Annotated in this window: 34 protein-coding genes and 1 pseudogene; 15 read left to right on the top strand and 20 right to left on the bottom strand. The window is 42.0% G+C overall.

Annotation, left to right across the window (positions count from 1 at the left end):
* Positions 1-333 precede the first annotated feature (333 nt).
* From M2135_RS13420 to M2135_RS13440, 5 genes are read right to left on the bottom strand one after another with little or no spacing between them, the layout of a single operon-like run.
* Positions 334-708 carry a YbaN family protein gene (locus tag M2135_RS13420; RefSeq protein WP_280749032.1) on the bottom strand — a complete coding sequence of 125 codons (375 nt, stop codon included), beginning with the start codon at positions 706-708 and terminating at the stop codon, positions 334-336.
* Positions 709-1,683, bottom strand: a complete 975-nt coding sequence (fmt, locus tag M2135_RS13425; RefSeq protein ID WP_280749033.1) for a methionyl-tRNA formyltransferase — start codon at positions 1,681-1,683, stop codon at positions 709-711.
* A gap of 12 nt (positions 1,684-1,695) precedes the next feature.
* The gene (locus tag M2135_RS13430; RefSeq protein ID WP_280749034.1) at positions 1,696-3,480 is read right to left on the bottom strand and encodes a chloride channel protein; all 1,785 of its coding nucleotides are present in this window, start codon (positions 3,478-3,480) and stop codon (positions 1,696-1,698) included.
* 2 nt (positions 3,481-3,482) lie between these two features.
* Positions 3,483-4,880 carry a sugar transferase gene (locus tag M2135_RS13435; RefSeq protein ID WP_280749035.1) on the bottom strand — a complete coding sequence of 466 codons (1,398 nt, stop codon included), beginning with the start codon at positions 4,878-4,880 and terminating at the stop codon, positions 3,483-3,485.
* A gap of 7 nt (positions 4,881-4,887) precedes the next feature.
* Positions 4,888-5,448, bottom strand: coding sequence for an L-threonylcarbamoyladenylate synthase (locus M2135_RS13440; RefSeq protein ID WP_280749036.1), 561 nt, complete (start codon positions 5,446-5,448; stop codon positions 4,888-4,890).
* Positions 5,449-5,645: 197 nt separating this feature from the next.
* On the opposite strand from M2135_RS13440, the gene recJ reads away from it, so the two are divergent.
* Both recJ and M2135_RS13450 read left to right on the top strand, forming a co-directional pair.
* On the top strand, positions 5,646-7,364 hold the full coding sequence (gene recJ / locus M2135_RS13445; RefSeq protein ID WP_280749037.1) for a single-stranded-DNA-specific exonuclease RecJ: 1,719 nt from the start codon (positions 5,646-5,648) through the stop codon (positions 7,362-7,364).
* 13 nt (positions 7,365-7,377) lie between these two features.
* Entirely contained in the window at positions 7,378-9,285 is a 1,908-nt protein-coding gene (locus M2135_RS13450) for an ATP-dependent DNA helicase RecQ (RefSeq protein ID WP_280749038.1), read from the top strand.
* On the opposite strand, the gene M2135_RS13455 is transcribed toward M2135_RS13450, so the two are convergent.
* Positions 9,282-10,196: a ThuA domain-containing protein gene (locus tag M2135_RS13455; protein ID WP_280749039.1), complete on the bottom strand. Its 915-nt coding sequence runs from the start codon at positions 10,194-10,196 to the stop codon at positions 9,282-9,284. The two genes, M2135_RS13450 and M2135_RS13455, sit on opposite strands and share 4 nt — an antisense overlap.
* A gap of 87 nt (positions 10,197-10,283) precedes the next feature.
* Here M2135_RS13455 and M2135_RS13460 point away from each other — a divergent pair, with 87 nt between their 5' ends.
* Together M2135_RS13460 and M2135_RS13465 are read left to right on the top strand one after the other, a co-directional pair.
* Complete coding sequence (locus tag M2135_RS13460; protein WP_280749040.1) at positions 10,284-11,141, top strand: hypothetical protein; 858 nt, start codon at positions 10,284-10,286, stop codon at positions 11,139-11,141.
* Positions 11,142-11,146: 5 nt separating this feature from the next.
* Positions 11,147-11,956 carry a peptidylprolyl isomerase gene (locus M2135_RS13465; protein WP_280749041.1) on the top strand — a complete coding sequence of 270 codons (810 nt, stop codon included), beginning with the start codon at positions 11,147-11,149 and terminating at the stop codon, positions 11,954-11,956.
* 819 nt (positions 11,957-12,775) lie between these two features.
* Here the strand turns inward: M2135_RS13465 and M2135_RS13470 are convergent.
* The 4 genes from M2135_RS13470 to radA all read right to left on the bottom strand — a co-directional run bounded on the left by M2135_RS13470 (position 12,776) and on the right by radA (position 18,119).
* Complete coding sequence (locus tag M2135_RS13470) at positions 12,776-14,353, bottom strand: FAD-dependent protein (protein WP_280749042.1); 1,578 nt, start codon at positions 14,351-14,353, stop codon at positions 12,776-12,778.
* 6 nt (positions 14,354-14,359) lie between these two features.
* Entirely contained in the window at positions 14,360-15,196 is an 837-nt protein-coding gene (locus M2135_RS13475; RefSeq protein WP_280749043.1) for a glycosyltransferase family 2 protein, read from the bottom strand.
* 9 nt (positions 15,197-15,205) lie between these two features.
* On the bottom strand, positions 15,206-16,651 hold the full coding sequence (locus tag M2135_RS13480) for a radical SAM protein (protein WP_280749044.1): 1,446 nt from the start codon (positions 16,649-16,651) through the stop codon (positions 15,206-15,208).
* A gap of 97 nt (positions 16,652-16,748) precedes the next feature.
* Positions 16,749-18,119, bottom strand: coding sequence for a DNA repair protein RadA (radA, locus tag M2135_RS13485; protein WP_280749045.1), 1,371 nt, complete (start codon positions 18,117-18,119; stop codon positions 16,749-16,751).
* Between the two features lie 76 nt (positions 18,120-18,195).
* On the opposite strand from radA, the gene M2135_RS13490 reads away from it, so the two are divergent.
* The 10 genes and pseudogenes from M2135_RS13490 (at position 18,196) to M2135_RS13535 (ending at position 32,374) form a co-directional block, all read left to right on the top strand.
* Positions 18,196-22,113, top strand: coding sequence for an ATP-binding protein (locus M2135_RS13490; protein WP_280749046.1), 3,918 nt, complete (start codon positions 18,196-18,198; stop codon positions 22,111-22,113).
* A 452-nt stretch (positions 22,114-22,565) separates the two neighbouring features.
* On the top strand, positions 22,566-23,507 hold the full coding sequence (locus M2135_RS13495) for an ROK family protein (protein ID WP_280749047.1): 942 nt from the start codon (positions 22,566-22,568) through the stop codon (positions 23,505-23,507).
* Between the two features lie 23 nt (positions 23,508-23,530).
* Positions 23,531-24,274: a glucosamine-6-phosphate deaminase gene (locus M2135_RS13500; RefSeq protein ID WP_280749048.1), complete on the top strand. Its 744-nt coding sequence runs from the start codon at positions 23,531-23,533 to the stop codon at positions 24,272-24,274.
* A gap of 63 nt (positions 24,275-24,337) precedes the next feature.
* The gene (locus M2135_RS13505; RefSeq protein ID WP_280749049.1) at positions 24,338-25,663 is read left to right on the top strand and encodes an MFS transporter; all 1,326 of its coding nucleotides are present in this window, start codon (positions 24,338-24,340) and stop codon (positions 25,661-25,663) included.
* A gap of 4 nt (positions 25,664-25,667) precedes the next feature.
* A complete protein-coding gene (locus M2135_RS13510; protein ID WP_280749050.1) occupies positions 25,668-26,135 on the top strand; it encodes a hypothetical protein in 468 nt (155 codons plus the stop codon).
* Between the two features lie 11 nt (positions 26,136-26,146).
* Entirely contained in the window at positions 26,147-27,181 is a 1,035-nt protein-coding gene (locus M2135_RS13515; RefSeq protein ID WP_280749051.1) for a glycoside hydrolase family 18 protein, read from the top strand.
* 6 nt (positions 27,182-27,187) lie between these two features.
* Positions 27,188-28,105, top strand: a complete 918-nt coding sequence (locus M2135_RS13520) for a ThuA domain-containing protein (RefSeq protein WP_280749052.1) — start codon at positions 27,188-27,190, stop codon at positions 28,103-28,105.
* Between the two features lie 36 nt (positions 28,106-28,141).
* Positions 28,142-30,610 carry a glycoside hydrolase family 9 protein gene (locus tag M2135_RS13525; RefSeq protein ID WP_280749053.1) on the top strand — a complete coding sequence of 823 codons (2,469 nt, stop codon included), beginning with the start codon at positions 28,142-28,144 and terminating at the stop codon, positions 30,608-30,610.
* A 137-nt stretch (positions 30,611-30,747) separates the two neighbouring features.
* Positions 30,748-31,425 (top strand): annotated as a pseudogene (locus M2135_RS13530) (ThuA domain-containing protein); the annotation flags it as partial.
* Positions 31,426-31,615: 190 nt separating this feature from the next.
* A complete protein-coding gene (locus M2135_RS13535) occupies positions 31,616-32,374 on the top strand; it encodes a ThuA domain-containing protein (RefSeq protein ID WP_280749065.1) in 759 nt (252 codons plus the stop codon).
* A gap of 179 nt (positions 32,375-32,553) precedes the next feature.
* On the opposite strand, the gene M2135_RS13540 is transcribed toward M2135_RS13535, so the two are convergent.
* The 8 genes from M2135_RS13540 to M2135_RS13575 form a co-directional block, all read right to left on the bottom strand.
* Positions 32,554-34,257: a PHB depolymerase family esterase gene (locus M2135_RS13540; RefSeq protein WP_280749054.1), complete on the bottom strand. Its 1,704-nt coding sequence runs from the start codon at positions 34,255-34,257 to the stop codon at positions 32,554-32,556.
* 24 nt (positions 34,258-34,281) lie between these two features.
* The gene (locus tag M2135_RS13545) at positions 34,282-37,086 is read right to left on the bottom strand and encodes an alpha-L-rhamnosidase N-terminal domain-containing protein (protein WP_280749055.1); all 2,805 of its coding nucleotides are present in this window, start codon (positions 37,084-37,086) and stop codon (positions 34,282-34,284) included.
* 232 nt (positions 37,087-37,318) lie between these two features.
* Positions 37,319-38,245 (bottom strand): EamA family transporter, encoded by a 927-nt coding sequence (locus M2135_RS13550; RefSeq protein ID WP_280749056.1) that lies wholly within the window; start codon positions 38,243-38,245, stop codon positions 37,319-37,321.
* A gap of 17 nt (positions 38,246-38,262) precedes the next feature.
* Entirely contained in the window at positions 38,263-39,420 is a 1,158-nt protein-coding gene (locus M2135_RS13555; RefSeq protein ID WP_280749057.1) for a MalY/PatB family protein, read from the bottom strand.
* Positions 39,417-40,283 carry a DUF3737 family protein gene (locus tag M2135_RS13560; RefSeq protein WP_280749058.1) on the bottom strand — a complete coding sequence of 289 codons (867 nt, stop codon included), beginning with the start codon at positions 40,281-40,283 and terminating at the stop codon, positions 39,417-39,419. Before M2135_RS13560 ends, M2135_RS13555 begins: the two co-directional genes overlap by 4 nt.
* A 254-nt stretch (positions 40,284-40,537) precedes the next feature.
* Positions 40,538-41,371, bottom strand: coding sequence for a carboxymuconolactone decarboxylase family protein (locus M2135_RS13565; protein ID WP_280749059.1), 834 nt, complete (start codon positions 41,369-41,371; stop codon positions 40,538-40,540).
* Between the two features lie 32 nt (positions 41,372-41,403).
* Positions 41,404-42,408 (bottom strand): aldo/keto reductase, encoded by a 1,005-nt coding sequence (locus M2135_RS13570; protein WP_280749060.1) that lies wholly within the window; start codon positions 42,406-42,408, stop codon positions 41,404-41,406.
* A 96-nt stretch (positions 42,409-42,504) separates the two neighbouring features.
* Positions 42,505-43,296 (bottom strand): hypothetical protein, encoded by a 792-nt coding sequence (locus tag M2135_RS13575; RefSeq protein WP_280749061.1) that lies wholly within the window; start codon positions 43,294-43,296, stop codon positions 42,505-42,507.
* Between the two features lie 189 nt (positions 43,297-43,485).
* On the opposite strand from M2135_RS13575, the gene M2135_RS13580 reads away from it, so the two are divergent.
* Positions 43,486-44,385 carry an AraC family transcriptional regulator gene (locus M2135_RS13580; RefSeq protein WP_280749062.1) on the top strand — a complete coding sequence of 300 codons (900 nt, stop codon included), beginning with the start codon at positions 43,486-43,488 and terminating at the stop codon, positions 44,383-44,385.
* A 534-nt stretch (positions 44,386-44,919) separates the two neighbouring features.
* Here the strand turns inward: M2135_RS13580 and M2135_RS13585 are convergent.
* Positions 44,920-46,776, bottom strand: a complete 1,857-nt coding sequence (locus M2135_RS13585; protein ID WP_280749063.1) for a RagB/SusD family nutrient uptake outer membrane protein — start codon at positions 46,774-46,776, stop codon at positions 44,920-44,922.
* Positions 46,777-46,811: 35 nt separating this feature from the next.
* A complete protein-coding gene (locus tag M2135_RS13590) occupies positions 46,812-50,207 on the bottom strand; it encodes a TonB-dependent receptor (RefSeq protein ID WP_280749064.1) in 3,396 nt (1,131 codons plus the stop codon).
* Positions 50,208-50,885: the final 678 nt, after the last annotated feature.

A 50,885-nucleotide genomic window follows, 5' to 3' on the forward strand; every position in this document is an offset into this window, starting at 1 on the left:
TATGTTTGTAAACTCTTTTAAGGACCATGAGTGTTTTGGTCTTTTTCGAAACTTAGAAACAGTCAAACTTGACAACCAATTTTAGGACGGGACAGAATAATGTTCTTATTTCTATAGGATAACATCGGAAATAGAAGCTGAATCTTTCAAAAATAAATAATAGAGCTGAAGCGGAAGAACTGTACAATAATAGAAAGATATCATATTGAAAAGCGATTTTACCGGCATCAATCGATATAATAGAGCAATTTTAAAGATATTTTAACAGATTGATTACTCCTTATCGCTTCTAGAGGAGATAAAGAGTGGAATATCAGATTTTTAATCAGAAACCTATTCTTTACGGGTTGGAAAGGATAGAATATGTACGGTTACACCGACAGTTATTAGTATTAACAAAATTTTTATTAACAGGGGTTTTATCAGGCAAAAGACGGCGAACAGGATTGATGCCCACATGACGCTTAACGAAACTATTTTCGCTCGCTTCGGAATCGCTTTATCCACCATATAAGCTTTCATATACGAACCAAAATAACGGTTACTCATCACCCGTTCGTATAAACGTTCGGAGCTGCGTATATAAAACCAGCAAGTAAGCAGCCAGAAAGGAGTGGTTGGCAATAAAGGCAGAAAAATACCGATAGCACCCAAAATCAAAAAAACAGTCCCTAAAACAATGTATATAATTTTTCTGGTCTGATTCATCTATTCCACTGTATATGTTTGGATTTCTTTGAATCCATTGAGAAAATCAGATATCTTCATCCGTTTTTTTCCGGCAATCTGCAAAGACAATAATCGGATAAAACCATCCTTAACGGCGATCTCCAGTGTATTCTTCTGATCGGCTTTTAGAGTGCCGACAGGTAAATGGTGGACGGTTACTATTTTTTCCGTATCGTAAATTTTTAATGTTTGCACGCTCCCATCCGGAGCCTTCAACTGGGTCCATGCTGCCGGATAAGGCGATAAGCCTCTGATGAAATCATAAATCTTCTGGATTGGTTGTGTCCAGTCGATCCGACAGGTTTCTTTAAAAATCTTTGGAGCAGGAAAAAGTTCGGTTTCTTCGGAGTAAAATTCGCTTTGATCAAATGTTTTAACATTATTTTCCAAAACAGCATGTACCGTTTCAACAACTAACTCTGCTCCTAACGCCATCAATTTATCATGAACCAGACCGACATTATCTGTCTCTTCGATAGGTATACGTTTCTGAAGAATGATTTTTCCCGTATCCATACCATGCGTCAGAAAAAAGGTGGTAGCCCCGGTTTCTTTTTCACCATTGATGATGGCCCAATTGATTGGAGCGGCTCCCCGGTATTGCGGTAATAAAGAGGCGTGCAAATTGAAGGTACCAAACTGCGGCATAATCCATACAACTTCCGGAAGCATCCGAAAGGCTACAACAACTTGTAGATCGGCATTTAAAGCACGTAAATCCGATAAAAACGACTCTTCTTTGAGTTTTTCCGGCTGCAGAACCGGTAAACCGACTGATTCCGCATATTCTTTCACCGGACTGGGTTGCAATACACTTCCATGTCTGCCGATCGGCTTATCCGGAACAGTGACCACCCCAACCACATTATACCCTTCTTCAACTAAAACGCGCAGACTTTCCACTGCAAATTCGGGAGTCCCCATGTAAACAATACGTAAATCCTCTTTTTTCATCTCTTTTTGCTATTACTCTTCTGAAAAATGATCCACTAAAACTTCACGATACGAATTAAAAATCTTCGATTTCGACATGAAACCGATATAAAGTCCCGCTTCATCTACAACGGGCAGATTCCAGGCTTTTGTATCATCAAAGATTTTCATCACCTGATCCATCGGCATATTCAAACGTATTTTAGCGGGTGGATAAACCATGAATTTGGACACATGAAAACGTTCATATAATTCCGGTCGAAACATAATATTACGGATATTATCCAATAGTACGATCCCTAACAGTTTGCCTTTTTCGTCGACCACCGGGAACATATTACGGGAACTCTTGGCGATAACTTTTACCATATCTCCCAATGACATCTGGGGCAAGACGGTCTGAAAATCCTTTTCAATGACACTATCTTTGCTTAGCAACGTTAATACCGCTCTATCTTTATGATGGGTGAGCAACTCCCCTTTTTGTGCCAGACGCATCGAATAAATGCTATGAGGTTCAAACATCAATATCGTGATATACGAACTAATGGATACGATCATCAGGGGCAAGAAAAGATCATAACCTCCGGTTAATTCGGCAATCAGGAACACTCCGGTAAGAGGGGCATGCATCACAGCAGCCATAATCCCGGCCATACCCAGTAAAGCAAAGTTTTTCTCCGACAAATAGCGGGTGAATTCGAAATAATTAGAGGTATGAGCAAATATAAAACCGGCGATACAGCCCAGAAATAAACTTGGTGCAAATATACCCCCGCAACCTCCTCCTCCATTTGTCGCACTGGAAGCAAATACTTTTGTCAGAAGAATAAGTACAAGAAAAACAAGAATTCCCCAATATGAACTATTCCATTCATAAAACAAACTCTTATCCATGATGTTAGCAAACTGGCCATTTAACAAGGAACCGATGGTATCATATCCTTCACCATATAGCGGAGGAAAAAGAAAGATCAACACACTCAACAGAACGCCTCCTAACAGAAACTTTTTCCAATACACATTTAGTTTTCGAAAGACACCTTCTACTTTATTCATCACACGGGTGAAATATAACGAGACTAATCCGCAAAAGATTCCTAACAACAACACATACGGAATACGTTCTATTTCAAAAATCTCAGTCTGCGAAAACTTAAACATAGCCTCTGTGCCTGTAAAGATATAAGAGACTGTTGCTGCTGTTACGGAAGAGATCAATAGTGGTAAAACAGAAGTCATCGTCAGATCTAAAAGCAACACTTCGATCACAAAAACCAACCCGGCAATCGGTGCTTTAAAGATTCCGGCAATGGCCCCTGCAGCTCCACAACCGACCAGAAGCATCAATGTTTTCTGTTCCATTTTGAACAGTCGTCCCAGATTTGACCCTATGGCCGCCCCCGTCAATACGATAGGCGCTTCCGCCCCTACAGAGCCCCCAAAACCGATCGTAACCGAACTTGCCACTAACGAGGACCAGGTATTATGAGGTTTTATCCTGCTTTTCCGTTGAGAGATGGCATATAATATTTTTGTTACCCCATGACTGATATCATCCCGTACAATATATTTCACAAAAAGCCCGGCAAGCAGAATCCCTACAACCGGATACAATAAATAGAGAAAATTGACCTGGTCGGCATTAAAATTGCCTGTTAATAGATGTTGGATAAAATGGATCAACTGTTTTAAGAAAATAGCTGCCGCCGAGGTACATATCCCCACCAAAAAACTTACAATCAGGATAAAATGCTTTTCCTTTATATGTTTGTCACGCCAGGAAAGAAATTGATAAAAAAGATTTTCTTTTGCCATTGTTATATACCTTTACCGGTAACTACCGTTTTAACCGTATTAATCAGAATTGTAATATCTAAAGTCAGAGACATATTTTCATAGTATAAGATATCATAATGCAACCGTTCGATCATCTCTTCTACATCTCCGGCATACCCATATTTAACCATGCCTAAAGAGGTGATTCCGGGACGAACATTATGCAACAGATAATAATAAGGTGCTTTTTTAACGATTTGATCGATATAAAATTTCCGTTCAGGACGCGGACCGACTAACGACATGTCTCCTTTCAGTACGTTCCAGAATTGAGGCAACTCATCGATACGGTATTTACGCATGATTTGCCCCAAAGGAGTGATACGCGGATCGTTTTCCGCAGAGAGTAACGGACCGTCATTTTCCGAATCCGTATACATCGTTCTAATTTTGTAGATCATAAAAGGTTTACCTCTATACCCAATGCGTTCCTGTTTAAAAAATACGGGACCCGGAGAGTCTTTTTTCACACGCCGGGCAAGATAAATAAAGACAGGAAGTAGTAGAATTAACGCGATTATGGAAACGAATTTATCCAAAAATAATTTGATGTTTTTTTCTGCTTCTGAAAAGTTATTATCCGTCACATCGATTAAGGGTGCTCCATAGATCGTTTTAATATTTACCCGGGATAATATGTTCGAATTATCAACCAACATTTTAATCGGACACTTATAGCGGTATAACGAATAAAGAATATCCAGTTGTTTCTCCGTTTTCATCGATTCTACTGCGATAACCAGTTCATGGATCGAATTTTTCTCCATAATTTCAGGAAGATCATCCAAGCCTCCGAATACCTTCTTGTGATCCACTTTTATATGCGAAGAGTCTTCCGATATAAATCCGGAAATTTCATAACCGGCATCATAGAGTTCCTTTGCAACCTTGGCGGCTTTCTTCCCGGCACCAATGATCAATACACTTAACGCCCAATCTCTTCGTTTGATTTTCCGAATTCCATTCTGAGTGATGATCAGACGGGGGATATAGGTCATAAAAAACTGAATACCTAATAGGGCAAAGAATAGTTCATAATAGATCTCAAACGAACGGGGCAGATCATTGAGCACAACTACGAAAAAAACCAGTACGACTCCAATAAGAACGGTCAATAAAGTAGAAAAAAACTCTTTTAACCGGGATTTTCCGAAAGGTTTATTGTAATAGCCGGAAAAATAATAAAGCACAAGCCAGAAAAAAGGAATAATAATCTGACCTTTTAACACCTGATAATATAACAAAAAGGAATGTAATGAATTGAAACCTTGATCTACAGCTACATCATAATACCGTACCAGATTAAAGATCAACCATGCCAAAGCTGCAGTGATTAAATCTGTCAATATATATTTACTTCGCTGTAAATTCTTGTTCATTACTGAGTTACCTTATAAGTTGAATCAACCCACCCGATCCCAGCTTAAGAATACCTGAAGGCTGAACCTTGCGCTGATCATCCTGTCGATAGTTGACTATATAATCAACGCCATTTTTTATCTTTTCTGATATCTCAGTAAAATTTGCAGGAAAAGGCTCTCCACTGATATTGGCAGAGGTTGATACCAGCGGTTTACGAAAACGCTCACATAATTTCTTTGAAAAAGCTTCATTTGTAATACGGATACCGATACTTCCGTCTTCTGCCAACAGATTATTCGCCAGATTACGACCTTCTGAATAAATAATGGTCAGTGGTTTATCTGAAACCTCTATCAGATCCCAGGCTATCGAAGGAACATCGGTAACATAAGTCTCCAATTTCACCGAATTATCCAGTAAAACAATCATCGCTTTATGATCTGTTCGATTCTTCAATGTATAGATCTTCCGGACAGCTTCTTCGTTCGTTGCGTCGCAACCGATACCCCATATCGTATCGGTCGGATAAAGGATTAAACCTCCAGCCTGTAGAATCTGACAGGCTTTATTAATATCTTCCGTCATAAAATGCACAAATTTGTACAAAAGTACAATCATTCAGGATTATAAAAAAATAATAATAACAAAACTATTTTACTCAAGCTATAGCTATTATCCCATGAATAATTTCTAACTTTACGGATTTAATTATATCCAATAACAAATCAGATTGATTTACAGGAATATAATACATCAAATAAAAAAAAGAAAAATAATATATAATGACAAACAAATGGAACTTTCAAACTCCAACAGAAGAAGAATTACATAAAACAGATGAGTTAGCGAAAAAGTTAGGGATCAGTTCCACGATTGCACTCTTGCTTATTCAGCGTGATATTACCTCTGTAGGAGAAGCAAAAAAATTCTTTAAACCTAACCTAAATGACTTACACGACCCGTTTCTAATGCCAGACATGGAGAAAGCGGTGAAAAGGTTAAATAAAGCGCTGGGGAACAAAGAAAAAATTTTAGTATACGGAGATTACGACGTGGACGGAACAACTGCTGTTTCTTTAGTTTACAGGTATTTACGTCCATTTTCTTCCACATTGGATTATTATATTCCTGATCGCTATGATGAAGGGTATGGCATCTCGTATAAAGGCATTGATTATGCCGTTGAAAACGGAATAACTTTAATCATCTCTTTAGACTGTGGTATCAAAGCCATCGAAAAAATCGAATACGCCAAACAGAAAGGGATCGATTTCATTATCTGCGACCATCACATGCCTGATGATGTTTTGCCTGATGCTGTAGCCGTCCTTGATGCAAAAAGAATAGATTCGACTTACCCCTATGATCATTTATCCGGCTGTGGTGTCGGCTTTAAATTCATGCAGGCTTTTGCTCAAAGCAATAACTTCCCCTTTTCGGATCTCGAAAAATTGTTAGACCTGACCGCTGTCAGTATAGCTTCCGACATCGTTCCGATCACTGGAGAGAACAGGATACTCGCTCACTACGGGTTAAAACAATTAAATAATAATCCCAGCATGGGATTAAAAGGGATCATCGATATTTGCGGACTGAACGGGAAAGAGATTACGATTAGTGATATCGTTTTCAAAATTGGCCCCCGTATCAATGCATCCGGAAGAATGATGAATGGAAAAGAGGCCGTTGACCTATTATTGGCCAAGGACAGCAAATCCGCTCGTGAGAAAAGTGAAAATATCAATCAATACAACGATGAAAGGCGGGAATTAGATAAAAAAATAACTGATGAAGCCAATGCGATTATTGATCAGTTTACCAATATGGAAGATCGCAAGGCCATTGTTGTTTACGATAAAAATTGGCATAAAGGAGTCATTGGTATTGTCGCTTCGCGGTTAACGGAAAAATATTATCGCCCGGCAGTGGTTCTTACCAAATCATCCGAATTGATCACCGGATCTGCTCGTTCTGTAACAGGTTTTGACATTTACAAAGCTATTGAGAGTTGCCGTGATTTATTGGAAAATTTCGGCGGTCATACCTATGCTGCCGGTCTCTCTTTGAAAGAGGATAATCTGGAAGCTTTCACCAATCGATTCCTCGAATTGGCCGCTGCAGAGATTATTCCCGAACAAATGACTCCACAGATTGATATTGATGCCGTTCTTGATTTCAAAGAGATCAATTCCAAATTGATGCATGACCTCAAAAAAATGAGTCCGTTTGGACCGGATAATCAAAAACCCGTTTTCTGTACCAAGAATGTCAGAGATTTTGGGACAAGTAAGCTGGTTGGTAAAGATCTGGAACATATAAAACTCGAACTGATCGATGATACATCCAACACCCCTATTCATGGTATTGCATTTGGGATGCACCAATTTAATGATCATATCAAAAAGATGAGACCTTTTGATATTTGTTACACCATAGAAGAAAACACCTACAACGGGAATACCTCTATTCAACTGATGATTAAAGACATTAAGCCCAACTGACCGATAAAAACAGGTGGATATCTACCATGAAATATTAGAGAAATACTGGGGATATAAAACCTTCCGTCCCCTACAAGAAGAGATCATCCATTCCATTTGTGCCCGAAAAGACACCTTGGGACTTATGCCTACCGGTGGAGGGAAATCAATCACCTTTCAGGTGCCTGCGCTCACTATGGAGGGGGTTTGCATCGTTGTAACCCCTTTAATTGCTTTAATGAAAGATCAGGTAGATAACCTCCGGAAGGTAGGTATTAAAGCTACCGCTGTCTATTCCGGAATGACCCGCCAGGAGATCATCACCCAGTTGGAAAACTGTATTTTTGGCAACTACAAATTCCTTTACGTCTCTCCCGAACGTCTAAATACGGATCTATTCCGCAGCAAACTGGAGGCTATGACAGTCTCATTCCTTGTTATAGACGAAAGCCATTGTATTTCTCAATGGGGGTATGATTTTCGTCCTTCCTACCTGAGAATTACAGAGGTGCGCAAACAATTACCCGACATTCCGGTTCTGGCCCTTACGGCAACAGCTACCCCCGAGGTTGTAAACGACATTCAGGAGAAACTCGGTTTCAAAGAGAAAAATCTATTTCAGACAAGCTTTGCCAGACCTAATCTCTCCTATACCGTCCGGAAAACAGAAGACAAAATCAATTCACTTATCCAGATATTAAAAAGAGTAAAAGGAACCGCTATAGTTTATGTGCGTAATCGTAAACGCACCAAAGAAATAGCGACAATCCTCACAGGTGAACAGGTCTCAGCCGATTTTTACCATGCAGGTCTTAATCGCGAAGAAAAAACGCATAAACAAAACCGTTGGAAAAACAACGAATGTCGTGTGATCGTATCGACCAATGCCTTTGGTATGGGTATCGATAAACCAGATGTTCGTTTGGTAATCCATATGGATATGCCCGGATCACTGGAGGAGTACTTCCAGGAAGCCGGAAGAGCCGGACGGGATGGGCAGAAAGCGTATGCCGTAGCCCTTTGTTCCGGTACCGACAATGCAACCTTAAAAAAACGATTAGCTGATGAATATCCGGACAAAACATTTATCCATCGTGTTTACGAAGCTTTAGGAAACTATTATCAAATAGCTGTAGGCTATGGATTAGAGACTGTTCATGATTTTTCTTTATCCGATTTCTGTGCGGCATATCGGTTTTCTCAATTGCCAACCCATCATGCACTTAAAATATTGGAACTATCAGGATACATCGAATACACCGAAGAATTAGACAAAACCTCCCGCCTAATGTTTGTTGCAACCCGGGACGACCTCTATAAGTATCTGCATCAGGATAAACGAACTGATGAAGTCATACAAACAATTCTTCGTTCATACACCGGTCTTTTTGCCGATTACGTATACATTGATGAATCGGTCATTGCCACCCGGACAGGAATGAGTTACCGGGAGATCTACGAGATCTTAACCGCACTTTCCAAATACAGGATCGTCCATTATATCCCACAGAAAAAAACTCCGTTAATCATCTATACACAAACAAGAGAAGAACAAAAATACCTAACCATACCCCGCTCTGCCTACGAAGAGCGGAAAGAACGATTTGAAAAGCGGATACATAAAGTACTCGATTACATCAACGAGGAACATGCCTGCCGGAGTCGTCTGCTCCTCGCTTATTTCGGAGAAAAAAAGTCTATAGATTGTAGAATCTGCGATACCTGTCTCGCTAAAAACGATTCGGGCTTAAGCAATCACGAATTCAATCAAATCAGAGATACGTTACTAAAAACAATCGATGATCAACCACAAGCCATCCGGGAACTGGTCAACGCCCTCCCCTTTCCTGCAGAAAAAAGTATTATGGTCATCCGGTTTCTGGCTGATCACGACGACCGGTTCATTCTTGAAGACGGTTTCTTACGACTATTTTTAAATTAAGGCATTTTATACAACTTACGCAATGACACTGTCGTTTCCGTCGGAAAATCATGAGGAATAGCCTGGGTTACTTTTCCTGTAGCCGCCCATTCAGCACCTCTTAACAATAACACTTGAAAACCGGTGCATTGCATCGCCAGGCAATCCTCGACTGTCGGCCCCGCATGTCCTAACATCAGATGAAAAATACGTGCTTTCCCATAATCAACAGTAAAGACCAACGGTTCTTCACGTCCGGAACCGCCGGTTTCTTTATCCGAATAGGCTGTATACAAGAGTGAGCCAATATTACCCGGACCACGCATCCGATCATACAATTCATCTGTCGCATGCCGCCACTTCAATGGCAATCCTTGAATCACCGGATGATTGGCTTCACGGCTATTCATTACATACTCATGCTGGCGTCCGTGTGATCCACCGACTCCCGGTGTATGATCTTTCACAAGCCGACCGTCTTGCCAATAAACATAAGGACCAGCCTTCTCATTACGTCCTTCCCAACCGCCCAGTGCACATATTTCATTGAATTCCTTCCAGTTAACAAACGCATTATCCGCCGCATGATAAATAACTAACCCTCCTCCATTATTGATATACTCAAGAAAACGGCGATTTGTCTCTTCCGGCCAGGCATCTCCATTATAGTCTAAAACGACCAAATCATAAGGAGTAAAATCGACTATAAAATTTGACATATCACTCCCCTTCTCCGGAGAGACCGAAAACGTAACGGTGAATAGGTCGGAATTTTCCAAAATCTGCTGGATGACTAAATGGCTAACTTGCCAATTATGGTTGTTTTGTCCTGTAATTAGGAGCGTTTTGATGGGTTTCTGTGAAAACAGGTTTCCAGCCGCAAACAATACGGTCAATAGGAAAAAAAATTTACATACGGTGTGTTTTTTCATGATATACATTCGTTTAATTATACAGACAAATGTAATAATTCCCTGTGAATTATATATTTTTGCACTGAAAAAGAAATATAAACTGATATGATTTTACTGCGCCGTTGTGCATTGCTCCTTTGTTATTCAATTCTTTTTAGCTTTACGTTATCTGCCGATTGGAGAGATAAAACCGAACTGTTAATCTACTCTCCACGCTATTTCGGACCAAATGCCTTTCCTATTCCGGAACTCCGTTCAGGCCTGGTCGGTTCACGCTTTGAAGCGGAAGTCAGGGGGGAATATCACTACTATTCCGGCGATAAGACCAAGGATCTATACGGCCGTCTCTTTTTGCCCATCGTGCGTGGACGTGCCGCAATAGAAGTGAGTTTCGTATACAAAGAGGACTACAAAATGACTCCAGAAACACGCGATGAACGCAATGCTGTCGACGTGACCAGCCCCATCTCATACAATGGAGACATCGTTGTATCCGGACTTTTTCAACTATTAAAGAGCGAAAAATGGGTGGATGCCATGTTCAGTTTTAATCTTAAAACGGCGAGTGGCGGACGTTTATGCGACGCTCGTTTTACCGATGCTGCGGCCTATTGGTTTGATCTGACATTAGGTAAAAACCTATATCAGTCTACCAATCAGCAATTCACGTTGCGAATGCAAGGACTCGTCGGGTTTTATTGCTGGATGACCAATGATATGGTTCACAGACAAAATGATGCGATCTCTTATGGGATCGGATTGACCGGTATATATCGTCATTTCACGCTTACAAGCGATCTTTCGGGTTTCCATGGATATGAGAAAAACGGAGACCGACCGATGACTCTGCGCAATCATTTATCGTATGAAATCAAGAAAAATATCATTTCCTTTCGGTACAATCACGGAATGAAAGACCGATTATATGACACCTATTCATTAGCCTATATCCGATGTTTCTAATCAATATGAGAAAAGAATTTTTACTTTCAATAGCCTGTATAACAGTTTCTTTTTCAGCAAATTTGTTCGCTCAGGAAAAACAAGTCACCATTGAAACAAGCGTTGGAACCATGAACGGGATACTCTACGATGACGTGCCCAATCATGTTCGAGCCTTCACCCAAAGAGCAACCAAAGGCGATTTCAACAACACATTGTTTACCCGTGTCATTCAAGAGTTTATGATACAAGGAGGAGCGCCCGATTCAAAAAATGCACCGGCCGGAGCGCGTATCGGTTTCGGTGACAGAAATGCAGAAATACTGCCGGAGATGCAACCCAACCATTTTCATAAAAAAGGAGTAATCGCTGCTCCACGACAAAACGATGATATAAATCCACAGAAAAAATCAGACACCTCACAGTTTTTCATTGTCCAGGGAAAGGTGTATCGCCCCGGAGAACTCGATACATTGCAACTTATCGCCAATGTTCCGATACGCCGTAAAGCGATGAACGAATTCTATCATCCGTACAAACAAGAGATGGATTCGTTAAAAGAGGCTGATCCTGTGGCATATAACAACTGGGCTAAAGAGGTGAATATGAAGGTGGATTCGGTACTTCGTGCGACTCCTGGCCACCTGATTTTTAGTGAAGAACAAAAAGAGGCCTATACCACAATCGGAGGAAGTCATCACCTGGATGGGGAATATACCATTTTTGGAGAGATTACCGAAGGATTAGAAATCATTGATCTGATTGCTAATCAGCCTAAAGATGCCTACAACCGCCCTAAGAAAGATATTAAAATTATCCGTATCACCGTTAAATAACCAATTGCCTTAACATTCTTTTATAAAACAATCAATCTAATTGATTATCAATAAAAAAGACAAACAACACACTCTCGGCAATGCAAGAAAAGATCCATATCACCGGGTGAAAACCCTTGATACTTAACTTTATTTCACAAAAATGCAACATCTTCCCTTAAATCTAAACAAAGATCATTCAAATCAGCAAAAGAGTAGAGTCGGTAATAAATAATCCACAAATGAGTGATCCATCCTTCATTCCTCTCATTGTTATTTGATCATTATCTACACAGGAATAATAATTCGCATCATCCGGCTCCGATAAAAATAGAAACTCAAAAGAAAAATCACATCGACAGGTTTAGTAGAAAACAACTCTTTTTCTATGCATAACCCCTTCCCGCCGAACAAAAAGAGAACAAACGGGATTTACAATTGTAATTCTATCCCGGCAAAGGAGGTTAATTATAGAAGAATTCATATAAACAGACAGTTTCAGCCCATAAAAGGTCAAATCAAGAAGAGTTCAAAAGGTATTATCCTCAACTCTATATGCTGCATCCAAACAATATTTCAGCACTTTCTATTACAGTTTCCCGAAACATCCGGAACACTTTTTTGTTAGAGGTACGTCTAAAATAATTTAGAGGTAGGTGTAAATCGATTTAGAGGTACGTCTAAATTCGTTTAGACGTACCTCTAACAAAAAACAGACCTACCTCTGCCCAAAATATACCTCAATCAAAAACAGAAAAAGAACGAGGAGATTTACTTTTTTATTGCAAACCCTGTTAAATACTGACAAGTTACAAATGCAAACAAGCTTTTTATAAGGGACTATAATTTTTCGGCAAGATTTTCTGCACACCGCTCCCCATCAATGGAGGCAGAGATAATTCCACCCGCATAACCGGCTCCTTCGCCACATGGAAACAGTCCTTTCAAAGTGACATGCTGAAGTGAATCGTGATTACGTAAAATTCTGACAGGCGAAGAAGTGCGCGTTTCCATACCGATCAATAGGGCATCTTTTGTCAAAAAGCCTTTTGAGATTTTTCCAAAATGACAGAAACTTTCCCGCAATTTCGTTGAAATTTGAGCAGGAAGCCAAAAATGGATCGGAGAGGCTAAGAGACCCGGTGAGTAGGAAGATTTTGGTAAATCAAAAGAATTCCGTCCTTCTACGAAGTCGGTCATCCGCTGAGCAGGTGCTGTTTGCTTCATTCCGCCATTGATCCAGCACAGCTCCTCTAATTTCTCCTGTAACATCATCATTTTCAATGGGTAATCATCATTTGTTTCCAATTGTAACTCTGCCGAAAACAGCCCGAAATCCTCCGGACGTACCTCGACAACCATTCCTGAATTGGCCCATTGAGAACCTCTGTTAGAGGGGGACATTCCATTGACAACAACCTGCTTCGGACCACTTGCCGCCGGAACCACAAAACCGCCCGGACACATACAGAAGGAGTAGACTCCCCGGCCGCCGGATTGGTTTACAAAACTATACTCTGCAGCCGGAAGATAGTCGCCCCGGCCTTCTCTGCGATGATACTGAATCTGGTCGATCAACTGCTGAGGATGCTCCAAACGCACGCCCATAGCGAGTCCTTTGGCTTCTATAGAAATCCGGGAATCATACAAATACCGATAAACATCACGCGCCGAATGACCGGTTGCTAAAATAACTGGACCTTGAAAAAGCTGTCCTGTATTTGTTTGAATACCAACCACCTCATTGTTCCGGATTACCAAGGCGTCCATACGTGTCTGAAAGTGGACCTCTCCCCCACACGCCTTAATCTTTTCCCGCATATTTTCAATAACCCGTGGTAGTTTGTCTGTGCCGATATGCGGATGGGCATCATACAAGATCGACTCATCGGCTCCGAACTGGCAGAAGATATTCAAAATACGTTCTACCGAGCCGCGCTTTTTACTGCGGGTATATAATTTCCCATCCGAGTAAGCCCCCGCTCCCCCCTCGCCAAAGCTATAATTCGATTCAGGATCTACCGTTTGCTCACGGCTAATCCGGGCAATATCTTTCCGGCGTTCCCGCACATCCTTTCCCCGCTCGATAACAACCGGACGTACCCCCAGTTCAATCAAACGAAGCGCAGCAAACAGACCGGCTGGTCCGGCGCCCACCACTACGGCTTGTTTTCCCTGACTTACATCCCGGTAAGCAATTTCCTGATAGGCTTTATCCTCCGGAGTTTCATCGACAAACAAACGCAGTTTCAGATTGACATAAATCGTTCGTTGACGGGCATCTACAGATCGTTTTAGGATACGAACCGCATGAATTTCATCAGGCTTTATCCCCGTTTCATGAAAAATAACTTGTTTGATAGCCTGTTCGTTCGCAGCTTCTTCCGGAAGAATGCGTAATTGTATTTCTTTGATCATAATGTCTTAATTCGGATGTTTGAGTTGCTTTTTACAATGGGCATGTTTCCGGTAAAAATAAAACAGTGCCTTTATATGCCGCCAACTCATTTTCGAGAAGAGATGTTTATTGGTCATGCGTTGATACTCGTGGATAAAAGAGACCTGTGGCAAATAACAGACCTCCCAGCCAGCTTCATTTGCTCGCAGACAAAAATCGGCATCCTCCGGACCATAAAAGATTTGCTCGTCCAATAATCCGATAGCTGTAAAAACTTCTTTGCGAATAAACTGACAGGCTCCAATCAAGTATTCAACCGAAAAAGGCACTTTTCCGTCCATTTGAGCCAAATAAAACTGTTTCCGGCTAAGCTGATTCACTTTTTCCCAAAATGCGCTTAAAACGCCTTTATTTGGCAAAATACGACAAAATACGTTATAGAGTTTATACCGAAACCAAGGATACCTGCGGCAACTATGCTGCACTTCCCCTTCCGAATTCATCAGTTTACAACCGCAAACACCACAATGTGGATGTTCATGCATAAATAAAAATAGCGCAGATAAGGCCGCTTTGTTGATCACCGTATCGACATCCAAAAGCCAGATGTACTCTCCCCTTGCCTGTTTTATTCCTTGATTGCGGGCTTTTGCCACACCTAAATTCACCTGATTTTGAAGCAGAATCAACGAATCCATTTTGTCCTGATACAAATGTATCAATTGAAGTGTAGCGTCTGTCGAGCCATTATCCACAATGATGATTTCATAGTCGGATAGATCTACCGTACTGGCTATAACGGCCTCCAGGCAATTGCGCAGATAACGTTCGGAGTTCCATGTCAGAATAACAATGCTCAACATATGTTCAGACTATCCAAATAATTTTATTTTCATAGCTTTTAAGGCTATTTTAAAATCGTTGTACGAAGAGAATTTCCGGATATTCTTCCAGATAAAAGAGGGCGACAAAAAGAATTTGATATTATTCCAGAATAAGAGTCTCTCCATCTGGGCAGCAGTCAGATTCGGATAATTCAAAATAGAATGCCGCTGCACATCCGTTGGGGTGTACTCCCCTCCTTCAATCCATCCGTTTTGCTTGGCCATGGTATAAAATTCAGTTGCAGGAAAAGGTGATACAATGTTAAACATCACTTGATCGACTTTCAACTTTTTGGCTTTCCGCAACGTATCCTTAATGGTCTCCGTCGTCTCAATCGGGCTGGTTCCGATCAGTATATTCAGTTTTACAGGCACTTTATATTTCTTCAATAAAGCGATAGCAGTATAGATCTGCTCTTCCTTAAACCCTTTCTTGATGTATGCAAGGATCTCATCATTAAACGATTCAACCCCCAGATCAACATACCGGCAATCATACATCTGCAATAAAAGAGCGATCTCCTCATCGATGGCATCAACTCGTGCCTGACATCCCCAGACAATACCATGTTTCTTCAAGGCTTCCCCGATAATCTTCAGTCGTTTTTTGTTTACGATAAAATTATCGTCCATAAAACCGATTGCCTTGTATCCTTTTTGAGCCAACGCTTCGATTTCCTGCACGACATTTTCCGGAGAACGAAAGCCTATCGGTGGTTTTTTATCTGCATTCTCACGTTTATACTCGATTTCACGGGCAAAAGTCAATGAACTCGGCACGCAATAGATACACTTAAACGGACAATTGCGTGATGAAACTACGGCCATATACGGCGAAACCTTTAGTTTCGGATTGGAAAAAGTATATTTTTCAATGAAATGGATAGCCGGAAAAGGCAGTTCATCCAGATTCTTGATCAGTGGACGCGTCGGATTGTGTATCACCCGGCGACCCACTTCATCATAATATGAAATGCCCCGAACCGATCTCCATTCCTCTCCGGAAAAGATATTTGCGATTAGTTCCCGGATCGTATCTTCCGGTTCGCCTCTTACCACCACCGCCTTGGGATGAATCAAAAACTCTTTTGTGAAATATGTGCTTCCCGGTCCAAGGAAAAGACACCAGGCGTCAGGACGGTGATCATGAATAAAGGCCTGTACCTGCATATCGGTCGGAACCGACAGATTCACCGACCAAAAACAATAACAGTCGCTGTCATCTTGCCGCAAAAAATCCAAACAATGTTCCTGAGATAATTGGTCCAATACAAAGTTTTTATACACCACCTCGTATCCTGCATTTTCCAAGACCGCAGCAACGGTCAATTCGTATATATTAGGCATATCGTAAACGACACGCGTACATCCTGCCGTTCGTTCGGCCGGTTTAAGTCCGTCGAATGAAGGGGGAGTGATAAATGTTATTTTCATATTTTCGTCTGCTTACTTATACATAAAACTGAAAGCACTGTTATTTATTGCATAATCCACAGGGGATATAAACAATGTCGCAATACAGTCCTCAATTTCAACTAAATAATAAACGGAAAGCTTCTTCTACTTTTCTTACTTGTACAACCTGGATCTGATAACCTTGCGTATCAACTCCTTTCAGGTTATTATAAGGTATGATTATCCGGGTAAAACCCAATTTTTGGGCTTCCAGGATTCGTTGTTCTATGCGGTTAACCGGACGAATTTCACCCGAAAGGCCGACTTCACCGGCCATACAAGTACCCGGTTCTATACTGATATCCAAGCTGGAAGAAAGAATCGCACTGATCACAGCCAAGTCGATAGCCGGATCGTTCACTTTCAAACCTCCTGCAATATTGAGGAATACATCTTTCTGACCCAGTTTAAATCCGGCACGCTTCTCCAATACAGCCAATAACATATTCATGCGACGAAGATCAAAACCTGTAGCACTCCGCTGCGGGGTACCATAAACAGCCGAACTGACTAAGGATTGTGTTTCGATCAAAAACGGACGAACCCCCTCTATAGTAGCGGCAATAGCAACCCCGCTCAACCCTTCATGATTCTGAGTCAATAGGAGCTCCGACGGATTATTCACTTCACGCAGTCCATTTTGTCGCATTTCATAAATACCCAATTCAGCGGTACTTCCGAATCTATTCTTAACACTTCTTAAGATACGGTACATATAATGTTGATCTCCTTCAAACTGAAGAACCGTATCTACGATATGCTCCAACACTTTCGGGCCGGCTATACTTCCTTCTTTATTGATATGACCGATTAAAAGCACAGGGATACCCGTTTCTTTAGCATATTTTAAGATTGTTGCACTACATTCGCGTACCTGAGAGATACTGCCCGGGGAAGATTCGATCGATTCGGTATAAATCGTTTGAATAGAGTCAACAATCATCAAAGAGGGCTGTACATTTTGTGCATGCGCAAAGATATGCTCCAAGTTTGTCTCACATAAAATATAACAATCCGGATTATCGTGTGTCAAACGATCAGCACGCAGTTTCAACTGTCGACTACTCTCCTCGCCCGACACATACAAAGAACGTAACCCTTTCAACCCAAGTACGGTTTGCAAAACCAAAGTCGATTTCCCAATACCCGGTTCACCTCCGATCAAAACCAGAGATCCTTTGACCAATCCTCCACCCAATACACGATTCAATTCCGCGTCATTCAAATCGATACGCGACTCTTCCGTGGTGGTGATCTCCTTCAACAATTGTGGTCGAACCTTATCCTTATCGGATAAACCGGGGATAGGACGTTTAGCTGATCGCTCTTTAGCGATCAACTCTTCAACATAGGTATTCCATTCCCCACAACCGGGGCATTTACCTACCCATTTCGGAGAATCTGCTCCACAATTGGAGCAAACATATACAGTTTTTGTTTTAGCCATTCGCCTTGTAATTTGCTGTAAAGGTACAAAAACTCATCTTTTTTCATTATGTTTGCCTTATTATAACACTGCTTATATGTATACTTGGAAAAAACTCTGGATTGTATTTAGTTTCGCTCTTTTACCTCTTTCGCTCTCTTGGGCTGATTCATTCCGCCACTTAAATATGGAAAACGGATTAAGCAGCAGACGTGTTTTTCAAATCACAAAAGACTCCACCGGCTTTATGTGGTTTGGCACTAATGTCGGCATCGACCGCTTCGACGGTAGCGAAATCAAACATTACCCTTTACTAAGCAACAATCAACAAAATACCGAAGGACTTAATGCGTATTCCACATTAACCCAAGACCAGACCGGCCTTTTATGGGTATCGCTAAAAAACGGACTGATCTATTGTTATAACGATTTACTGGATATTTTCACCCTAAAAATTGATTTGACCGGACTTTTCTCAGAACCTCCGATACTGAATTCGATCTATTTTGATACCTCTAATCGGTTATGGCTTTGTATGACCTCCGGTTTATACCTCTATGATCTGGAAAAGGAGACCACAACGTTAATCTCCGATTTATCTTTCGAAACAGTCACACGAATTACACAAACCGATGAGTATACGTTTTATGTAGGTACGCACAAACATTTGTATGAAATAAAAGAAAACAGCAACAATCACTCTTTCTTCCTCCCCAAAAAGATCCAGTTACCTGTCGAAACAAGGATCGAATACCTGTATGCCTACAACCAACAATTATATATCGGTACGTTCTCCAATGGCGTATATGCACTCAACCGGGAAACCAAAGAGATCACCGATTTCTCTAACTGTATACCATCAACCCCTGTCAGAAGCATAACAACAACACTGAATCAGCAATTATTGATTGGCTTGGACGGAGCCGGACTCTACTGCACCGATCTATCCGGCAAACAACTCTTCAAACGATATGTCGCCGATGAAGACGATGAATATAGTTTATGCGGCAATACAGTCTCAGACCTCTATGTCGACGAGCGCAATTGTATATGGACCAGCACTTCAACAAATGGGATAAGCATGTTGGATCCCCAATATCCGGATATTCTTTTCATCAAACATGAATACAAAAACGACAACTCGCTGCTCTCCAACCATGTAAATGCAATCTATGAAGACTCGGATGGCGATATGTGGTATGCCACCAATAACGGAGCCAGCCTCTATCAACCGAAAATAAATAAGTGGACCCATTATCTAAACGATGCAAATACGCATAGCGAACATGCCTCCGTTATCCTGTCCATCACTGAAGACGGGGAAAAGAACATCTGGGTAGGAGGTTACGCAACAGGCGCCTATATGATTAACAAAAAAAACGGAACCATTAAAAAATTACCCAGCCGTTCCACGCAACAGAGTGATAAAGGAGTCGGTACCGATCATATCTTTTCAATATACGCGATGGGCGACAGTATCTGGTTTTCGGGAATCGAAGGAGAGTTAACGCTCTATAACAGACAAACCGACACCTATACCTACTATCCCTTAGATTGTGTTGGTGCTCTTATTCCCGGCTATGATCAAACACTCCTGATGGCGGCATGCGGAGGATTGGATATCCTTGATTTAAAAACGGGTGAAATAACAAGACATACCGAACTCAATGGGATTCAAATACCCCTCCCTCTCAATTTCTTTTTCAAACGATCCAATGGTGATCTGTGGATCAGAATCAGTACGAATCAGTTCCTTTGTTACAATCAACAAGCCGAAGAATCTAAGGTGATTACAATCTTCAATATGCCCAAATCGGGTTACATCAATAATTTAGTCGAAGATCAGTTGGGTAAGATCTGGGCCAGTACAGGAAAAGATATCTTTTGTATTGATCCGGAAACAGGGAATATCACAGGAATGAACGAATACGTGAATCTGGAATGGGGATACTACAATTCCTATACCGCCCTATTAAAAAACGACGGATATTTAACCTTTGGTACAGCGAATGGCGTAATTGAGTTCTCGCCCTGGTTTACGATCGAAAACAAAGATTCCATCCAGGCTATTTTTACAGATTTTAAACTATTTAACAAATCGGTTATCCCCGGTGAAAAGAAATCACCTCTACATGTAGCGATCAATAAAAGCAGTTCGATCGATTTAAAATATGAGCAAAACTCTTTCGCTTTTTCTTTTTCAGCGATCAATTTTGTGTATCCCTATCAAATCGAATATCAGACCCAGTTAGAGGGTTTCGACACCGATTGGCAACAGGCCGACGAGACACATACGGTCGGATATACCAACATTTCACCGGGGAAATATCTTTTCAAGATGAAAGCCCTGAACAAGTACACCCATGAGGTAATCGGAGAAAAAGAGATCCAAATCATCATCAACCGACCGTTTTGGGCCTCCAATTTGGCGATCCTCATCTACAGTATATTCTTCCTGCTTCTAGCCTATTTCACCTTTTTATATATCCAAAACAAAATAGAAGAGCGTCAATCGAAGGAAAAAATCGATTTCTTCGTGAATATCGCCCACGATATCCGAACGCCCGTTTCACTCATAAAAGCTCCGCTCAGTGAATTGGAAGCACAGGAGAATTTTTCCGAACATGGCCGGAAAAACATCGCTATCGCCAGTCACAATGCAGAAAAACTACATGCGATGGTCACCCAATTGTTAGATTTTCAGAAAGCCGATTTTTCGACCTCCAAATTAATCATCAGTCAGATCGAGTTAAACCAGTATTTACGCGAAAAAGTAAATAATTTCAGTATTGCAGCCATGCAGAAAAACATCAATCTGCAATTTATCCCCGACCCCGACCTGCAATTAATCTGGCTCGATCAAAGTAAAATGGATAAGATCGTCGATAATCTAATCTCCAATGCGATCAAATATACCATAGAAGGTTCCGTACTTGTCATCGTCAGCCACACCAAACAGGAATGGATCCTGGAAATTAAAGATACCGGCATCGGGATTCCACAGGGCGAACAAAGAAATCTTTTCAGAAAATTCTACCGGGCCGGCAATGCGATCAACTCGAAAGAGAGCGGCTCCGGCATCGGCCTACTATTGACGCAGAAATTAGTTAAATTACATCGCGGAAACATCTCTTTTGAAAGCAATGAAAACAACGGATCCATCTTCAAAATCTCTTTCCCGATCAAAATTGATGCGATGTGGAAAGTCGAAGTCGACAACAAAAAAGAAACGACCCGTAAAAAGATCGTTTCCCCCGGTAAAACCACTATAAAAGCGACCATCTTATTGGCCGAAGACAATAAAGATATGCGCGAATATCTGTCCGAAAGCCTTTCCAAAGAATACCAGGTAATCAGCGTTACGGATGGAAAAGCAGCCATGGAACAGGCGAAAGCATTAAATCCCGATATCATTATATCCGACATTCTCATGCCCAATCTGCGGGGTGATGTGATGTGCAGCCTGTTAAAATCATCTATGGAAACAAGCCATATACCTATTATACTATTATCCGGATTGAATGAAAGAGAAAATATCATCACCGGGTTGGAATCCGGAGCAGATGATTACATCATTAAACCGTTTGATTTTTCTGTACTGAGGGTTCGCATCAAGAACATCCTACAGAACCGCGAGCAACAACGACAGATGATCCTCTCCCCAGAAAACAAATTGGAAGAGGTGAGCTACTCCAACCAGTTGGATAAAGAGTTCCTCGATAAAGCCATCATTATTATCGAGCAGGAAATGTCTAACCCCGATTTCTCTATCAATGAATTTTGCAAAGCATTAGGAATGAGCCGTACTTCGGTCTACAACAAAATAAAAACACTGACCGATCAGGCGCCCAACGATTTTATACGAATCATCCGGCTCAATAAAGCCAAGGAACTGCTGAAAACAAAGAAATATTCGATCAGCGAAATCTCCTTGATGGTCGGATTTGCCGATCCTAAATACTTTAGCACCAGCTTTAAAAAACAATTCGGCCATAGTCCCAGTAAAGAGGAGTAAATCGTCGCCAGAACCTGTTTAAATCATCGTATTATAAATCTCCTTTCATCGCCAATACAAATTCGTTTGACAATTGTCAAACGATCGTTCTATAATTATCAAATGATCATTCCACAATTGTGAAACAATCATTCGACATTTGTCAAACGAATCTCGGTTCAACATCATTCCGTCTCTTCATGCAATAGAAACGACAGATCGATCCGGTTGTTTTTCAACGTATCAGGTCAGTCGGTTTTGAAGATTTATCTACTTTCGTTTGCTATCCTTTTGGGGGTGAAAAAGTATCAAATCGTTTGTCATTAACTGTTGACAAACTTTTTTTGATAGAAATTAAACCCGTTTTATATTAAATCCTCGTAGTATTGTATTCAGAATAAAAAATAACAAACGAATAGATCGCTATAACATATGTGTATCAGAAACGCTCATTTCATCTTGAACAAAAAAATATGGAAACTTATTTAGGTCTCGATTTAGGAGGAACAAAACTACTGATCGGCGAAATGGACAACTCCGGGAATATCCTGAGATATAAAAAATATGATTCGGGGTATTTCAATCAACAATCCGCCCTGCAAATCATCAAAAAATCGTTGGATGATTATATCCAAACCGTAGGATGGACGAATAGTAAACCTTTAGGTATGGGTATCGGATTGATTGGCCGGGTTGATCCGGTCAATGGCATCTGGTTACAGATAGATCCCAAACGCACACAACCGATTCATTTGGCGCAGGAGTTAAGTAATATCTACGAGATACCCTGTTACATCGATAATGATGTCAAAGCCGCCACACGCGCTGAACGTCATTTTGGGTTCGGACGGATCTCTCAAAACTTCATATATATAAATGTAGGAACCGGAATAGCGGCAGGTTTTGTTGTCAACGGTAAACAGATACGCGGCAGTCATTTTAATGCCGGGGAAGTCGGACATACCAAGGTCGGTGTAAACATTGGTATTCAATGCGGATGCGGACGGATGGATTGTGTCGAACTAATCGCTTCGGGTTCCGGCTTTGACCAATGCGCCCGTTTATTATCCAAGAAATACAAAACAAAGCTGCAGATCCCGACGAATGAAGAAGAGCGTATTCAGGTAAAAGATGTTTATGCCTTGAGCCAGAAAGGAGATCCGTTATGTGCCGTCTTGGTGGATAATGCGGCACAGGCATTAGCTAATTTAATTATGAACCTGGTCCGGGTAAGCGACCCCGACACGGTAGTGCTTGGCGGAGGTATCGTCTCTGATGGCTATCTGCATACAAAGATATTGGAGAAGCTGAATGCAACGACTGTTCGTTTTGTCACCAATGGAGTGGTTATCACAAAGCTAAATCCTGATTTTATCGGATTAATGGGAGCCGGTGCGGTTGCCATGCAAGTCTAATTATAAAAAAACAGATAAAAACAATGAAAATTACAATTGTATCCGACGAACAACAATTCGATCGTATAGCTGCCTGGAGAGTGATTGGAGAGATATTAAACAAACCCAATGCTGTGATTGGGTTATCTACCGGGCAGACCACTAAAAACCTACATCATATCATTCGTGAAATCTATCAGCTTCATCCATTCGAGGTCAAGGATGTCACTTTTTTCGGTGTCGATGAAGTAACGAATGTTCCGCGCGAATATGCCGGAGCCTGTTATACCATGCTGAAAACACAATTAATCGATGCGCTGGGTATTGACGACGATCATTTTATCATGCCTCCTACCCTGTCTGATGACTTTGAAAAAGAATGTCACATTTTCCAGGATAAGCTGGAATCAAAAGGCGGCATAGATCTTCAACTGTTAGGCTTAGGTACAAACGGACATTTAGGCTTTAATCAACCGGGTACTCCTTTTGAAAACGAAACATGGCTCTCGGCAATGGATGAAGTGCTCGAAGCGCGTATCAGAAAAGAGACGAATACACCTCCGGAAAAAGCACTTGGAGGATTAACATTAGGCATCAAAAACATCATGCATGCCCGAAAAATTATCCTGGTGGCCAAAGGAGCCTCTAAAGCGGATATTGTAAAAGAGATGTTATCCGGTCCTATTACTACAGCAAATCCATCATCTATCCTGCAACTCCATCCGAATTGCGAATTTCTATTGGATGAAGAAGCGGCTGAAAAATGGCAAATAACCCATAAAAAATAACAAACCGATCCATCAAAAACGATTGACATATCTATACCTATATATAATTAATACTCTATTACCATGACACAACACGAAAAACAAGTGAATTATCTGGGACCCTTTATCACAATGGTCTTTTTATTCTTCATTGTCGGTTTTCTGACCACCGCAAACACCCAGTTTCAAGGGCCATTGAAAGAAGCCTTTCTGGCAGGTGTTGGCGACCTGAAAAATACATTTGCGACACTGATTACCTTCTCCTGGTTTTTGGCCTATCCTTTATGTGGAGGAGTCGGTTCTTCCTGGACGACTAAATATGGCTATAAAGGGACACTTATCCGTTCATTATTTATTATGATCCTTGGATTAGGTTTTTTCTTTCTCTCTTCATGGTTTACCGTACAATTCCCGAATGCGAATTTGAATTTAGGCTCCAATGTGATACCGTTCGGTTTCTTTATATTCCTTTTGGGATCGTTTGTTGTCGGAGCGTCTGCTACAATTCTACAAGTCGTCATCAACCCCTACTTAACCGCTTGTTATGTCAAAGGGACTCAACCGATTCAACGCATGGCTATCGGAGGATCAGCCAATTCGATCGGAACGACGATTGCACCGTTTTTTGTGACCGGTATTGTATTCGGTGGATTGGCTATGGAAGATGTACAGGTCAGCCAATTAATGATTCCGTTTTTATCATTAATGATTATCATAGGGTTAGTTGTCAGTATCCTGATGAAGTTATCTCTTCCCGATATTGAGGGGACAAAAGCAGAAGCCGGTGAGAAACTTGAAAAAAGTGTCTGGTCGTTCAGCCACCTGACATTAGGAGTAATTGCCATTTTCTTTTATGTAGGCGTTGAAGTTGCTATCGGAGCAAATATCAACTTATATGCGATTGAACAAGAAACGGCTAACGGTCCTTTCTCCTTTTTTGGAAACAGCTCGCTGACTTTATTCGGTATCAATTTCGCTATTCCTGCACTAATGGCCACAATCTATTGGGGTGGAATGCTTATAGGACGTTTAGTAGGCAGTTCACTAAGTACTGTTCCTCCCCGCGTACAACTGGTTGTTACCACAGTATGTGCGACCATACTCACTCTTCTGGCTATTGCTTTCAACAATCCATGGTTATTGGCAGCCGTAGGTTTGTTCCATTCCATTATGTGGGGAGCGATATTCACCCTTTCTGTCGCGCAATTGGGCAAATATACCTCCGTGGCTTCCGGCGTTTTTATGATCGGCGTTGTCGGCGGAGCGATACTTCCTTTATTACAAGGTATGCTGGCTGATGCCCTTGATGGCTGGAGATGGTCGTGGTTCATTGTGATCTTCGGAGAATTATTTATGCTTTATTATGCATTAATCGGTTCAAGAATTCGTCAATCAGGAGAAACAGTATAAAAATATGAAACGAACAATTTTATTACTCTTATTTACGACTTGTTGTATGTCTGCCTGGTCGCAATTTCAAGTAAGTACCGCTCGTACCTGGGAGAGGTTTCCACCGGAAGCTCAGGAACGTGGATTTGGCATTCATACCTCCCAAATAGTTCAAATGGATAATGATCAAGCCTTAGAAGAGGTGATCCTTTTCGCTTCCGACAACGGGCACTATCCTTATTTCGATCTGTTTAAATCCTATTATGTGATCATTGATTATTACACGAAAGAACTCAAATATAAATCCGATATAACCATTTCCGACAGACGCGAGTTAGTATTGGAAGATCGTAACAGTGATGGGATCTATGAATTATACCGGGCGTATTTTCAAGATGGAAAATTCAGTGTCGATGAAAACGGCAATAATCTTAAAACGACCTGGGTATATGACTGTATAGAATGGAAAAATAACAAAATCAACACCCGATAATATTGTATATCATGAAACACCTTTATTTATTACTAATCCATTTAGTGTTATTTATGGGAGCATGTGCCGGAAATAAATCGGCCAATGAAACAGCGACCAATAAACAGGAGAAAGTTATCGTAGCATATGTCACTTCCTGGAGTGATGGTATTCCGGAGACGAAACATATCACACATATCAATTATGCTTTCGGGCATGTCAATGAGACTTTCGACGGTGTACGTATTGACAAAGAAGATCGTCTCAGACAAATTGTCGGCCTGAAGTCGAACCATCCTGAGTTAAAAATAATGTTGTCTATCGGTGGCTGGGGCAGCGGAAGATTCAGTGAAATGGCAGCTGATGAGAACTTGCGGAAAAGCTTTGCTGCTGATTGCCAACGCGTAGTTCAAGCGTTTAAACTGGACGGGATAGATATCGACTGGGAATACCCGACAAGTCCTTTAGCCGGCATCTCCTACTCTCCCGACGACCGGGATAATTACACGTTATTGATGAGAGATATTCGCGCGGCAATCGGGAAAGACAAATTATTAACCCACGCTACGGCAGCAAATGCAGAACATATCGACTACCGGGCAACCGATCAATATCTCGATTTCACCAATGTGATGGCGTATGACATGGGCAATCCGCCTTTATTACATTCCGCATTATACCGTTCCGAAAATGCCGGAGGACACACTTCGGATGAAGCGATAAAAAAACATCTGGCAGCAGGAGTGCCCAAACATAAACTGGTTATGGGTATGCCTTTCTACGGACGTGCGGTTCAGGGATTCAGCCGTCCGAAAGACTTGACAAAAGCACACGAAATGGAAGGATATACCTATCATTGGGATGATATTGCCAAAGTACCCTATTTAACTGATTCCACCGGGGTATTGGTATTCGGTTATGAGAATATCGAATCACTGACCATTAAATGTCAGTATATTCTGGATAACGAGTTATTAGGTGCCATGTACTGGGATTATAGCGGTGACAACGAAGCCGGTGATCTGCAGAGAACAGTTTATGAAACATTGTATTCACCCAACAATTAATGCTTTATGAAGAAAGTTCTTCTTACACTATTCATCTTTTCACTGACTTGCATCTGTTCGGATCAGCTTTTTGCCCAGAAAAAAATAAAAACAATGATTGTTACAGGGCAAGAAGGGGCACATTGGTGGGAAGGTGGCAGTGATGGTTTGCGACAAATTCTCGTAAACAGTGGTCTTTTCAGTGTCGATATGGCTATCACTCCGCCCAGAAATGAAGATATCAGTTCATTCAATCCCGACTTCAAGAAATATGACCTTGTTGTCTTTTCGTATGGAGGAAAGACATTCTCCGAAAAAACAAGAAAAAGCTTTGAAGAGTATGTCGCCAATGGTGGTGGCGTCGTATTAGTCCATGCCTCAGTCATCCCATTCTCCGACTGGCCGGCTTTCAATGAAATCGCCGGTATGGGTGGATGGGGAGGTCGAAATGAAAAAGACGGTCCCTATGTGTACTGGAAAGAGGGCCGGATTGTATACGACTATGCTCCGGGCAGTTCCGGTTATCACGGTTTACAACATTCTTTTACGATCACGCATCGTCAGCCTGATCATCCGATTTTAAAAGGACTACCGGTGGAATGGCTGCATTTCAAAGACGAGTTATATGCCAAAATGCGTGGACCGGCTAAAAATATGCAGGTATTAGCCACCACCTACGACGTAAAAGGGGATAACACCCGACACGAACCGATGTTATGGACCGTTAATTACGGCAAAGGAAAGGTATTTGTCACCCTGATGGGACATGCCGGAAATGATCCGGAGCTGAGATATTCCATGGAATGTACCGGGTTCCAAGTCACCTTGTTAAGAGGCGCCGAATGGGCGGCAACCGGACAAGTCACACAAGAAGTTCCTGAAGATTTTCCAAGTAAAGGAGTTACAACATTAAGAAAAGGTTTTAAGGTTCCTGATAATTTATAAAATACATAAAGACCCTGTTAATCGATCTAAAAGACTATGACAACTCGAATTCATCTTTTCATTTTCAGCCTCTGCCTTTGCAAGGTAATCGCTTTTGGTCAATCGCAACTCTCTCAAAGTTACGATCTGACCAAAGCGATTATCGAAACGGGTATTATCCACAGCCCACTGCCATTGGACGACAGCCGCTCTTTTGAAGCCAATGGGTTGAAAAAAAGAATCATCAATCGTGAGTCTGTTTCCGATATGAAAACAATCGACCACTGGAAACATTCCGGTTACGGTAAAATAAGTCATACAACAACTCCTACTGTTTCGGGAAACGGTAGTTTGAAAATGGAATACCCCACCGCTACCGGAAAGCGGGCACAAGGTCCTCCCTCCGACCCCGACTATGCCACTTACGGGAACAGCCGAATCAGTCTGGATCTAAACGGCGCCAACTGGGAAAAATATAACCGGATAGCCTTTTCGATCTACCCCGATTGTGAGGGAGCACGTATTGTTAATCTAAACCTCTCTTTTGAAAATGAAAACGGTCCTAAAAAACCCGGGACCAACCGGACATCGGGCTCACATTTAATCAATCTGGTCAATAACCAATGGAATCATCTGTTTCTGGATCTTGATGAATACCAGCGCGACAAGGTGAAACAAATCAGCTTTGGCGTCTCATTGAAAGGAAAAGACCGTACTACCGGAGATTCATGTATTTACTATATAGATAAAATAGAACTGCAACAGGTAGAAGATCCTGAAATTGTTAGCGGATGGCAACCCGGCACCAATAGAATTAGCTATTCCACAACAGGTTATATGACGGGCGACAAAAAAACAGCCATTATCAATATCGAAAAACACAAACACCATAATCGTTTCGAGTTGATCGACATTCAAACCAATCGCTCCGTATTCAATGGCACAGTCAAACAAGAACAAACAACAATCGGAACATTTCGCACGCTCGACTTCAGCACATTCAACCAGCCAGGTAATTATAAAATAAAAGTGGGAGATATTGAAACCGAAGCATTCCAAATCGGCGATAGAATCTGGGAAAACTCCTACTGGAAAGTACTTAATTTTATCTTTTGTCAACGTTGCGGATATCCTGTCCCGGGCAAACACGGCACATGCCATACCGATCTCTGTGCTGTTCATAACGGAGAAAAGAGATCGTATGCCGGTGGATGGCACGATGCCGGTGACCTTTCTCAGCAAACCCTTCAGACGGGAGATGTTACTTATGCACTACTTGAAGGTTACAATAAACTAAAAGCAACAAACCCACTATTAGCTGCACGCCTTTTGGAAGAGGCCGAATGGGGACTTGAGTTCATTTTGAAAAACCGTTATGGCGATGGCTATCGCGCAAGTAGTGTCGGGTTACTTATCTGGCAAGACGGCGTGTTCGATACATTTGATGATATCAATACAGTACGGGTACAAAACCTTGCTTTCAACAATTTCCTCTATGCCGGATATGAAGCCTATGCAGCAATGAGTATTGATCGTGACCCGATGTTGCAAGAGTATCTCCAGCGGGTGGCTAAGGAAGATTTCAATTTCGCCATGAAAAGGCATGAAGAGGTGGGTTACGGTGAATTCATCCATTTTTATGAACATGGATATAATACGTCCGAAAGTCAATATATGGCAACCATCTCATGGGCTGCAAGTATGTTGTACAAATTAACGAAAGACCCTGAATATGCCCGCTTGGCTACAGAATATATCCAATTCACATTGGATTGCCAACGTACAGAAGCATTAGGAAATAAAGATAAAACTTGTGGATTCTTCTATCGGGATAAGTCGCGTCAATCCATCGTACATTATATCCATCAGTCGCGCGAACAGGTCTATATGCAAGCCATCACGTTATTGTGTGAAACACAACCTCAACATCCCGATTACAACCGTTGGGTCGAATCAATCCGTTTGTATGGCAACTATTTAAAAGGATTAATGAAATATACCGCTCCATACGGTATGTTATCCAGTGGTGTCTATCATATCGATGAGCCGAAAGACTCTGTCAGCTTTTACCGGTTACATCTTTTCCCTCCCCAAAATGCCAAGGAACTATACACCGAACAGGTTCAAAAAGGTGTTCAACTCGATAAAGAACATTATATGAAACGTTTCCCCGTATGGTTCAGTATCTTTAACGGCAACACAGCCATTCACCTTTCTACCGGAAAAGCAGCGGCTCTTTGCGGCAAATTCCTGAAAGATGAAGAACTGTTGCAAATTGGTCGGGAACAACTCTATTGGACAGTCGGCAAAAACCCGTTCGGACAATCACTGATCTATGGTGAAGGGCATAACTATCCTCAGTTGGATAATTTCTCTTCCGGTGAAACCATGGGGGCAATGCCTGTTGGGATACGCTCGTTGGATAATGAAGATATCCCCTATTGGCCTCAAACAAATAATGCCTGTTACAAAGAGGTATGGGTGACTTCAGCCGGAAAATGGATTACATTAGCTGTTGAATATTAATCTCAAAATAGAATACAATGAAAAATACGTACTATTTATTCTTGTTCATAATCATCCTGTTTAACGCATGCCAGATGAACAGATCCCCAAAAGCAGATGAATCACCGAATGAAACGAAAAGTAATACTTCGTTTCATGTACTTGTTCTTACCGAACGTGGCGGACAACATGGCGGTTTCACCGATGCAGGAATCAAATGGCTGGAAGAGCAATCGAAAATCATGAATTTTAAACTCACAGAAATTAACAACACCAAACCGATCGATGAAGCATATCTGGCTCAGTTTGCCCTAATCATCCAACTCGATTATCCGCCCTATACCTGGACTAAAGAGGCAGAGAGCGCCTTTATCAAATACATCGATAAAGGTAGAGGGGGCTGGATCGGGTTCCATCATGCCACACTACTCGGTGAATTCGATGGTTATCCGATGTGGCAATGGTTCTCTGACTTTATGGGAGGTATCCGTTTTCAAAATTATATCGCCGAATTAGCCGATGGAACCATGCAGGTAGAAGATCAATCTCATCCGGTGATGAAAGGCGTCAATACTTCTTTTGTTATCCCTGATGACGAATGGTATACTTTCGATAAAAACCCTCGCAACAATGTTCATGTACTGGCTACTGTAGACGAGTCGAGCTACAATCCCGCATCCGATATCAAAATGGGTGATCATCCGGTCGTTTGGGTAAATCCGCATAAGGCAGCGCGGAACGTCTATTTCCTAATCGGTCACAGCAATAAACTATATGAAACCTCTGATTTCACCACCATGTTTTCTAATGCGATCCAATGGGCGTCAGAAAAATAATGATGAATGATTAATGATTAATGATGAATTAAAAGACACTTATTTAAACTCATCATTCAACGATCCATCCATCTCATCCATAATTCACAACTCATAATTCATAATTTATATTCATAACTACTTTATCATGAAAAAGAAACTATTACTATCCGGATTTGTCCTACTTTGTTCATTCGTTTTCATAACTACGATGAAAGCACAAATCCCCGATAACTATCCGGCGAACTACGCCAGCGCTCCCCGGTTTAAAGCACTCGTTTATTATACCCATCATGCCGAAGAAGCACATGTTGACTTTGCGTTGCAAGGAGTCGAATTCTTTAAACGATTAAACTACGGAAATGGCTTTATATTGGATGTCACGACCGATTTCTCAGAATATCCCTATGAAAAACTGAGTGAATACGATATTGTAGTCATGTTGGACGGTTATCCCAATAAAAAAGAAGAACGCGATGTATTCGAACGGTATATGGAAAATGGTGGAGGATGGATGGGCTTCCATGTAGCCGCCTATAACGACAAAAACACCAAATGGCCGTGGCTTGTGCAATTCCTCGGAGGTGGCGTATTCTATTGCAACAACTGGCCCCCTCAACCGGTCAAGCTGACATTGGACAATACATCACACCCGGTAACTAAAAACCTGCCGGTCTCTTTCATCGCTCCCGAAAGTGAATGGTATCAATGGAATCCCAGTCCGAGAGAAAACAAAGATGTAGAAGTTTTAGTCTCATTATCTCCCGACAACTACCCCTTAGGCATCAAAGATGTAGTCAACTTCGGCGACTTCCCGATTGTCTGGACCAACAAAAACTACCGGATGATCTACCTGAACATGGGACATGGTGATGACGAATTCACCGATGCCACGCAAAAACTACTTTTCATCAATGCCTTCCGATGGGTATTGAGCCAAAGTCCGAAAGGAGATCCGTTTAAGAAATAAACTCGGGTGAATCTATTTAACGTGAGTTTTGATAGAACGACAAAGTCAGATAGAGCAAAAGTTGAAAACCCTTTCTGGATATAATATTTATCGAGCCACCCCTCCTTCCAATGGGGGAATGGCTCGATAAATCTCACAAATACTTTCCCTTACGATATCTACACCCTGTATCTCCGATACTATTTATTAGGATGATAAATCAGTTTCCTGGTCTCCGGATCTCGTGAAAACTGTTTAAAAAAATCCCACATCATCTGTGCCGCAGGACGATAATTCCAATGCCCATAATGCATGATTGCAGTAAATTGGATTAAAGGAACATTCTTTTTGTAGAGTTTTCCGGTTTCCAGTGTCATATGTTTATTTGTCAATATAGTTTCCCGATCCTGTAGTTTTATCCCCAAAACAGGATCAACGTTAAAATCGATCTCTATTTCAGGAAGATCATTCATTTGCTGATAAAGACGTATGGCGTTAAAGAAAGAGTTATCCTTATAGTTTTCTTTATTGGGAAAAGCAATGACGTCATCGTCCGTTCCCGTAATCAAAAAATAGGGTGTTTCTACAAATCCTGCTTTCTGCTTTGCTTCATTCAACAAGGTTTGATAGGTATAACCAAAAACAGGTCGGTCGAATATCGCCCCCGAATGCCCTGCCACAGCAGCAAACAGATGGCTTTTTCTTATCCCCAAAGCTGCAGAAGTCATTGCTCCGGCAGAAAGTCCCTGTACATACACCCGAGAAGGGTCTATTTGAGGATAATTCTGAATGATCTCTTCTACCACAAGTTCGATACCATCCAACCCTAAAAACCCTTCAGAAGGAAAAGTGCCTGCTCCCTGCCATTCGATCTCAGCCACGATGAAATGTTCCTTTGCTGCCACTTCAATAAAACCGCTGGTTTCACTTTGAGTCCGGTTATCATTATTATTCCCATGCAATAAAACCACCAGAGGAACAGACTGTTTCGGCGCATTCACCGTTGTTTCAGGTATAAATTCATACCAAAAGAACGCTTTGGTGCCCGGTAATCGTGATTCGTTGAGTGTTTTAACTACTGTTTTTCGGGTGACCCCTAATTCGTCCAACATCAAATAAGGTTCCAACTCATAATTGCCATATTCTCCGAATTTACCGCCCATATAAGTTGTATGTTTGTAGTTGCTGAACCGGTAATTCTTTGATAATAAATTCTTCCAGGCATCAGCAACAGCCTCTTTCAGCGTTGTTTTCTTATCTAAATGAAGAACAACCTGTTGCAACGGCTCATCTTCATTGGCATAAATAAGATGTTGATTACTTTTCGCAACCTCTTTAGCCTTATTGGCCTTTATATAATGTGCGGCAACCGTTCTATCTCCGCCACTGATATAGGCCGGAACAGGAATATCCGACGGTGTTTTCTTTGTTATCTTTCCGCCATAAACAAAAATACCGGCAACCTCACCCGCATTTCGTGAAATCACATCATTCACAAATGTCGCACCATTCCCTATCCCTAAAATTTTAAGATTAGAGATCGAACGCATACGGTTTACGAAAGCGATATATGCATCCAAGTCCGCTTCTGCATGATATGTTTTCCCCACGGGGTTAATGACACCGACACTACCGGCATATTTAAAAACCAAACTGTCCAGACTCAACTCATGAATTAATGCATTGGCCTCTGCCTCATTAAGCGGTTTATCCGGGTAAATCATAAACATGGGTGCATTCATACTCCCTCTCCCATCGATATTCCGGGTAGTATCGCGATACATAAATACATTATTTTCCAAACCATCAACCGGCTTTACCTGAATAGCGTGTTGTGCTATTGCCGGTAAAAAGGTGATGACAAATACTAAGGCTAATAAGAGCCTGTTTATTCTATTCTTCATGATACTTCTTTCTACTTTATTATTTTATTGAACTGCAAAGGTATATTTTCCCTGTTCTACTTTGACCACTTTATATCCATTTTCATTTCCGACCTCCTCCATAAAAGAAGAACCAGCGAGAGCCCGACCGCTTTCCGTTACTACAGCAGATGGATTCTGCAAGGGTATATATACTGTCGCATGGCTACCTACCGGAACAGTCACATTCATTTCCAAGCCATTCCCCTTCTTCTTAATCTCAGACACCACCTTACCATATGGTATTTTATTGGAATAATAGACATCATCCATCTTTGCTGTAATAACAGGCTTTACGATGATATGTCTGAAACCCGGCTCATTCTCATCCGTATTCACCCCTGCCAATGTACGATAAAACCAGGTAAGCGAACCACCAAACATCGGGTGATTCAAAGAACCTCTCCCATCCCAATGTTCCCATGTCACCGTTGCACCCTGTTCAATCCAATGACCAAAACTGGGGAAATCACGTTTATTCATCGCTTCATAAGCCACCTCATTCATCCCATGCGCCGCAAGCGTTTCAAAAAAGAACTGCGTACCGAAAATACCCGTATGCAGATGTCCACCATACGTCTCTGTGATCTCTTTACGAAGCGTATTTTTCACATCCTCATAGCGATCTTCAGGCACACCGACAACTAACGCGAAAATATTGCTGCCATAGTCGCCATACGTCTTATTTTCTGCATCATAAAACTTCTTATTAAATGCATTCCTAACATCACCTGCTACCTTGGAAAAATAAGAATAATCCTCATTCCGGTTTAATGCTTTGGCAGCCCTGGCAGTAAAATCAGCACAACGCCACAAATAGAAGGTATGCACCAGTTCCTCCGACGGGTTTTCATACGGACTCACCCAATCACCCAGATTCATCCAATAATTAGGCTGAGTCGAATTGATATTTGTTCGTTGAGAATACATCGTTCCATCTTTGGTCAACCAGGTAAGCATATATTTAACCTGATCTTTCATCGCCTGGTAATTATCCGCCAACATCTTTCTGTCGCCATAATGTACATAATACTCCCATGGCATAATGTTCATCGCAGATCCCCAAGCGACGCCACCTCCGCAACCCGGTTGCCAAGGTGCTCCGTTCGGCACATAACCGGTTTCTACATTTTGAGCGTCATTCATATCGCGAATCCATTTCTGATACAACGCCGCCGCATCAAAATTATACATAACAGTCACACAAGCCACCTGACCGTCACCCGTATAAGGCGAACGTTCCCGATGCGGACAATCACTCACAATACCTCCATGCATATTATCCAACTGACTGCGTTGCCAGATCGTATTTATCTTATTGAACAACTCATTCGAGGTTTTGAACTCAGCAGTTACCGGCACATCCGTATTGACAGCTTCAGCCAATAACATATCCGAAGTCAGTTCGTTAATCCCGCTGATAATCGCTTTACTGAAAACATACCAGGTAAACCGCGGTGCATACGTTTCGTTTCCTGTGCCATTGAAGATGTATTTCTGTACCCCAAGAGGCGATTCACAAATATATTTCACATCCAAAGTATCCCCTTTGTTCCCCCGAATACCTTTCAGACGAATCCATCCCGATATTTCCACGCCGAAGTCCACTTCGTAAGTACCATCTTCCAATTTTGTCAACGAGACAGGTTGCAGCGTTTCCACGATCTTATCCGTTGGAGCGGTATGCGCGGTCATTTTCCCTGTCGGCGCCTGACGAAGCACTACATTTTGCCATCCCGAATCGTCACAATCAACCGTTGCCCATCCCGCTGTTTCCTTTGTCGCATCATAAATCTCACCATCATACACCCCATTCATGACGATAGGAGACTCTTTCACTTTCCACGATTCATCCGAACAAATCAGTTCCTTTGAGCCATCCTTATAAGTCACTTCCAATTGGCAAAGAAAACGAGGTGAGCCGAAAGAGGCCACCCAGCGCGATGTAGAATCATAAAACCCATCACCCACGATTGCCCCTGCTACATTCTCTTGTTTTTTCAACATATCCGTTACATCGTAAGCCAAATACATCACCCGGTGATCACGGAAATTATTATCAATGGCAATAGGCGCCACCTCAATCATATCCCTGTTACTATAATTGGTAAAGTTGGGTACCAGATAATCATCCCCTACTCTCTTCCCGTTCAAGTAAAATTCAAAATAGCCCAGACCTGTAACAAATGCTTTTGCAGAAGCTACCTCACCCTTAAGCGAAAAAGATTTGCGGAAAAGAGGAGCCGGATGTGACGGATAAGTGACTTGCTGGACTCTTGGACGTGGCGCACCAGGTACAACAGCCGGCCGAGGTTCTATAATCCGCTTAGGCGCTTCACCCTGCCAGGGTGCCCCGATCCATTTGGCTTCCCATTCGTTGGCAGCGAGTAAACCCATCCCCCAATGCCCTACTTCACTCCATGGAGAGGCGGTATCACGACTATCCCACACCATCACCCGCCAATAATAATCGTTAGTCGACTCTAATGATTTCCCCTGATACGAAACAAGGTATGAGTCGGAAGATAAAACCTTACCACTATCCCAAATATCAATATCATCGCTTAACAGTTTATCTTTACTTGATGCGACACATATCCGGTAGGCGCTTTGGTATTCCCCTTTTATCTGATCCGATACAGCTTCATTTATCCAGGACAGACGAGGTGTTTGAATATCCAACACGGCCGGATTCTCCATATGTTCGCAAGTCAATCCAACAGGTTTTATATTTGCGCGTTCACCACAGGAAATCAATACTGTCAATAACAAGTAGGCAAAAGTGGCCTTTAATAATATTCCTTTTCTCATTTTCTATAATTATTAAGTATTACATGGCAAGGTTACAATATCGTTCAGATATGATTAATTGCATCACATCGTTTCTCTATAACATTTAGGCATATTTCTTCTTTGTAATAGAATAAGCGGATATAGGCAATACAAATAAATCAAAACTACGGCAATATCATGTTCAGAAAAATGATACAATATCTACAATATTTGATAAAAGGAAGGAATTGTCGGGGACTGAAGTCCCTATTTATTTGCTGACAAGCTCATCGCTGTTTTTCTCTCTACTGATCAGCATCACACTCAATAATATGACAATAAGCCCCATTATCTGTATCCAGGTGACCTCCTCTTTTCCAAGAGTCATCCCCAGAAAAACAGCAACAAACGGATTCACATACGCATGCGTACCAACCTCGGTCGCCGGACGTACTTTCAACAGCCATATATAGGCAGAATAAGCCATAATAGATCCGAACACGATCAGATAAGCCAATGATAACCATGAAACTACCGGGACAGCTTGCAGATCCGTATTTACCATATCACCATTAAAAAAAGCACATATCCAAAACATCGCACTGGCAAAAAACATCTGCCACGCCGAGCCGGCAAAAGCATTCACTTCCTCTTCCCCGGATGAACGGTATTTGGTGTAAAGAGTTCCCAACGCCCATGAAATACAGCCGAAGAATAACAACAAAACACCATATTCCCGGTGTTCTCCCGTCAGGCTGTCTATCCGGAATTGCTCCGCATAAAGCATCATAACACCTAAAAAGCCCATAACAAGACCGGCTATAACCGATACACTCCGGAAGTTTCTCTTCCACATGGGAATATCGAATGCCATGATCCAGATCGCTGTCGAACTGGCAATGATAGCCACCAGGCTACTGCTGACATAACGTTGTGCCAGCATAATAACTGCCATATCAATAAATAACAATACAATACCGCTGACAGCAGATTTCTTGATCAAGCTTTTTTTGAAAACCGGCTCACCCCGGAAATAACACCATATCAATAGAATCAATCCGGCAGCAGTAAAGCGAAATGCACCCAAAAGGAACGGGGGTAAACCACGAAGAGCTACACTTATAAAATAATAGGTGGAGCCCCAGACGACATATATCAGAAAGTAAGCAAAGAGGATATTTAATTTCCATCTCCCCATTCTACATTCAGTGATTATTATCCATATATATTCCTGATCTTTTTTAATCCCCTGACCAGATTCTCACGTTGAGTAGCTATATTAATCCGTATAAAACCTTCTTCCGCTTCACCATACATAGTCCCTTCGTTTATCCGAAGCCTCTCCTGACGAAGTAACGACCCGGCAATTTCTTCGGAACTTTGTTGCAGTGCCGAACAATCGACCCACACCAGATAAGTAGCCTCCAAAGGAAGAACCTTTAAGTGAGGTAGATACTCCCGGAAAAAATCAGACAATATCCGGTAATTCTCATAAAGGTAAACCTTCAACTCCTCCAGCCAGTCGTCGCCTTCATTGTAAGCAGCAATCAGCGCTTCCACGGCAAAAATATTGATCTCACACACCTCATTGACATTCAAAGCCTTGTCAATCTTACGACGCATCTCCTCATCGGCCGCAATAATATTCGCCACTTGTATACCTGCCAGATTGAATGTCTTACTTGGAGCCGTACAAGTCACCGAATTGTAAAGAAACTCCCCGCCAAGCGAAGCAAAAGGGATATGCGTATGACCCGGATAAACCAGATCGCAATGAATTTCATCAGAGACAACCACCACATGATGACGCAGACAGATCTCACCGATCCGCATCAACTCTTCACGTGTCCATACCCGGCCAACCGGATTATGCGGACTGCATAAAAGCAATAGTGTAGCTTTAGGATCTGCCGCTTTCCGCTCCAGATCATCAAAATCGATACTATATACACCATTTTTGTAGATCAGCGGATTGGCAACCATTTCACATTCATCGTTACGGATGCTTGAAAAGAAACAGTTATATACCGGAGTCTGTACGATCACCTGATCACCCGGTTTGGTCAATGCTTTGATAACAGCCGACAATGCCGGAACAACTCCGGATGTAAAAAGGACCCACTCCTTATCTATCCGGAAATGATGCCTCCGCTCAAACCAACCCGTTACCGCCTCATAATACGCCACCGGTACCTTCGTATAGCCGAATACCCCATGCGACACCCGTCTCGCCAAAGCGTTAACAATAGCCGGAGAAGTCCGAAAATCCATATCGGCCACCCACATCGGCAACACATCCTCTTCCCCGATCGTATCCCACTTATACGAATTCGATCCCCTCCGCGCTACTGCTTCATCAAAATTGTATTTCATGAGGCAACACTCTCTGCTTTCTCAACGCTAATCCGGCAACCGCCCGGATTTTTGCAGTTCTCATCAATAATAACCTCACCAATACGATCAGCCTGAATGAAACCATTTGTCGGATTTTTTACACTGACAATAGAGCCATTGACTACAGCCTCCAATGTGCTATACTCGAACGCAAGATCACAATCTTCAGCCATAGTACAGTTCTCCATAATCAGATTCGTACAATAACAAAGCGGCTGTGTACCGGAAATCCGGCAATTCACCAACCGAAGATTCTTCGAATGCCAGCCCAGATACTCGCCATTGATCTCCGAATCATACACCGTCACATTCTCCGTTTTCCAGAAAGCATCTTTCGAATCAAGCTTCGCATTACGAACAATCACATTCTTCGCATCCTGAAACGAATAATTCCCCTGCAGATAAAAACCGTCAATGTCGATATCCACCCCGTTCATAAAGATATAATCCCCACAACGGGCATCCACATTCCGTAATTTCATACCGCGGCAATTCCACATCGTTTCACCGGCATTGGTCAGTTTGACATTCTCCAGATAAAGGTGATCTATCTCACGGAACATCTTAGGCGCCTCCACCCGGCTATTAAGCATACGGATATTTTTGGAATACCAGATAGCCGCACGGCTGTACACGGTAAACAAACAGTCCTCGATCACCGCATTGTCGTTATGCCAGAAAGGATACTTACACATAAACTCACACTTATAAGCCGCTACATCATGACATTCCTTAATGGCCGACTCGCCGGGATAAAACTTTACGTTTTCAAGACGTATACCGTTGGTAGCAAACAAAGGACGCTCACCTTCAAAAAACGCATTACTAATTACTTTTTTCATTTTTGTACTTGTTGTTATCCTATTACTTATATATTAAATTGTAGATTATCAACCACATCGCACACATAAACCAAACAAATCCGAACTGTTTTTGCCTTCAGAATTCCACAGATCGATCGATTACTCGGTGTAAAAGAACCAAATAATAAGAGAAGCTATTTCACCTTTCTGAACAAAGCGAAAAAAATAGGCTTTAAAGTGAAATAGGATGCAGTTCGGTAAACCAGGCCTATACAGGCAAAGAGTAAAGTCCTTTATTCTTCTATTTTCTGAATAATATAAATAGCATTCAACACCCTGGGAAATCCAATATGTGGTAAACACTGTATCAATGCCGAGATCATCGTATCTTTGTTATTGCCTACGCGAATATTTCCCCTGGCATGAGATTCCAGTTGTATCTCTGTTCCCCCCAGAGTGGACAAAGCTATCAATATCACCAATTCCCGTGTTTGCAGGTCTAACCCCGTCCGGGTATAGAAATCCCCAAATCCCCATTCCGTCAAAAAACGGGAAACAGCCTCACCCAAACTGTCCGATGAACCACTTAATCGATCTCTCATCCCCGTTCCATAAATAGATGATTGAATCTCAGTCCCTTTAGTTAATCGTGCCTCATCAGTAATCGTCTTTTGACTTTCTAAAGGTAGAGTGATGTTATTATCCCTAAAGACTTCGTTGATCACGCCGAGGGCATTTAGGACTCTTGAATAGCCAATAAAAGGAGTACACTGATAAATAGCCTCTTTAATCTGAACCGGTTCAACACCAATACGCAACGCAGAACCCGTATGCGCTCTTAACTGCGGCAACATCTGGTTGGTTGCCAAAGCTACTATCGTCATCAATTCCTGGGTTTGATCATCCAGATTCCCGGTAAAAGCCACCTCACCAAAAATAAACTTTGTCATAAGATCCTTAAATTCAAAATCAGGATCTGTTTCCGGAATACTCCGACGGCCGAATAACTCCTCATGTTTATCTTCACTTAACACGACTCTGTCTTTCGGCAAAGTATTTGTATTCTGAGCATGTAAAACACTTAATGACAAGAAAAAAAATATAGCAGCTACAACTTTTGTGTTCATAATTATTTGTATTAAATGATAAAAGATACTTGTTATTTTTCGGTAAGCATTTCTTGTTCTTCAGGATAACGCTCGCCTACAATTCGGATATGATCAAGATGATTGCTGATATCAGTCAATTCATCAGATGTGAAAGTGATATCTACTGCCCCGGCGTTCTCAATGAGTCGTGCGATTTTCTTTGTTCCTGGTATAGGCACAATCCATGGCTTCTGAGCGAGCAACCAGGCTATGGCGATCCGGGCAGGTGTTGTCTCTTTCTGCTCTGCCAATTCACAAATAGACTCAACCAAAGTTAAATTCTGTAAGAGGTTTTGAGGATTAAACCGGGGAATCGAACTTCTGAAGTCGGAATGATCGAACTGCGTATCCTTATTAAAGGCACCGGTTAATACACCTTTCCCCAGCGGACTAAAAGGAACAAAACCAATACCAAGTTCCTCCAGAACAGGTAACAACTCCTCCTCCGGCTTTCTGTACCACATTGAATATTCACTTTGTACTGCAGTAACACAACACACTTGATGAGCGCGCCTGATCGTAGCAGCCGAAGCCTCAGACAATCCCCAATGCAATACTTTGCCTTCCTTTATTAAAATGCCCAACATACCCGCCACGTCCTCAATCGGAACCTGCGGATCTACCCGGTGTTGATAATAAAGATCAATATGATCCGTCCGGAGTCGTTTTAACGAACCTTCTATAGCCTTACGGATCGTCTCGGGGCGACTCGACAAATTAACCGGACGATTATTTGAGTCCATTTGTACATGCTCCAGGTCATACCCAAACTTAGTAGCCAGAACCACCTGGTCACGATAAGGCTCAAGCGCCTCGCCTACCAGCTCCTCGTTTTTGTACATGCTGTAAACCTCAGCCGTATCAAAAAAGGTATAGCCTAACTCCACTGCTTTCCGAATAATACGGATAGTCTCTTTCTTGTCCGGATAAGGCGGATAACTTTGTGTAAAACCCATACAGCCAAGCCCGACGGCAGATACCTTAAGCCCGCTATTTCCCAATAATCTTGTTGTCATAATTCCATTATTTATTATTAAATATTGAATCTCCTCATTTGGAACCACCCGATGCCATTCTATCACACCTCCACTTATTCACGGAGCAATATCCTCTCAGCGATTCCGCTTCGCGGCAAATAATTCATTGTAAAATGAATAAGATACACTCACGTTCCATAAGAGATTGCTGCCGACCAGAATATCTGTCTTAATTTTATGATTAATAAACCCGGAGACCGAAACAGGAAAATCCTTCTTACTCAATGTGACTCCTGCCGCTACATAAAACCCATGGGGCTTATCCATCTTCACATAAAAAATCTGAGGATTAAAACTCATCGAATATTGCTCCGAAAGCCAGATATTGGAGAAGTTTACCCACATCGTCAGATAATACGTGTTTCTCACTAAGTCCTTTTCCATCGCACGTGAATAAATAGAATAAGGGCCTACACTTATATTCTTCGTCAATGAATAACTTGCACCCCCTTCACCCGCCAAATAGCGGTTACCCCGGATGATATCTCTCGAAGAACCGTTTTCCGTAACCTTTAGATACTGGAAAACAACAGCGGGATGTGCCCCGATATGTACACGCCACTTCTCATTCTGTAACAACTTATACCTCCCCCAAAAAGTAAACGACCAGGGCTTTCCCTCCAAGGCAAAACGGAATTGAGGTTTAAAACTCAATCTCCCCTGCCCGACCATCAGATCAACAACAAGCGCAGGCTTACCTAAGGTCATATTAGGAATAGTAGATATACCCTTCGTGGTGGCGTTTATAACACCACCGATATAAACCGGGTTGACCTTCTTTTCCGTTTCCTGCGCCGATGCAAACTGAATAAACAGCAAACACACCATACTCCACAACAATCTTTTTATTATCACTTTTGAATTCATGCCCTATCGTTCCTTTTAAAACATTAAAAATCAAATCTGTAGTAATTATTTAACGCAAAGGTATTTTGAAAATAAAACCGCCGTTGTATACAAATTACGGATAGTCATACCCATATTACGGATTCGCTTTTATGGATGAATAATACTCCAAAGGATACCTTATCTTTGCATCAAATAAAGCATCATCTTATGGACGAGATCATCAAATTAGACACAATCGACCAGTATAATAAGCTGTTCGGATTCGAAACACTGCACCCATTGGTAAGCATCGTAGATTTTACGAAAGTAAAAGAAATGAAGAATGTCCGGATAAATTTCGGTTTTTATGCCCTGTTCCTCAAAGACACCAAATGCGGCGATATGAAATATGGCCGTCAATATTATGATTATAGTGACGGATCAATTGTCTGCCTCGCCCCAGGACAGGTATCAAGCATCGACTACGATAATGAAGTCGTACAGCCCACCGCACGAGGTGTCTTATTCCATTCCGACCTGATCCGCGGAACATCACTGAGTAAACATATCAAAGAGTATACCTTTTTCTCCTATGAAGTAAGGGAAGCCCTACACCTTTCCGAACGCGAAAGACATATCGTCACCGACTGTTTAGATAAAATACAGATGGAACTCGAACACGCTATCGACAACCATAGCAAGAGACTGATTACCATACAAATTGAATTACTGCTCGATTATTGTATGCGGTTCTACGAACGGCAATTCATCACCCGCAGTGATATCAATAAAGATATTATCGTCAAATTCGAAAAATTGCTGGAAGAATATTTCCAGAAGCAAACAGCACAAGAAAAGGGACTACCCTCTGTTAAATACTTCGCTGATAAAGTCTTCCTATCCTCCAATTACTTCGGAGACCTCATCAAAAAGGAGACTGGTAAATCAGCACAAGAATACATACAGGGCAAAACAATGGAATTTGCCAAAGAACAGATATTGACAACAGATAAAACAATCAGTCAGATCGCCTACGAATTAGGATTCCAATACCCGCAACACTTCTCCCGCCAATTTAAAAGAAGTACAGGATCGACACCCAATGAATACCGGTTGATGAATAGTTGAAGATGTTTCGACAATTGTAAAAGTATTATTCATAAACTTGAAAAACATCTACATTTCGGTACTGATTCAGTAGCATATTTTATACCCCAACGTTTGTTTTTTGGTAAGTCTACATACTTTTCCTACGCCATCCCAAGGATATAATAACATCATCTGCAACCTTTTTTTGTTATACCTACCTCCGTTTTCTGTTAGAGGTACGTCTAAATTCATTTAGAGGTACGTGTAAATCATTTTAGAGGTACGTCTAAATTCGTTTAGACGTACCTCTAACGAAAAAGTATCCGCAATGCTTCAAATAAAGCAATGGGGCGTTCCGGTTTTTTATGGATTAAATTTCATTACATTTGTAAAAGATCTAAAGAATAACGTTATTCGTACCCAAACAGATATGAAAGGAATTTAAGGGATGAGCCGTAACGCAAAGCTCATCCCTTTTAGCAATAATATGCCTACCTGATAAGGTGTTTATGTTAGAATGAATGGAAATACCTTATGTGTGGTTTGAAGTAGACCTAAACAATTATTGCCTTATTATTGCCACCGTTGATCCTGAACCAAAAGTCCTTCCATCTTAACGATCTGATTGTATGGTAACGGCATGGTATACCATTTTGAATTATAGACTGCCGTGGAATACTTACCTAAATGTTGTGATTCAAACTTGAGGAAGTTGTTTATCTCATTGACAACAATACCCCAACGTACCAGGTCATACCACCAGTGGCCTTCCAGACCTAACTCTATTTTACGTTCAAAACGTAATGCCGCAAGAGCGTCTTCTTTTGAGGTAAACTGAGACTCGGGATACAAACCGATACGGTAATTGGCCGCAGCATTCGGTTTGGTTGTTCCCGTTACTAAGTCTTCCAATACATAAGAGGATGTGGCAGGCTCCATAGTCGCAGCATCTACTGCGCTGATATAACCGTTAGCCGCACGAGCGCGTATCTGGTTGATATAGGTTCGTGCCTCTTGTAAGTCGCCGGTTTCTATCAGACATTCGGCATACATTAACAATACATCGGCATAACGGATCATATGGTAGTTCTTGGCTGTCGATGAAGTGACCGTATTGATACTCAGACTTCCTTTATCCGCTTTTCTGGGTTGCGGCTTTTTATTCATATAATACCCACCATTGGAAGGTTCACGTATCCAGCCTTCAATCGTTGTAGGTATACTCCAATCCATATAAGGTACATTAAAACGTCCTACCGTCACATCCAAGCGCGGGTCGGTATATACCGTCAAATCGGTCACCGGATGTCCATCTTCTCCCACTTGTGTTAAAGAATTCATACTTTGGTACGACTTATCCAATAACGGAAGACCATCTGCATTGACAATGTGTGAGTTAACCATTTCATAAGAGGGTTGATAGAATCCCCACCCGCCGGTACCTAACGCTCCGGTCATACCGGTATTGGAATCTCCCCACAAGGAGTTGGTCGTAGCCTGAGTTCCGGAGATCACTGTTTGAACATCAAACACCGATTCTCCTGTCCAGTCGCTTTCACCGGCAGTCCAAAGTGATTCATACGTCTCTGCCAACTGAAACTTTTTGTTGTTATTATCTACACCATTGGCAATAATCGTTTCCAATAATGATCTGACGGCGGCATAGTTGGGAGACGTCCCATTCAATCCGTCATAGGGAGAGGATTGATATAACATCGCTTTGGCCAGGAATGCGGCAGCAGCCCATTTGTTGGGAAGCCCTTTATCGGAAGTCCAAACATTAGGAAGGTTGTCATACGCATATTGGAAATCGGCTATTATCTTGTCCCAGATATAGATGTAGTTACCACCTTCATCAACATTGGAAACCTGTGGATTGACAGAAGCCTCATAGTCCTCATCTCCCACATAGGGAACAGCTGCTCCATATAATTTGACGACTTCAAAGTGAGAAAGTCCACGCATAAACCGCGCCTGAGCGATTGCTTCGGTATAAAAATCTTTGGATTCACCCTGAACTGCACTTAATTCTTCCTGAATCTTATTGGCTGTACTAATCACGGAGTTGGCACGATAGACCCCATCATAACTTCTGTTCCATTTGTTTTGCAGATAGGCATTATCTACCGTCACCGTGTACACTTCCAGGCTGGTAAAAGCAGGTTGATCGGAAGCTGCAGAGCCTTTATTGGCCTGACCACCCAAAACATCCCCGTAGGTATAGTTGGTAATACCGGCGGAAAGAGCATTTCCGGCACTATTTCTATAAAGCGTTGCTCCATACATACCATTAAGCAGCTGATCTACTCCTTCTTTAGTTGTAAACGAACTCTCACCGACCGCTCCTACCGGATCTACCGTAAGAAAATCAGAACAGGCAGTCATGGATAAGGTGACAGCGGCTATTATATATACATATATTTTCTTCATGATCTAATTATTTTTTTAGCTGTTATACAATAGGATTAGAAGCCTACATTTACCCCAAAGATAAACTGGCGGGGAGAGCCATAGGCACCAAAGTCAACACCCTTATTTCTGTCGCTTGCACGATTATCAATCGTACTTCTGATTTCAGGATCCAGACCGGTATAGCCTGTTAATGTAAAGACATTAGAGACCTGTCCATAGAAACGGACTCTTTCTAATCCGATCTTTGATAGGATATTGCGCGGTAGTGAATAACCCAGTGTCAGGTTCTGCATCCGTAAGTATGATCCGTCTTCAATGTACATCGAGTGTGATTCGTCACGTGCTTCCGTTCCTTCATACGCCGAACCGGCCCACATCGGGTATTTCCCATTCGGGTTTTCTGTCGGGTGCCATGAAAGGGTTGCCCGCTCCTTATGATAGTTACTTTGAAGCGCACCATAGTGGGTATAATATTCATACATCTTGAAGATATCATTGCCTACTGAGAAGTAGAAGTAGGTGCTTAAGTCGAAATTATTCCAGTTGACACCGATATTCAAACCTCCGGTAAAGTCGGGATGAGGATTACCGATGACGGTACGGTCGGAGGCTGTGATTCGACCGTCTCCATCGAGGTCTTTAAAGATATAACGACCAACGAAAGCGGATGTGTCTAAGTCTTCTTCAGCAGCAATACCGAATGGCAAAACGCTTCCGCCTTTTGCATTCTTGTAGTTTGTGACATCTGCTTCACTCTTATAAATACCATCTACCTCATATCCATAAAATACGCCCACCGGCTGACCTGTCGTTATCACCGACATATTGGCCAAACGGGTGCTGTAGAAGATGTTGGATACACCTGCATTAAGCACCTTGTTGCGATACGTGGAGATGTTTGCATTGACATTGAAACCTACATTACCGATTCGATCGCGATAACCGATGCTTAGATCGGTACCCACGTTGCGCATATCACCAAAGTTGACAGAGGGGAAAGTCGCCATCCCGGCCAGAGAAGACCAGTTGGCATCCAGTAAGAGGTCGGTAGTTTTTCTGGTGTACCATTCAAAACCCAGAGTCAATTTGTTGTTAAATGCCGTCGCATCAAAACCAATATTCAAGGAACGAACTGTTTCCCATTTGGCATTTGGGTCACCCAACGCAGTTACTCCATAACCGGTAGTTAAATCACTATCCGTACCTGGTCGGCCATAGGAATAATAGGCGCCTGTACCATAACGGAACGCATAGTTGTAAGCGCCGATATTCGAGTTACCTGTCGTACCATAACCGGCACGTAGCTTCAAGTCGTCCAACCAGTTTCTGGTCGATTCCATAAAAGCTTCATCCGAAATACGCCATCCGGCAGAGACAGAAGGGAATGTTCCCCAACGGTTGTTTTCTCCAAATTTGGAAGAGGCGTCACGACGCACACTTACCGTAGCCAGATATTTCCCTTGATAAGAGTAGTCGGCACGGCCAAAATAACCGAACATGGTCGTATGGTTTTGCATATACCCGCTATTACTTTGGTTTGAGCTGGAGCCATTGTTCAGAGTCCAGGTATTCGGATCGTTTTCAAACGCATAGTCAATACGTGTTCCTGTCATCGAACGACCATTATTCTGATCCAAGGCTTCTGTTCCGACTACTACCGTTACATTATGGTCGTCGGCAATAGTTCGGGTATAAGAAGCGGTATTGGTCCACTGCCAATCGTAACGAAACATAGATGTTTCCTCCAGTTGGTTGTTTGTTCGCCCTTCTTTATTGGAGAATATATTCCGTTCAGAGAAAGCCAGAGTCCATCCGCCATTCAGCATAGTCGCAAATTGCGATCTGACGGTCAACCCTTCAATCGGTTTAAGTTCGGCAAAGAAAGAAGCCTGTCCGCGTAAGAATTTACTCCAGTCTTCTTTTGCATGTGCTACAGTCATCACCGGTTGGTTGGCACGCCCACCTTCCGTAGCCTGTGTGCCTGCGTAATCACCACCTATGTTATAAACCGGAATCCATGGCTGAGTCGTATAGGTCTGACCAAACACATTGTCATCACCTTGAAAACCACGTTCACCTCCCATTTCCATCACAGCGACATTCATATTTGCGCCAAGTGTCAGGTATCTGGTCGCATTATATACGGCATTCAGACGAGCAGTATAACGATCAAAGAATGAGTTCTTGATTGTTCCTTCACGGGTAGAATAACCGACAGAGAGGGAGTAAGAGCCTTTATCGTTACCTCCTAATACACCCAGCTGATGGTCTTGTATAAAACCCGACTGAGTCACCTGATCGTACCAGTTTGTTCCGGCAAGCGCTACTTCTTCGGAATAACCGTCTAACTTCATTTGTGCATAGGCAGAACGCGACCAAGAGTTGGTACCATCATCTCTATAAGAGGCTTCCCATGCAGCTACGCTACCGTATTGGTTGATAATATCCTGTTCGGAGTAACCGGCCGGTTTGATAGCGTAAGGCATGGTCAGTCTGTCGTTCTCATCCAAAGAACCGAACTGTGCATGTGTAGTCGTTAATCCGCGATAGTCGCGCAGGTTCACCATACCCTTGCCTACAAACTCCATCGCTTCATTGGCATTCAACAGGTCATACCCGCTGTTGGCCATCTTAGAGGTACCGATGTATCCATTGTAAGTGATACGCACACGGCCACCTTTATCTCCTTGTTTGGTGGTGATAATGATAACACCGTTTGCACCCTGCGCACCATAAATAGCTGTTGCAGAGGCGTCTTTCAATACCTGGAATGTTTCGATATCATTCGGATTGACCGCGTCGATATCAACACCAGATACACCGTCTACCACGATCAACGGATCAGAACCGTTCACAGAGCCGACCCCACGGATACGGATAGTCGTGGGTGAACCGGGAGCACCGGTTGAAGAGACATACACCCCTGATGCACGTCCCTGCAAAGCTTCCGCGAAAGTAGCATAAGGCTGTTCCTGAAGGTCTTCGGCCGATACTACGGCAACAGAACCTGTGATGTCTCTTTTCTGCTGGGTACCATAGCCCACTACCACGACTTCATCAAGCGCTTGGGAGTCTTCTGCTAAAGTCACACTGATTGCTGCCTGGTTATTGATCGCCACCTCACGGGTGACATAACCAATATAGGAGATCACCAATACACCATTACCCGGCGCATTTTCAATAGTAGCATTACCGTCCAGATCGGTAATATTACCGGTAGTGGTTCCTTTAACCATGACATTCGCACCAATCACCGGTCCCAGGTTATCTGTCACAGAGACTGTAATAGTACGTCCTTGTTGGGGAATAATGGGATTATTAACCTCGGATGTAGCCGTTATCGACTGAAAAACAAAGAGAAGAGAGATACAGAGCGGAATTTTCAATAAGACTTTAATGCGTTGCGAAAAAAAGGCAATAAAGTTGTCTAACAAAGTTTTATTTTTCATATCTTTGTTTATGTTTTAAGTGAATACTAAAATGTTACGTGTGTTTACTTAATGACTCGACGGTAGATGCTGTAACATCTGCCGTCTTTCTTTTATGATTTACAGTTAACTTCTTTATTTCATAGGCATCATAGATTTAAAATTACACTTATATATTAGAATCTGTTAATTACACGAACGTACCAGGATCGGAACTGATTACAGAATACTTTTGCCTTTTCACGAATAAACATAAATTCCATAAGCAAAGATAAAAACAAGACGTCCCTCATTATTCATCTTATGACCTTAAAACGAAATTTTAATCGATTAAAACGAATTAAGAATGTAAACAAATGAAATATGCATTGAAACAATATATATCGGGATCCGTGGCTTTTTATCGCGGTCTATGACTACAAATCATACATTAATCAGATATCAACGAGAATGTCTCAAAAGTCTGAAAATCATTTTGATGTAGTTATAAAATGGCAAACCCCAAAAGTCCAGCGGAGTTTCAATATGAACTGCACCCCGAAGTGGGTTCAACCCTTATCAGGGTTGATGTGAGTGATTTTGATTACCTACCCCGGGTGAAACCCAGTCATGTTCGGAAGAAGTTTGTCGTTTTTTACGAAAGTATATATTTCTTTCTGTTATGGATAACTAGGTAGTTATCAACAAAAAAAGCCCCCT

Origin of the sequence: Parabacteroides sp. PF5-9, assembly GCF_029893105.1 — a bacterium.
In the GTDB taxonomy this organism is placed as follows: Bacteria; Bacteroidota; Bacteroidia; order Bacteroidales; family Tannerellaceae; genus JARXWG01.

Excerpts from the sequence above, each read along its gene's own strand:
- M2135_RS13525 (WP_280749053.1), top strand. The coding sequence starts at position 28,142 with ATGACAACTCGAATTCATCTTTTCATTTTCAGCCTCTGCCTTTGCAAG.
- M2135_RS13515 (WP_280749051.1), top strand. The coding sequence starts at position 26,147 with ATGAAACACCTTTATTTATTACTAATCCATTTAGTGTTATTTATGGGA.
- radA (WP_280749045.1), bottom strand. The coding sequence starts at position 18,119 with ATGGCTAAAACAAAAACTGTATATGTTTGCTCCAATTGTGGAGCAGAT.
- M2135_RS13505 (WP_280749049.1), top strand. The coding sequence starts at position 24,338 with ATGACACAACACGAAAAACAAGTGAATTATCTGGGACCCTTTATCACA.
- M2135_RS13585 (WP_280749063.1), bottom strand. The coding sequence starts at position 46,776 with ATGAAGAAAATATATGTATATATAATAGCCGCTGTCACCTTATCCATG.
- M2135_RS13500 (WP_280749048.1), top strand. The coding sequence starts at position 23,531 with ATGAAAATTACAATTGTATCCGACGAACAACAATTCGATCGTATAGCT.
- M2135_RS13430 (WP_280749034.1), bottom strand. The coding sequence starts at position 3,480 with ATGGCAAAAGAAAATCTTTTTTATCAATTTCTTTCCTGGCGTGACAAA.
- M2135_RS13555 (WP_280749057.1), bottom strand. The coding sequence starts at position 39,420 with ATGAAATACAATTTTGATGAAGCAGTAGCGCGGAGGGGATCGAATTCG.
- M2135_RS13470 (WP_280749042.1), bottom strand. The coding sequence starts at position 14,353 with ATGATCAAAGAAATACAATTACGCATTCTTCCGGAAGAAGCTGCGAAC.
- M2135_RS13535 (WP_280749065.1), top strand. The coding sequence starts at position 31,616 with ATGAAAGCACAAATCCCCGATAACTATCCGGCGAACTACGCCAGCGCT.
- M2135_RS13455 (WP_280749039.1), bottom strand. The coding sequence starts at position 10,196 with ATGAAAAAACACACCGTATGTAAATTTTTTTTCCTATTGACCGTATTG.
- M2135_RS13490 (WP_280749046.1), top strand. The coding sequence starts at position 18,196 with ATGTATACTTGGAAAAAACTCTGGATTGTATTTAGTTTCGCTCTTTTA.
- M2135_RS13440 (WP_280749036.1), bottom strand. The coding sequence starts at position 5,448 with ATGACGGAAGATATTAATAAAGCCTGTCAGATTCTACAGGCTGGAGGT.
- M2135_RS13560 (WP_280749058.1), bottom strand. The coding sequence starts at position 40,283 with ATGAAAAAAGTAATTAGTAATGCGTTTTTTGAAGGTGAGCGTCCTTTG.
- M2135_RS13510 (WP_280749050.1), top strand. The coding sequence starts at position 25,668 with ATGAAACGAACAATTTTATTACTCTTATTTACGACTTGTTGTATGTCT.
- M2135_RS13520 (WP_280749052.1), top strand. The coding sequence starts at position 27,188 with ATGAAGAAAGTTCTTCTTACACTATTCATCTTTTCACTGACTTGCATC.
- M2135_RS13545 (WP_280749055.1), bottom strand. The coding sequence starts at position 37,086 with ATGAGAAAAGGAATATTATTAAAGGCCACTTTTGCCTACTTGTTATTG.
- M2135_RS13420 (WP_280749032.1), bottom strand. The coding sequence starts at position 708 with ATGAATCAGACCAGAAAAATTATATACATTGTTTTAGGGACTGTTTTT.
- M2135_RS13590 (WP_280749064.1), bottom strand. The coding sequence starts at position 50,207 with ATGAAAAATAAAACTTTGTTAGACAACTTTATTGCCTTTTTTTCGCAA.
- M2135_RS13570 (WP_280749060.1), bottom strand. The coding sequence starts at position 42,408 with ATGACAACAAGATTATTGGGAAATAGCGGGCTTAAGGTATCTGCCGTC.
- M2135_RS13435 (WP_280749035.1), bottom strand. The coding sequence starts at position 4,880 with ATGAACAAGAATTTACAGCGAAGTAAATATATATTGACAGATTTAATC.
- M2135_RS13475 (WP_280749043.1), bottom strand. The coding sequence starts at position 15,196 with ATGTTGAGCATTGTTATTCTGACATGGAACTCCGAACGTTATCTGCGC.
- M2135_RS13465 (WP_280749041.1), top strand. The coding sequence starts at position 11,147 with ATGAGAAAAGAATTTTTACTTTCAATAGCCTGTATAACAGTTTCTTTT.
- M2135_RS13480 (WP_280749044.1), bottom strand. The coding sequence starts at position 16,651 with ATGAAAATAACATTTATCACTCCCCCTTCATTCGACGGACTTAAACCG.
- M2135_RS13580 (WP_280749062.1), top strand. The coding sequence starts at position 43,486 with ATGGACGAGATCATCAAATTAGACACAATCGACCAGTATAATAAGCTG.
- M2135_RS13495 (WP_280749047.1), top strand. The coding sequence starts at position 22,566 with ATGGAAACTTATTTAGGTCTCGATTTAGGAGGAACAAAACTACTGATC.
- M2135_RS13460 (WP_280749040.1), top strand. The coding sequence starts at position 10,284 with ATGATTTTACTGCGCCGTTGTGCATTGCTCCTTTGTTATTCAATTCTT.
- fmt (WP_280749033.1), bottom strand. The coding sequence starts at position 1,683 with ATGAAAAAAGAGGATTTACGTATTGTTTACATGGGGACTCCCGAATTT.
- M2135_RS13550 (WP_280749056.1), bottom strand. The coding sequence starts at position 38,245 with ATGGGGAGATGGAAATTAAATATCCTCTTTGCTTACTTTCTGATATAT.
- recJ (WP_280749037.1), top strand. The coding sequence starts at position 5,646 with ATGACAAACAAATGGAACTTTCAAACTCCAACAGAAGAAGAATTACAT.
- M2135_RS13540 (WP_280749054.1), bottom strand. The coding sequence starts at position 34,257 with ATGAAGAATAGAATAAACAGGCTCTTATTAGCCTTAGTATTTGTCATC.
- M2135_RS13565 (WP_280749059.1), bottom strand. The coding sequence starts at position 41,371 with ATGAACACAAAAGTTGTAGCTGCTATATTTTTTTTCTTGTCATTAAGT.
- M2135_RS13575 (WP_280749061.1), bottom strand. The coding sequence starts at position 43,296 with ATGAATTCAAAAGTGATAATAAAAAGATTGTTGTGGAGTATGGTGTGT.